The sequence below is a fragment of the Bacillus sp. AFS017336 genome (assembly GCF_002555445.1).
GTDB lineage: Bacteria > Bacillota > Bacilli > Bacillales > Bacillaceae_G > Gottfriedia.
Genome location: NZ_NUCO01000004.1, coordinates 1 through 57,671, shown reverse-complemented (window position 1 = coordinate 57,671; position 57,671 = coordinate 1). Strand labels below are relative to the sequence as shown.

The 57,671-nt window shown below is 34.7% G+C and carries 32 protein-coding genes and 1 other annotated feature (1 of these 33 running past the window's edge); of the genes, 9 read left to right on the top strand and 23 right to left on the bottom strand.

The window, feature by feature from the left end:
• The 4 genes from CN601_RS02050 to CN601_RS02035 form a co-directional block, all read right to left on the bottom strand.
• Nucleotides 1–298, bottom strand: partial view of a transposase gene (locus tag CN601_RS02050; RefSeq protein ID WP_098169862.1) — the 5' portion only. 5 nt of this gene lie to the left of the window's left edge; the window shows 298 of its 303 coding nt (coding positions 1–298); its start codon is at nucleotides 296–298; the stop codon falls past the left edge of the window.
• A gap of 284 nt (nucleotides 299–582) precedes the next feature.
• Complete coding sequence (locus CN601_RS02045; protein WP_098169877.1) at nucleotides 583–987, bottom strand: GNAT family N-acetyltransferase; 405 nt, start codon at nucleotides 985–987, stop codon at nucleotides 583–585.
• A 39-nt stretch (nucleotides 988–1,026) separates the two neighbouring features.
• The gene (gene paiA, locus CN601_RS02040; RefSeq protein WP_098169861.1) at nucleotides 1,027–1,545 is read right to left on the bottom strand and encodes a spermidine/spermine N(1)-acetyltransferase; all 519 of its coding nucleotides are present in this window, start codon (nucleotides 1,543–1,545) and stop codon (nucleotides 1,027–1,029) included.
• An 18-nt stretch (nucleotides 1,546–1,563) separates the two neighbouring features.
• Nucleotides 1,564–2,016, bottom strand: coding sequence for a MarR family winged helix-turn-helix transcriptional regulator (locus CN601_RS02035; protein WP_098169860.1), 453 nt, complete (start codon nucleotides 2,014–2,016; stop codon nucleotides 1,564–1,566).
• Between the two features lie 116 nt (nucleotides 2,017–2,132).
• Between CN601_RS02035 and CN601_RS02030 the strand changes: the two genes are divergently transcribed.
• From CN601_RS02030 to CN601_RS02020, 3 genes are all read left to right on the top strand, one after another.
• Nucleotides 2,133–2,573, top strand: coding sequence for a GNAT family N-acetyltransferase (locus CN601_RS02030; RefSeq protein WP_098169859.1), 441 nt, complete (start codon nucleotides 2,133–2,135; stop codon nucleotides 2,571–2,573).
• Nucleotides 2,574–2,594: 21 nt separating this feature from the next.
• Nucleotides 2,595–3,239: a YczE/YyaS/YitT family protein gene (locus tag CN601_RS02025; protein ID WP_098169876.1), complete on the top strand. Its 645-nt coding sequence runs from the start codon at nucleotides 2,595–2,597 to the stop codon at nucleotides 3,237–3,239.
• Between the two features lie 83 nt (nucleotides 3,240–3,322).
• Entirely contained in the window at nucleotides 3,323–3,457 is a 135-nt protein-coding gene (locus tag CN601_RS02020) for a small, acid-soluble spore protein L (protein WP_098169858.1), read from the top strand.
• 98 nt (nucleotides 3,458–3,555) lie between these two features.
• On the opposite strand, the gene CN601_RS02015 is transcribed toward CN601_RS02020, so the two are convergent.
• The 7 genes from CN601_RS02015 to CN601_RS01985 form a co-directional block, all read right to left on the bottom strand.
• Nucleotides 3,556–4,374, bottom strand: coding sequence for a putative protein N(5)-glutamine methyltransferase (locus tag CN601_RS02015; RefSeq protein WP_257131584.1), 819 nt, complete (start codon nucleotides 4,372–4,374; stop codon nucleotides 3,556–3,558).
• Nucleotides 4,375–4,516: 142 nt separating this feature from the next.
• Nucleotides 4,517–4,990 carry an SRPBCC family protein gene (locus tag CN601_RS02010; RefSeq protein ID WP_098169857.1) on the bottom strand — a complete coding sequence of 158 codons (474 nt, stop codon included), beginning with the start codon at nucleotides 4,988–4,990 and terminating at the stop codon, nucleotides 4,517–4,519.
• Between the two features lie 62 nt (nucleotides 4,991–5,052).
• Nucleotides 5,053–5,571 carry a cysteine hydrolase family protein gene (locus CN601_RS02005; RefSeq protein WP_098169856.1) on the bottom strand — a complete coding sequence of 173 codons (519 nt, stop codon included), beginning with the start codon at nucleotides 5,569–5,571 and terminating at the stop codon, nucleotides 5,053–5,055.
• A 190-nt stretch (nucleotides 5,572–5,761) separates the two neighbouring features.
• Entirely contained in the window at nucleotides 5,762–9,940 is a 4,179-nt protein-coding gene (locus CN601_RS02000) for a S8 family serine peptidase (protein ID WP_179865401.1), read from the bottom strand.
• Between the two features lie 196 nt (nucleotides 9,941–10,136).
• Nucleotides 10,137–14,324: a S8 family serine peptidase gene (locus tag CN601_RS01995; RefSeq protein ID WP_179865400.1), complete on the bottom strand. Its 4,188-nt coding sequence runs from the start codon at nucleotides 14,322–14,324 to the stop codon at nucleotides 10,137–10,139.
• A gap of 524 nt (nucleotides 14,325–14,848) precedes the next feature.
• The gene (locus CN601_RS01990; protein WP_098169853.1) at nucleotides 14,849–15,136 is read right to left on the bottom strand and encodes a dockerin type I domain-containing protein; all 288 of its coding nucleotides are present in this window, start codon (nucleotides 15,134–15,136) and stop codon (nucleotides 14,849–14,851) included.
• A 196-nt stretch (nucleotides 15,137–15,332) separates the two neighbouring features.
• On the bottom strand, nucleotides 15,333–16,571 hold the full coding sequence (locus tag CN601_RS01985) for a helix-turn-helix domain-containing protein (RefSeq protein ID WP_098169852.1): 1,239 nt from the start codon (nucleotides 16,569–16,571) through the stop codon (nucleotides 15,333–15,335).
• A 627-nt stretch (nucleotides 16,572–17,198) separates the two neighbouring features.
• Here CN601_RS01985 and CN601_RS01980 point away from each other — a divergent pair.
• Both CN601_RS01980 and CN601_RS01975 read left to right on the top strand, forming a co-directional pair.
• A complete protein-coding gene (locus CN601_RS01980; RefSeq protein WP_098169851.1) occupies nucleotides 17,199–18,089 on the top strand; it encodes a LysR family transcriptional regulator in 891 nt (296 codons plus the stop codon).
• A gap of 915 nt (nucleotides 18,090–19,004) precedes the next feature.
• Entirely contained in the window at nucleotides 19,005–19,229 is a 225-nt protein-coding gene (locus CN601_RS01975; RefSeq protein ID WP_098169850.1) for a hypothetical protein, read from the top strand.
• A gap of 663 nt (nucleotides 19,230–19,892) precedes the next feature.
• Here the strand turns inward: CN601_RS01975 and CN601_RS27820 are convergent.
• The 8 genes from CN601_RS27820 to CN601_RS01935 all read right to left on the bottom strand — a co-directional run bounded on the left by CN601_RS27820 (nucleotide 19,893) and on the right by CN601_RS01935 (nucleotide 38,416).
• Nucleotides 19,893–23,411, bottom strand: a complete 3,519-nt coding sequence (locus CN601_RS27820) for a S8 family serine peptidase (RefSeq protein ID WP_098169849.1) — start codon at nucleotides 23,409–23,411, stop codon at nucleotides 19,893–19,895.
• Nucleotides 23,412–23,689: 278 nt separating this feature from the next.
• Nucleotides 23,690–27,832, bottom strand: coding sequence for a S8 family serine peptidase (locus tag CN601_RS01965; protein WP_098169848.1), 4,143 nt, complete (start codon nucleotides 27,830–27,832; stop codon nucleotides 23,690–23,692).
• A gap of 550 nt (nucleotides 27,833–28,382) precedes the next feature.
• Nucleotides 28,383–29,054 carry an AroM family protein gene (locus CN601_RS01960; RefSeq protein ID WP_179865399.1) on the bottom strand — a complete coding sequence of 224 codons (672 nt, stop codon included), beginning with the start codon at nucleotides 29,052–29,054 and terminating at the stop codon, nucleotides 28,383–28,385.
• 45 nt (nucleotides 29,055–29,099) lie between these two features.
• On the bottom strand, nucleotides 29,100–30,044 hold the full coding sequence (locus CN601_RS01955) for a DUF1177 domain-containing protein (protein ID WP_098169846.1): 945 nt from the start codon (nucleotides 30,042–30,044) through the stop codon (nucleotides 29,100–29,102).
• A 33-nt stretch (nucleotides 30,045–30,077) separates the two neighbouring features.
• A complete protein-coding gene (locus CN601_RS01950; protein ID WP_098169845.1) occupies nucleotides 30,078–31,127 on the bottom strand; it encodes an S-methyl thiohydantoin desulfurase family protein in 1,050 nt (349 codons plus the stop codon).
• An 11-nt stretch (nucleotides 31,128–31,138) separates the two neighbouring features.
• Complete coding sequence (locus CN601_RS01945) at nucleotides 31,139–32,740, bottom strand: OPT/YSL family transporter (RefSeq protein WP_257131583.1); 1,602 nt, start codon at nucleotides 32,738–32,740, stop codon at nucleotides 31,139–31,141.
• 389 nt (nucleotides 32,741–33,129) lie between these two features.
• Nucleotides 33,130–33,909: an IclR family transcriptional regulator gene (locus tag CN601_RS01940; protein ID WP_098169843.1), complete on the bottom strand. Its 780-nt coding sequence runs from the start codon at nucleotides 33,907–33,909 to the stop codon at nucleotides 33,130–33,132.
• A gap of 352 nt (nucleotides 33,910–34,261) precedes the next feature.
• Complete coding sequence (locus CN601_RS01935) at nucleotides 34,262–38,416, bottom strand: S8 family serine peptidase (protein WP_098169842.1); 4,155 nt, start codon at nucleotides 38,414–38,416, stop codon at nucleotides 34,262–34,264.
• Between the two features lie 586 nt (nucleotides 38,417–39,002).
• Between CN601_RS01935 and CN601_RS01930 the strand changes: the two genes are divergently transcribed.
• A complete protein-coding gene (locus CN601_RS01930; protein ID WP_098169841.1) occupies nucleotides 39,003–39,716 on the top strand; it encodes a DUF421 domain-containing protein in 714 nt (237 codons plus the stop codon).
• 55 nt (nucleotides 39,717–39,771) lie between these two features.
• On the opposite strand, the gene CN601_RS01925 is transcribed toward CN601_RS01930, so the two are convergent.
• Nucleotides 39,772–44,055: a S8 family serine peptidase gene (locus tag CN601_RS01925; RefSeq protein ID WP_098169840.1), complete on the bottom strand. Its 4,284-nt coding sequence runs from the start codon at nucleotides 44,053–44,055 to the stop codon at nucleotides 39,772–39,774.
• A gap of 799 nt (nucleotides 44,056–44,854) precedes the next feature.
• Nucleotides 44,855–49,129: a S8 family serine peptidase gene (locus tag CN601_RS27815; RefSeq protein WP_098169839.1), complete on the bottom strand. Its 4,275-nt coding sequence runs from the start codon at nucleotides 49,127–49,129 to the stop codon at nucleotides 44,855–44,857.
• A gap of 463 nt (nucleotides 49,130–49,592) precedes the next feature.
• Nucleotides 49,593–49,830 (top strand) — a binding site (T-box leader).
• A 52-nt stretch (nucleotides 49,831–49,882) separates the two neighbouring features.
• Between CN601_RS27815 and asnS the strand changes: the two genes are divergently transcribed.
• Nucleotides 49,883–51,274 (top strand): asparagine--tRNA ligase, encoded by a 1,392-nt coding sequence (gene asnS / locus CN601_RS01915; protein WP_098169838.1) that lies wholly within the window; start codon nucleotides 49,883–49,885, stop codon nucleotides 51,272–51,274.
• Between the two features lie 616 nt (nucleotides 51,275–51,890).
• Here the strand turns inward: asnS and CN601_RS01910 are convergent.
• Nucleotides 51,891–53,285: an amino acid permease gene (locus CN601_RS01910; RefSeq protein WP_098169837.1), complete on the bottom strand. Its 1,395-nt coding sequence runs from the start codon at nucleotides 53,283–53,285 to the stop codon at nucleotides 51,891–51,893.
• Nucleotides 53,286–53,456: 171 nt separating this feature from the next.
• Entirely contained in the window at nucleotides 53,457–54,803 is a 1,347-nt protein-coding gene (gene brnQ / locus CN601_RS01905) for a branched-chain amino acid transport system II carrier protein (protein ID WP_098169836.1), read from the bottom strand.
• A gap of 543 nt (nucleotides 54,804–55,346) precedes the next feature.
• On the opposite strand from brnQ, the gene CN601_RS01900 reads away from it, so the two are divergent.
• Entirely contained in the window at nucleotides 55,347–56,072 is a 726-nt protein-coding gene (locus CN601_RS01900; protein WP_373604947.1) for a YwaF family protein, read from the top strand.
• Nucleotides 56,073–56,559: 487 nt separating this feature from the next.
• A complete protein-coding gene (locus CN601_RS01895; RefSeq protein WP_098169835.1) occupies nucleotides 56,560–57,447 on the top strand; it encodes a fructose bisphosphate aldolase in 888 nt (295 codons plus the stop codon).
• Nucleotides 57,448–57,671 lie beyond the last annotated feature (224 nt).

Here is a 57,671-nt window from a genome sequence, read left to right as displayed (position 1 = left end):
TTGACTTTGATAGATTTTGTTTCATCGTCACATTAATCAATTGATATAGGCCGTATAGTCCTAAGTATGAACCAGTCATAATAAAATAAATATTAAGAAAAACGGCGTGAATATTTGTCATAAATACAACATTATTTTTTATAATGTCATAAATTGATATTGATGCTATTCCACCAAAAACTATATAAGAAATAATTGCTATGAAATTAAAAATTGTATTAAGTATAGGATAGGTTCTTGCTAATCCATACATGATAATAGGGAAAATAATAATGGTAACGACTAGTAAAGTTTTCAAGTGCTTCCCTTTCTAATTTATAATTGGTTGTGATTTAATTATTATTTTCATATTTTTATTAAATATCCAGTTAATAAGAAATATACTTTCTTAAAAACACCAAAAAAGCTTGGTGACTAATCAAGCTTTTCTGGTTAAATCGTATGAAATAGGGGTTGGGGAATTTTCATTATATAAAGGCTTTATGGCATCGTTTATCAATACCGGGGTGGTCAGTATTAACTGTTGCCCATATTTAAATGATAATGATTATCAATATCATTGTCAATGTTTTTTATCTACTTCTACATATTTTTCTCCATAATAACGTATTGTTTTCCATCTTTTATAAAGCTAGCATTTGTTTCTTGTAAACCAAACTTTTTATAAAAATTTGCTTTATTCATTCTGGCATTACACCAAATTTTCTTCACACCTGTGTTATTTACTTCTTTTAAAACGTAGTCTAACAAAGTACTTCCATACCCTTTATCTTGTTCTTCATGAAGAGTTGCAAATTTGCGGAACTGGCATTCACTATTACTAATAAAAAGAGAAATGACCGAAATTAAATTGGATTCTTTAAAAAGACCAAAATGCATCCCAAGATCATCATCATTTAATTTTATATAATCAAAGGGCTTATCCGCCCACATAACTTTATGCCTAATTTCCCATACTTCTTCTTTATCTACTTGTTTAATCGTCATTCCCATTTTTGCTCCTTTACTACGTTCCAATAAATGAAGTTATTCGAATGTTTTCATCATAATATAGTCTATTTGTTCTTCATCCCCCATATAAAATGAATGCGCACCAGTCTGTACAAAACCCATTTTCTTATAAAAAGAAATTGCATTTTCATTCTTTTCCCAGACACCTAGCCAGATTTTCTTTTTATTAAGTTCTAGCGCAATTTCCATAGCTGTATTAAACAAATATTTACCTAGTCCATGTTTTTGATAATTCTTCATTATATAAATTCTCTCGATTTCAAGTGATTCCTCACCCATTTCTTCAGACTGAGCATCACTAGTATTTACCTTTAAATATCCAGCTATTTCATCATGAAAATAAACGAAAAAGAATTTTGATGATAAATTAGATAATTCTTTTTCTACTTGTTTTAAGTTAAATGCGTTCTCCAAATAAGCAATCATATTTTCTTCAGTATTCTGATCCTTAAACGTCTCATTAAATGTTTCATACCCGATTTCCTGTAGTAGGTGCGAATCCTCGAGGTTGCACTTTTTTACTTGTATAGACATAAACGACACTCCCCTATATCAATAATTTCTCTTGTTTCCTTTTTTTACAAATTCCCAATCTTTTTCTACATTTTTTCTTACTCTCTGAAGGAGATCAAAAACAATCTCTACTTCATGATCTGAAAATCCCTCTAATGCAACAAGGTTGGAATAATCATTTTCTCTTTTAATAAATGGATAAACATTTTCTCCTTGTTCTGTTGCAAAAAGTTTTTTTATTTTTTTGTTCTCGCTATCCTCTTTCTTTTCAATAAAGCCAGCAATTTCAAGTTTCTTAATAGCTCGAGCAGCTGTTGTTCGATCAACTTTTATCATCTCAGCTAATTTTTCTTGAATGATTCCTGGATTTTCAACTATTCGCACGAGATACAAATATTGTCCTTTTGTAAGGTCATATTCTTTAAATTCAATATTGCTAATCGAATCTAATGCCCTTGCAATCATTCCTATTTCACGAAGTATTTCTTTCATAAGTAACTCCTTAAAATCATTTTTGTTGTAAATGCAATAAAATTTATATATATTTAATTTAATCTAGTTTTGTTGTATTTGCAACAAAACATTCTAATTTAAAAGGACTGATTAAAATGAATGCAACAAAAGTACTGAATGATGAGGATTTAAAGATTGCGTTTTCGATTAGGAAAGATGTATTTGTGAAAGAGCAAGGCGTACCACTTGAAGATGAATTTGATCAATTTGATACTTTAGATGGACTTTGCGAACACATACTAGTTCATTACAATGAACAACCAGTCGGAACAGGAAGAATTAGGTTTGTTGATGGGGCCGGTAAATTGGAAAGAATTTGTATCCTTGAGTCTTTCCGTAAATTTGGTCTTGGTAAAATCATTATTAAAGCGCTAGAAGATATCGCGGAAGAACGTGAAGCTACGAAAGTTAAATTACATGGTCAAACTTATGCAGAAGGTTTCTATAAAAAACTTGGATATCATACTTCATCTGATATCTTTATGGAAGATGGAATCCCGCATATTCTAATGATAAAAGAATTACCAAACAACTAAATGTTAAAGCAAATCAGTTTAATGAAATATGTATTTTTTGTATTAGGAATTTTAATCTTAGCACTTGGTGTTTCGATCACTATTCTATCTAAACTTGGAACCGGACCATTTGATGCACTTTTAGTAGGCTTATCAAAAAATGTGGGATTTACTGTGGGAAGTTGGGAAATAATCATTGCCTTACTATTAATCTGTTTAAATTCAGTTTTAAAAAGACGAAGACCAGAATTTTTAGGACTGGTAACTGCATTTATAACAGGTGCTAGTATTGATATGTGGCTTTTTATATTGCACAATTTTTTAACCCCAGAGTTATGGTATAGCAAAGTTATATGGTTTGGAATTGGTTTAATTGTTTCAGGACTAGGAACTTCAACCTATTTACACACAAATTTCGCACCTATTCCTGTTGACCGATTAACATTAATCATACAGGAATTAACTAAAACGAATCTATTTATATCAAAAACATTTATTTACCTTGTATTTTTGATAATGGCATTGATTTTTAAGGGACCAATCGGCGCTGGTACTATATTAACAGTGTGTTTTGGAGGGCTAATACTTAATTTCTTTATGCCGATTACTAAAAAAGTTTTAGACCGCGTACTAACTCACCCTAGTACATCGTCTAGCTTTGACAAGGAGAAAAACCTTTCAATATAAAATGCACCCGTCTGAGTATACAGTTTGCTTTAACACATAAATCAATAGTGTTAGGAAAAACTATCCTTGGAGGTGAGAATTTTATGAGTAAAAAATCAACTGGAAGAGGACAAAAAGCTCCAAGTGTTAATCCACAAGGATATGGGAAGGACGTTGAATTTTCAACGGAGCCTCAAAGTGAGCTTCAGAATTTAGCTAAAAAGTCGAATAAAAAATAATCTACTTTTTATTCATTTTGAAAAAACCAGCGAAACCCTGTATCTGGGCTTTGCTGGTTTTTTTAGTCTATTCTAGATAATGGTCTACAGTTAAACTATTATGTAAATGTAGGTTTTGTACCAATAACGATTGTAGCGTCCAATTCATTATTGTATATTAATTGAGCTATCAACCCATATTGGGTGAAAATCTCTATTGTTTGCGGAGCTTGTATTTTGCTTGACTCTACTAATAAGTGGCCGCCTGGTGCTAGCCAGTAAAACGCCTTCTCTGCTACTCTTCGATGAATGTCGTTTCCGTCAATACCACCATCAAGTGCCACTTTTGGCTCATATAGTCGTGCTTCTTGGGGGAGTGAATTTATTGCTTCAGTTGGAACATATGGCGCGTTTGCTACTATAATATCAACATTTCCGAGTAATTGAGCAGGCAGTGAATGATAAAGATCACCTTCAAATACGAAACCACCTTGTTTAGAAACATTGCGTTTAGCACATTGAACTGCAGTAGGATCAATATCGACTGCATACAATTCTACCTTCTCCACAGCTTTGGAAATCGCTACACCCACTGCGCCAGAACCACAACAAAGATCAACCACCTTGAAACCAGGTACAGATAATTCAACAGCCTTTTGGACAAGAAACTCTGTGCGACGACGCGGAACAAAGACACCTGAGACTACTTCGATTCGAATTCCACAAAACTCTGCCCAACCTAGTATATGCTCTAAAGGAGAACCAGTTTCTCGAAGTTTTACCATTGTTAAAAGCTCTTCTAATGTTCGAGCTTCAGAAATAAGTAACTCGGCCTCTTCTTCTGCAAAAACACAACCTACGTTCCGAAGTTTCTCGATAATACTTCCTTTAATTTGATCACTACTATAAATTAGATTTTGCTTTACAATAAATACCACCCAATCTTTATAAAGTTTATTATTGGGTGTTCGTTAAAAATTGTAAAATACCTTCTTCAATTTTAATGTAAGTCGTTTGTACTTTATTAGTTCAATTATCCAACGATCCTACTGCTGACGAACCTATCGTTCTCCTAAAGCATTAAGCCATACTAGTCAGATGCACCTCAAGACGATCCATTGTCTGCTCTGCACCTGGGACAGCATATGTTTTCACCTTATCGAATACGGAAGGTTCTTCTTCAAAAAACGAACTATAAGTCAGTTTCGTCTTACCACCTTCGTTCTCAAAGATTGCTGTCGCAACAAAATGAGGAAAAACATCATGTTTTAATACGATTTTCTCGAGTGGAAGGATCTCGACAATGATGTTAGTATTCGGAAAATCAACTCCATCAGGCCCGTGCATAATAAACTCCCATACCCCACCTGGCTTCATATCAAACTTTTGAAAAGTTGAGGTAAATCCATTAGGACCCCACCACTTTGACAAGTGCTCCTCTTTCATCCAAGCATCAAATACGACCTCACGTGGGGTATTAAATATTCGGGTAATCACAATCTCATTTTCACCTACTTGAGTTGTGTATTTGTTCGTTTCATTGCTCTGGTCCATGCTGATCCCTCCAATTTATCTATAAAACTAAGCTTAGCCCCATATTGTATAGAGTTATTCAATTAGCTAGATACCTCATCCTCTAAGAGCTTTAAAAATCTCTCATTCCATATATTTTCATAAAAATCGATCGTCTCTTTTGCAGACATAAACTGATTATTTAATGTAGAAGTTGCTTTATGAACCATCATGTTTTCATAGCCTAAACCATGAGCGAATTTAATTGTAGAATCCATACAGTATTCAGTTTGCGCACCGCAAAATTCTATACTGCGTACTTTTAATTGATCTAAAAGATTTTTTAAGTTCGTTTTGTAAAATGAATTTGCATGTACTTTCTGAATAAAAAAATCTTGCTCTTGAACATCAAGATTAGCGTCAATTGCCCAAAGTTCTTCACCTGGAATTAGTTCTTCATCACAATGTTGGACAAAAACAATTGGTTTATTCATTTTCCTATATAAGGAAATTCTTTTATTTACTTTAATGAGTAAATCTTCTAATTCAAATAAGTTTTCTCCACTGTAACATACTCCATTTTGCAAATCGATTACGATTAAAACATCTGCACATGCACTCATTATTTTCACCTCAACTAGATTAGTATTTTATTAATCATTTTATCACTTGTGGATGTAGTATACATTTTTATTTTAACTATTAAGGTTTAAGTAACTCATGAACCCTCTATGAGTAATATCCATTTAAAAATAATCCTCTGCATTAACATAGAAAGACCCCGATAAAATACCGGAGTCGATTCTGTTACTACTATTTTATTCCTAAAGCACTCTTAACAGTTTCCAAAGTTTGTGATTTATATTTCTTCTTTGGTGCTGGTGCATAGTTAATTGTAGGATTTTGCATTAAGTAGTTTTTCTCTACAAATGCCAGATCTTTTTCATCAACCACACCATCAAAGTTAATATCCGCATCACGTTTATTTGTTCCCCAGTAAGTTTGTAAGTAAAGTGCGTCCTTTACGTCAATCACATCGTCTTTGTTAACATCTCCTGCGATTGCTGGATTTACTCCATATAATGAAAGGTTTTCATTTATCACCTTTCCATCTTCATGGAATCCGATTGTAAAGTCTTTGTGTACTGTAAAATGTCCAGGGACATTAAATTCAAGTTCATATTGGTCATCCGTTAATGGTAAATTTTGCACTTTAAACGTTGTCGAATTAGGAGGAATTTCTCCTTTATATACATTGCCGTTCGAACTTGTTGCTTTAATTTTAATTCCAGCTTTTGAATAATCAAACGTTGTCCCTCCTAGTGGATTACCCGCTGGATTTAGGAATGCTTCTGCATTATTCAATCCACGAAGTAATGAACTAGTTGGTGCTCCTAAATAGATAAATGGATTTCCACTCGGAACATTAGTTGTCGTATTATTGCTATCTGTTACTGAAGCACTAGAATGGGCCGGTGACAATATAGGCACTATCGTATAGTCAGTACTCAATTTAAACGTTACATCAGCAAGTTTTAAATCGCCTGATAATGGAGCAACTCCATCTTTGGTTTTGATTGTAACTGTCGCTAAATAAGTGGTAACGCCCGGAACTGCCGGTTGATCTGTAACTGTCATATCGACTTTATTCGCAATGCTTGGGTCTAGTGTAACATTCATGGATGCTGCAGTGTCTTCGTGATAAAACGTATAAACCACTTGGTTGACATCCTTTGCTTTCTTTAACATTAGCGTAGTATGTGCTGCTTCGCCTGGATTTGCCGTACGCTTTTCAGGATTCATATAGCCATACGTTACATCATCTCGTGTGACAAAAATTTCTCTACTTTCTTTAAATGTTTTATTTGTTGCCGCATCAACCGCATAGAATACAAGTTCCATCGCTCTTGATGCATTTGTTGGTACCGTCGCTGTAAAAGTACCATCAGAATTTACAGGCACCTCTACTCCTCTTCCACCTAAATAATCTTGATAATAAACTTTTGTACTTCCTTGATTATAGTTCATACCTAGCTTTTGCATTTCCTCTGTGTCTTTATCATAAACTGAACCTGTTATTGTTACGTTCGTTTGACCATTTTTATATTCAAGAATATCCGGGCTATTAATCGTCATTTTTGGTGCGATATTATCAAAATAAATTGGTGCTTCTTGTGAGAATGTTCGACCTGCGTCATTTGTACCAATAATTTTGATCTTATAATAACCTGGTTTCGCTAAATCTGGATTGTAGGCAAATGGATGTTCATCATCACCAGTTGCTTTGTAGTAAACACCGTCAAAAGTATTTTGTAGTGTATATGGTCTGTTTTCATCCATTCCTAACCCATCAGCTGTACCAATATATCCCAATTCTTTACCAGTTTTCCCGTCTTCAAGTATTACATCTAAAGTACGCATATGCGATTTAAGACTCATAACCGCACTTGTATAAACTAGTTGCCCTGCAAAAGATGAATCAAATACTTGCGTAAAAGCTTGAGGTGTCATTGTAATTGGATTCATACCTTCTTCCACCGTTTTAATTGCGAAAGGAACATGGTATGTTTCATCTGGATTATCATGATTTGTATACGTTACAAATCCTTCATAAATTCCTAATTTCGCTGATTTTGGTACTGTAATTGCAACTGTTGATTTCTTTTTCGAATTTGCGCCAACTTTAATAGACTTGTCCGTTACAACCATTACGCCATTGTCGTCAGCATCTAATGAACCTCGACGATCCGCTTGATATGTTACTTTTACATCATAAGTTTTTGCTTTATTACTATTGTTATAGATATTAAGAGAACGCTGGTCACTTATATTCTTTCCTGCCGGGGCGAATACACCAAAGGCAAGTGCACCTGTTAAGTCTTTCACTGTTTTAAGATTTCCTTTTTTATCTACTGCTCCCTTTGTTTCATCTACTACTTCAATTCTTGTTTGAGAATGAATCGCTTTATAAGGATCAACTTGCCCTGCACCAGTTTCAAAGACACTATAGTCTCCATTTAGTGAATCTCCAGTGTTCATTAACGTTTCTTTCACTTGTGACGGTGTTAAATTTGGATTCGCTTGTAAAAGTAGTGCCGCTACACCAGCTACATTCGGTGAAGCCATTGATGTACCAGATAAACTATCGTATGCATTCTCATATTTTCCAATTTGATCTGCCCCATGCATATAAGGAGGAATGGTAGAGAACACCGCTACCCCTGGTGCAGTTACTTCAGGTTTAATATCATACGTGATACGAGCTGGCCCACGTGAACTGAAAGAAGCTAATTTACTTCCTTCATCTGTTATTTGTCCCATTTCATCAAAGGAAAATGTCACTGTACCTGTACCAAGTTTCGAAATTAAACCTTGCCCTTGTTCATACGATAATGAGAATGTAGGAACTAATCCATATCCTGCGCCTAAGTTTGTTGGAATAAATCCTTCACCAGGTACATTATTAGTCATAATAACTGCTATGGCGCCATGTTTTTGCGCAGTCGTAATCTTATCAACAAGCGCATAAACACCTCTTTGTACGAGTACAATCTTTCCACTTACATCAATATTTTTATAATCGGCATCTGCGCCATAATTTGGTACTAAAACGATTGGTAAGTTTTTATCTTTTAAACTATCAACATTATCATTAAAACCTTTACCTAATAGCTTTAAATCAGCACTTACATCAGATGTGCCATGTAATGTACCTTTTGATGTTGCAATAACAGTCTTTGTATCATTTGCACCAACTGTAATCGCTAGTGCAGCGGCACCAGGTGCACCTAAAGAATACATTCCATCACCCGAATTACCTGCTGATACAACCGCTGTCACACCAGATAGAACTGCATTATTTACCGCGAGGCTTTCAATATTTTCTGGATTATTGATGCTAGCACCAAGTGATAGATTAATAACATCCATTCCATCTGAAATTGACTTATCAATCCCACCTAATACATTTGCTGTACTACCCGAACCAAAAGGTCCTAAAACACGATAAACATATAAATCTGCTCCCGGTGCTACACCAGTAACTGCATAATCCGTATTATTTTTACCACGACCAGCAATAATTCCTGATACGTGCGTTCCATGTTCTGTGTAGTAAGTTGAACCATCTAGTGGATCCTTTTCTCCTAAACCCGATTTTTTCCAGTCATCATATGTTGTTTCCATTGGGTCCGCATCATTATCAACAAAATCCCAGCCTTTTACTGAGCTTGGGCTAATTGTTTTTGGATCAACACCTGGTTGAGCTCGATACCCTTTATAAGCATCTGTTAGATCTGGGTGGTTATAATCAATTCCTGTATCGATTACTCCAACTTTAACTCCTTTTCCAGTAAATCCTTCTGCGTGTAATTTACTCACACCTGGGAATACTTCAGTTTCCATCTTCTTTACTGAATCCCCACTAGCTTCAGATACTTTTGGTGGTTCAACTTGGATCACACTATTTGGCCATACAGCTTTAACTACCTTTGAGTTTAATAGTGACTTAACTTTATTTGCCGGTAAGTCAATCGCCACTCCATTTAGGGTATTTTTATATGTACGTTTAATTTTATATAGATTCTTATTTTGCTTTAAATCATCTTTAAAAATTGTTTGCAAATCATTTTTAAACGTTTCTTGAGCATCATCTGCTTTTTCTTTTGCATCGTCTATGGATAAACTTTTACCATCGGCAGCTTCTTCTAATACAGCTACTTTTGCAGGCTTGTCTTTCAATTCAACGATGACGGATAGATTTTTGGAACTTTGTAAGTCTACTGAAGATGGTAATTGTAGACCATCTTGACTAGTAACCTCTAACTTGTGTAAAGCTTGACGTTGCTCTGGTGTAAGCTTAGATAGTACTTCTTCAATTGAAGATTGTGTCGCAGCCTTCGCAATTGATTGGTTATGTGTAATTGGAAATGTATTACAAAGTACACCAGTGCTTAAGATCATAATTGCAGTACCTTTGATGAGACGATTCATTATACTTTTATCCTCCATTCAAATAAGCTTATGTTACTTATTTGATTATAAGGAAAATTTATAATATTTAGATTTTGACTTTTTTAATCAATTTTCTAATATATTTAGACAAATCATAGTTTTTATCACTTCTATAAAATATAAAAAGACTCCGGTTTAATACCGGAGCCCTTAACTCTAAAACTCTATGATTCTATTACTTAATACCTAATTCATTCTTAACAGTTTCTAAAGTTTCACCTTTATATTTCTTTTTAGGTGTTGGTGCATAGTTAATTGTAGGGTTTTGCATTAAATAGTTTTTCTCTACATATGCTAAATCTTTTTCATCAACTACACCGTCATTGTTAATATCTGCAGCACGTTTATTTGTACCCCAGTAAGTTTGTAGGTAAAGTACATCATTTATATCGATCACATCATCTTTATTAACATCACCTGCGTAAGCTGGATTTAATGTTAAATAAAGATTTTGAGGAGTTACGTTTCCATTTTCATCATGGAATCCAATTGTAAAGTCTTTGTGTACTGTAAAGTGACCAGGAACATCTAATTTAAGCTCGAACTTGTCATCTGTTAATGGTAAGTTGGGAATTCTGTACGTAGTTGAACCAATTGAACCGATTACTCCATTGTACACTGTACCGTTTGAACTTGTTGCTGATACTTTTATTCCTAATGCTGAATAATCAAGTCCTCCGATTGGACCACCATCAGGAGCTAAGAATGCTTCTGCACCATTACCACCACGAAGTAATGAAGTTTTTGCATCCTGATAAAAAATATTCGGATTTCCACTAGCCACTGTATTTGTCGTGTTATCACTTTTTGTTACAGTTGTATTTAATGTCTCTAACCAGGCTACCGGACGAGCAGAATAGTCATTATTCATTTTAAATGCTAGATCTACAAGATTTAAATCGCCAGATAATGGAGTAACTCCATCTTTTGTTGTAACTGTAACCGTTGTATCATATACATCTGTTCCAGCCTGAACTTCATTGTCTGTCACTGAAATATTTACTTTATCTGCTACACTTGAATTTGGTGAAACTTTCATTTGTGCAACACTTCCATAATGTTCAAACTTATAAACAACTTGTTTTACATCACTTGCTTTATTTAACATTAAAGTGGCAGTAGCTGTTTCACCCATTTTTACTGTACGTTTTTCAGGTTTCATATAACCATATGTTAGATCATCAGGAGTAACAAAGATATCATTGCCTTCTTTCAATGTTTTATTTGTTGCTGCGTCAATCGCATAGAAATTTAGTTCCCTCGGGTTTGTTGCATTTGTTGGAACTGTCGCAGTAAATGTTCCGTCAGCATTTACAGGTACCGCTACTGGTCTACCACCATTTATATAATCTTGATAATAAACTTTTGTACTTGCTTGACTAACGTCCATACCAAGTTTTTGCATTTCTTCTGTGTCTTTATCATAAACCGAACCAGTAATTGTTACGCTAGATTGTCCATTCTTATATTCAACAACCTCTGGACCATTCACCGTTAATTTAGGAGCTGCATTATCAAAATAAACTGGTGCTTCTTGAGAGAATGTTTTCCCTGCATCATTCGTACCAATGATTTTTACCTTATAGTATCCTGGCTTCGCTAAAGTAGGATCGTACTCAAATGGTCTTTCATCATCACCCGTAGCCTTATTATAAGTACCATCAAATATATCAGTAACTGAATACTCAGTATTTTCATCCATTGCTAGACCATCAAATGAACCAACAAAGCCTAATTCTTTGCCTGTTTTTCCATCTTCAAGGACTACATCGAATGAGCGCATATGTGATTTTATACTCATAGTCGCATTTGTATAGACTAACTGACCTGGGAATGCAATATCAAATACATGTGTAAATGCTTGTGGCGTAAAGGAAATTGGATTCATTCCTTCTTCAACTGTTTTAATTGCAAATGGAACTTGATATGTTTCATCAGGATTATCATGATTTGTATACGTTACAAAGCCTTCATAAATACCTAATTTTGCTGATTTTGGTACTGTAATCGCAACAGTTGATTTCTTTTTCGAATTTGCACCAACTTTAATAGACTTATCTGTCACTACCATTACGCCATTGTCGTCAGCATCTAATGATCCTCTACGATCTGCTTGGTACGAAACTTTTACATCATAAGTCTTTGCTTTATTACTATTGTTATAGATATTAAGTGTACGTTGGTCGCTAATATTTTTTCCTGCTGGAGCGAACACTCCGAATGCAAGTGCACCAGTTAAATTTTTAACTGTTTTAAGATTTCCTTTTTTATCTGTTGTGCCTTTTGTTTCATCTACTACTTCAATTCGAGTTTGTGAATGAATCGCTTCATCAGGATCAACTTGTCCAGCTCCTGATTCAAATACACTATAATCTCCGTTTAGAGGATCAGCAGTGTTCATTAACGTTTCTTTTACCTGAGCCGGAGTTAAATTTGGATTTGCTTGTAATAATAAAGCTGCAACACCTGCTACGTTCGGTGTAGCCATTGATGTACCAGATAAATTATCGTAAGCATATTCATATTTACCAATTTGATCCGCACCGTGCATGTAAGAAGGTACTGTTGAGAATACAGAAACACCTGGTGCCGTTACTTCTGGCTTAATATCATATGTGATACGAGCTGGTCCACGTGAACTAAATGATGCTAATTTGCCGCCTTCATCCGTTACTTGTCCCATTTCATCAAATGAGAATGTTGAACCTGTACTAACTTTCGAAATTAAATCTTGCCCTTGTTCGTATGACATTGAGAATGTAGGGATGAAGCCATAGCTACCACCTAAGTAAGATGGAATAAAGCCTTCGCCAGGTACATTATCAACCATAATAACCGCTACTGCACCGTGTTTTTGAGCAATTGTAATTTTATCCGCAAGCGGTGTCACACCACGGTTTACAATCGCAATTTTTCCATTTACATCTATATTTTTATAATCAGCATCAGCACCTATGTCCGGTACTGAAACGATTGGTAAATTTTTGCCTTTTAATAAACTTTCTACATTATCGCTAAAGCCTTTACCTAATAATTTTAAATCAGCAGCAAAGTCAGAAGTTCCATGTAATGTACCTTTTGAAGTTGCAATTACTGTCTTCGTATCGTTTGCACCAACTGTAATCGGTAATGCCGCTGCGCCAGGTGCACCTAAAGTATACATTCCGTCGCCTGCATTACCTGCTGCAACAACTGCTGTTACCCCAGATAATACTGCGTTATTTAATGCAAGACTTTCAACATTTTCTGGATCATTCGTACTGCTACCTAGTGATAAATTGATAACATCCATCCCATCTGAGATTGATTTATCAATCCCAGCTAAAACACTCTCAGTACTACCAGAACCAAATCTTCCTAATACACGATAAACATATAAATCAGCTTCTGGAGCCACACCAGTTACGGCATAATCCGTATTATTTTTGCCGCGACCAGCAATGATTCCAGATACGTGTGTACCATGCTCTGTATAATAAGCTTCACCTGTATTTGGATCTTTTTCTGCTAAACCTGATTTTTGCCAATCAGCATAAGTCGTTTCCATTGGATCTGCATCATTGTCAACAAAGTCCCAACCTTTTACAGAATTTGGATCAATTGTTTTTGGATCGACACCAGCTTGTGCACGATACCCTTTATATGCATCCGTTAAGTCTGGGTGATTATAATCAATCCCCGTATCAATAACCCCAACTTTAATACCTTTTCCAGTAAAACCTTCCGCGTGTAATTTGCTTACTCCAGGGAAAACTTCAGTTTCCATTTTCTTTGTAGAGTCCCCAGAACCTTGTGTACTCTCAGTAGTTTTTTCTGGCTCAACTTGTATGATATTATTTGGCCAAACAGCTTTAACAGCCTTTGATTCTAATAATGACTTAACTTTGTTCGCTGGTAAGTCAATTGCTACACCATTTAACGTATTTTTGTAAGTACGTTTAATTTTATAAAGATTCTTATTTTGTTTTAAATCATCTTTATAAATTGTTTTTAAATCATTTTTAAAAGTTGTTTGCGCGTCATCTGCTTGTTCTTTTGCATCATTAAGCGATAAACTGTTGCCATTTGCAGCTTCTTCTAATACAGCTACCTTTGCTGGCTGATCTTTTAGCTCTACAATAACTGAAAGATTTTTAGAACTTTGTAAATCGACTGACGAAGGTAATTGTAAACCTTCTTGGTTAGTAACCTTTAATTGCTTTAAAGCTTGACGTTGTTCAGGTGTAAGCTTTGAAAGTATTTCTTCAATTGATGATTGTGTTGCGGCTTTCGCAATTGGCTTGTGGTGTGTAACTGGAAATGTATTGAATAATACTCCAGTACCTAAAGCTACAACCGCTGTACTTTTGATCAAACGCTTCATGCTGACTTTCTCCCCCATTTATCTATATTTTCTTTCTATTTAGATTATACGGATAGTTTGCAGTTTCGACATTTTGACAAAAACCATCAACTTCTACTTTTTTGTAGATAAATTACGACAAAATACGACACTAATCATCATTTTTTCATTTTACTTGTAATCAGAACTTCTTCTTTCCAAATGCGCTATTTTTCATGTGGCTGTATATCTCTCGTTTTATACATGCTAGAAAGTAAATAAATCTTTGCCATAACCAGAAAGTAATCGTGTCGTTTAGTGCAAGAAAATATAACTTCCCTGCCATTTTTTCCCTTGTTATTATGAAATTTTAATGTAATTAATGTTGATGTAATTTAGGATTTGGTAAAAAATCCAATTATTATATATAATCTAATATTTCTTGAAGTCCTATCTATGAAACCCATTTAATATCAAAATCTCTAACACTACATTTACCCTAAAGCAAAAAAAAAGACTCCGGATTATACCGGAGCAAAAGACAACAACTACATTCATTTATCTGTTTATTTTATACCTAATGCAGCCTTAACACTTTCTAATGTTTGAGTTTTATATTTTTTCATAGGTGTTGGTGCATAATTAATTGTAGGATTTTGCATTAAGTAGTTTTTCTCTACAAATGCCATGTCTTTTTCATCTACTACGCCATCAAAATTAATATCAGCTTCACGTTTATTTGTTCCCCAATAAGTTTGTAAATATAGTGCATCCTTTACATCGATCACATCGTCTTTATTTACATCTCCTGCAATAGCTGTCTTTAATTTCATGTTAAGATGTTGATTCGTCACTTTACCATCTTCATGGAATCCAATTGTAAAGTTTTTGTGGACTGTAAAATGTCCTGGAATATTTAATTCTAACTCAAAAGTGTCATCTGTTAATGGTAAATTTTTATTGCGACATTGAGTTTTTGCTAAAATATATCAATATTTTTATATTTATCGATATAAATCGACGCATTATAACAAAATTCTATATTCCTAGTTAACTTAGAATTTGAATATATTTTTCCTCAAGTTCTTTACTTAAAGAATCTCGATAATGCCATATTGCTAATAAGCATTTTTGAAATCTTTCATGAATCTCAGTATTTTTTACCTTTAAAGCCACATTTAATATTTCGTCTAAACCTTCATTTACTTTATTTTTTTCACACTTTAACACTCCGAGTGCATAGCAATAGTCTAAATAAAGATGCTGTTTAAATAGATCCGTTGAATTGCTCATTTCACCGATTTGCTCACCATACTTTTCAATAAATCTTTCAGCATCGTCTAATCTACCTAATTTCACATAACTTTCTATGATTCTTGGAATTCCTACATAAAAATCATCACGGTCACGAAGCCAACTAAAATAGGAATCAACAACATGTAGATTACCAAAATCTAATTGCGCTACAAATCTATTTCCAACAGCAATATCCGCATAATATGCATTAATTTTTTCATATTTCTCAATTAAATGTAAAACCTCTTCCAATTTGCTACCTAATCTAGTTAAAGCAAATGCTTGATACATTAATGCTCGTCCTACATGATCTTTTAGTTTGGCCATTTTTTCTAAACGTTTAGCATAATGTAAAACTTCATCCCAATCTTTTAACATATAGTAAGTAGCCGTTATCCATAAAATTGTTAGTTCTTGAAACTTAGGCGGCATATAAGAAATATATTCGATAATACGAACTAAAACTAAACTTCCCTCACTTGTTAAACGAGTCATATAAAACTTTCGAAAATAGCTGATTGCGACTTCCTCAGTTGCTGAATTCGGCATATGCTCAATAATTAGTTCATAAAGGGGAAGTGCTTCTTGCTGTTTGCCTTCAATAAAAAGCTGCTCGGCAATATAGAATAAATTCTGGAAGTATTTAGAGCGAACTGCTTTTGATTTTTCTTCAATCATAACTGATAAAATAAAAGATAACTCAGATTCAAATCCATCTTTTGCGCATTCATAAATAAAAGCGTCACTTCTTCTTTTATCTAACAGATTTCTCTCATTGAAACAAAGTTTCACATATCCTTTATAAAACGATCCTTTTGGTAGCTGAAATGCTTCTGTTATTGCATCTAAATAATGTAAAGATAGTGCTTTTTTATTATTAAATATTCTACTCATATCGCTATAATGGATATCTGCTTTTCTTGCTAGCTGTTTAAGATTCCAGTTATTTTTCTTCATCAGCTTGTTAAATTCATAAAGTAGAAAATCATTCATGTTGCACCCCACCTAATATTAAGAATTTTTAATCTCTCTATACGAATAGTAAAAATGCCATAAACCACTTCATCTATGGCTTACAGCATCTAATTATTGTTTACTGGAATGAAATATATTGAAGACTAAGATGCTGTTAACTATACGAGGTCATGATTTAGTAGTGACTAACTTACCTTGTTAAGTTCCCAAATTATTAATTAAACTAAAGTATATGGGTTAACGAAATTGGTGTTTCACTACATCTTTTTATATAATTTATAAAGTTGAAAAAATTATTATAGAATATAAATCAAAAGCAAATCTAATTCAAAATGGATGTACAATATTAAACTAATCGATTCAATTCTAAAATTTCAGAAAATAAAAACCGTTCTTTGTTTATGTTATATACACTATATTTTAGATACATATAAAGATCCTGTAAAACGCGTTTTTGTTTACTACCTATTAAGGATTACTTAATTAAATACCTATAAAAAATATATCAAAATAATAATCATGAAATATTATTTCATTAAATTGGTTTAAATTTCCAGTTTTAAAATAATGACTAATAATTTAATATATTAAAAAACAAACAGTATAATCAATTCATATTTCGATACTACATAAAGGAGGTACAAAATGAATATCGAACATTTAAAATATATTGTTGAAATATCGAAAGAGGAATCAATTTCTAAAGCTGCTAGAAACTTACACATATCTGCTTCGGCTGTAAGTCAGGCTCTTAAGGAATTAGAAAAGAAATTAGATTTGAAACTATTCATCCGTTTAAAGATGAAAACAGTACCTACCGAAGCTGGAAAAGAAGTCATTAAACAAGCACAAAACGTTTTATATGAATTTGAAATTTTAGAAGAAAAAATTGCAATTCAAAAGAATGCTTTTCAGACTCAGCTAAAAATAGCAACTGTTCCTGGATTAGTTTATTTGGTTAATGAAGCAATCATTAATTTCAAAAAAGAGTTCCCAATGGTTGATGTTCAAGTTTATGAATGTGATCCTGGTCAGATCCTAAATACCCTTTCAATTCTTCAACCCGATATTGCTTTCTTATTTTCAAATGAAGATACAATAAAAGAAAACAGAGATTTGCTATACGAACATTTAACAACTACAAAATTTTGCGTTCTCGTTGGTGAACAATCTCCATTATTTCATTTAGACGAGATTTCCCCCGACGATTTAACTGATGAAAAGTTTATCCTTTATAATAGTCATGCATTTGTAGAACATTCCCGTAAGATCGTTAACAATATGAATGTACAATTCATTTCGAATAATACCGATAGCATTAGGGATGCTGTAAAAAATGATTTAGGTGTTACTATTGGTCGTAATATAACATTAAAAAATCATCCTGATACTTTAACTGGAAAAATTAAGTCAATTCCATTAATATCCCCTGCTTATATTAGTGACGAACTTTGGACAGTTTATCTTAAAAACAAACCACTTACTAAAGCTTCAATAACATTCATAAAATATATTCAGGCTAGTATAACGAATTGAAAATTTTTTATATGTACAATAATAGATAAAGACCAAATTATTGAGCGATTTGGTCTTTTAAACTAAATACTTCTCAAATAATTTTAGAAGTACTCAAGCTACTTTCATAAGCCTGAACTCCCTTAGCTCCAATTCAATAAGGTTTATTTTCAAACGATTCTTTTCGTGCATTTTTGGCTTCTAATGATTGTTTCATAAAGTTTTCTTACTAAAATGTTAGTCTGTTGACTTATTGCCAATTAGATTAGTTTGTTACTAATCTAAAGGACAAGGATCGTAACGATTTATCCCCCCTATCAAAATCTTATTCATCCTCTTTGCTTTCGATATATTCATTATATGTATGGTTGATTTGATTTGAATTTTGAAAAAAACTATAAATTATTCATTTTTCAAATAATATTTTTCATTTCGAAACTTAGATTATATAAAACAAAAAAAGGCTCTCTATATTAAGAGCCTCTTAATTCATTGAATATATCTATATTATCTTCATGCCATTTTTTATAAATACGAGAAGCATAATCACATTAAATTATTTAAAGCCTAGTTTAAACCTCCTACCCATACTTTACTAATCCCATCTATAATAGAAAATTTCCCGCTGGATCCTTTAAAAACCGTTTTTTGTAAATTCACTAGATGACTTTATTGATGTATATCCATTTAATTCTTCTTAACCACTTTCTCAAAAACAAATTACTATAATTAGGTAATATCATAATAAAATTTACTCAGTACTCCTTCGAATTAATCATTTTATCATCTTAATAGTTGATAAAATTTAAAACTCTATTAAAACTATCAATCCTCATTTATTTATTCCATTGTAATTTCTAGCTTTAATATTACTAAAGTACACAAGCACCATTACTTTTCCAATCTAATATACTTATTTGAAAGGAAGTGATTAGAATGCAATGGACTCAAAAAATTAGATATTTAATCGGTCAACCCGTTGGAGTTTCTTTAACAAGTGGGCAAGGTACATCTGGCGTATTATGTGGAGTTTCTGGTTCAAAACTGCTAATTATTGAATATATGTATCAATCACAGTTTTCTCTAAAACAATACGATTTCCATATAATTCAAGATATAAATGGATTTCCACCTTGTCATAGCCAACAGCCACTTTACTAATACATCACTTTTGCAGAGATTTATTTTTACTGTCCTCTTCCCTAAAATACAATGTAAACATAAAATAAACATTAAGGACCTACATACTAAATGTAGGTTTTTTCTTTGTTAAACTTGAACTACTCTCCACCTTTGCAGTGCTAGTTTGTGCAAGTGCAGGGTATATTAGAAACATTTTTCAGTTAGATCTGATTTTATAGTTCATATTTATGGATATTTAGTAGATTTCTTCAGTTTTTTAGTCAGTTTCGAAAGAATTAGAGCAATTTATTGATTCGTGTTTCTACTTTGAATAATGATTAAGGGCAGATATCCTTACCGGTATAGGTAATATCGTATCTAATCTCTGATTCTAGGAAATTTAATTGCAGTTTCGCTAATTTTATTTGCAGTTTTGTTATTTTTAATTGCAGTTTCACTAATTTTATTTGCAGATTCGCTCTTTTTATTTGCACTTCAACCTTTATTTGCAGTTTCTGATTACTTATTCGCACCTTTCACAGTTTTATTTGAACGTCCAACTTTCTTATTTGCACCTCGTCCAATATTTGCAGTTTCTCATTACTTATTAGAAACCTTGACTTTTTCAACTCCTCTTCTTCTGATATTTCCTATTAAAATAAAAACGAGGATACCCACTTTTTGGATATCCTCTCTCTTAACTTATTTAACAACAGTAACCGCTACTGTTTTAGTCGTTACTTTAAATCCTTCTTTATCAACTGCATCAGCAGAAATATAATACGTTCCACTAGCTAAGCTTGCATCTGGAGACCATTTTAGATGCATTTCATGTTCGTTTTTCACATCAATGCTCTCGACTACTTTACCACTCGCATCCTTCACATTAACCGTCCAATTTATGCGAGTATTAGCAAATCCATTAATTTGAGCAACTTTACTCGAAGTTAAATTCGCACTCGGTGAAACATTGAATGCACTAACTAGCATACTAGACGTAATATAGCTAGGATCTCCCCATACTTTATAGCTTATATTCATTGCGTGATCAATTCCCATAACAACGACGCTTTTTGGTTCTTCAGTTACTAAAGTTGACGTTGCTCCAGGTGGTAGTGACATAGATTTACCATTAACCCAGATAATTGAACCATAAAACCCTGAGCCATTTTCATTATCTACTGCATCAAATGAAATTTCGTATTGGCTATCTTTTGGCTTAACTTGTACATTTGATACTTTCGGTCCAACTGAATCAACATTAACTGGTAGCTTCACTTTTTGCGGTTTTGCGTTTGGATAGTCTAAAGTCGTTTTGATAACAAAGTTGTACATGCCATCACTGACTGTACTCCCGTTATCATCTTTCGAATCCCAATTATAGCCGGTGTACATTCTACTCGCAGAAATAATATTCTTTCGGATAGGCAAAGGAATGCCATTATTATACTCACTAAAATCACCTAAATATCTAATGACCTTTCCTTTGGCATTTTCAATATACATTTCCGCTTTTGCTAAGTTTCTAAATGCAGTAAATGATGGGAAGACCCCTTTAAGTATTGAATTTGGAGATGTAGTGATTTCATTCATATTAAATTTTCCTGTTTTCGTATCATAGCCCATAGGTACTGATGCACCTTCATCATCCCATAGTGCTGTATAGCCTAAAAACGCATCTTTTCGATCCCAAGCTGCAGGATCAATATTATTAAGGGAATCCCACTCACCATTAAAGCCCATATAAGGAACTGTTAAAGGAACAGCTGAATCACTATTTTTCCCTGTTGGTATGAGGCGTACAAATCCTTCAACAAATTCATTTTTCCTCATTGTTCTTGGTAAACGAATTTCTACTTTCAAGTTTTTCATTTGTCCTGCTTTAATTTTTAAAGTCGTACTTCCTGTAAGTTCCTCTCCATTTACATAGATCGATGCACCTTCAACACGCTTACTTTTCAGTGATAAATAGTCTTTCGAATCTAAAGTTCCATCGCCATCAAAATCAAATTGTTTTGTATCTATTCCATCAGTTAATAAGTCTATATCTACAGTGTATTCGTATTCATCTTTTGCTTTTTCTGTTTGAAGTGATTCTACATTTAAGTTGAAGGTTGCACGGTCATTTTTAATTTCTTTTAATGCAACTGCTCCTGCCTGTTCAAGTGGTGTATTTTTCCTTGTTATAATGACAGGTGTTTTAATTGCATTTTGTATTTGCATTAATCCAGACCCTTGAATACGAGGAGAATATGGAATCTCGTTGTTCGTTTTAGGATCCATGACCACTTTAGCTGTATTCATTAAAGCAACTTTTGCTTTTAATGCTGTATCTTCTGAATGTGTAAGCCCTTTTTCGTACAACGATTGTAGAATTAACGCAGCTCCACCTGCTACGTGTGGCGTAGCCATTGAAGTACCGCTCATTACCTCATATTCATTTCCAGGAGTAGTTGAATAAATTTTCCCACCTGGTGCTGAGATTTCTGGTTTAAAGTCTAAAGTTGTTGGAGCACCGTATGAAGAGAAATAAGACATCGTATCTCTTGCAGGGTTATCAACCCAAGTTGCTTTCGTTAATTTCATTTTGACAACTTGTCCACTTGTTAATTTATTAATTAAAGCATCCCCTGCTTCCTTACTAGTTGTTGCCGCAGGAGTAAGATTACTTCCGAAGTTTACGTATGGATAATCAGCCATATTAGAAGCTGGAACTAAAATGACGGCCTTTGCTCCTCGCTTTTTAGCTTGAGATTGCATTGAAGAGTAAGTTGAATAAGATGTATTTGGCTTAAAGACTACTATTTTTCCATTTACATCTTTTCCAGCATAATGTTCATCTTTAAATCCTTCACCTACATAAACTAGTTCATAACTTTCGTTAGGAGAAAGTACTCTAGAAAGTTTGAAATTATATTGTGTTTGATCTTGATATGGAAGTTTTAAGCCATTGTCTTCTGCCAATGTATTTAATTCATAATTAGTATTTTCATAGGAAGCTACAGACAAAGCAAAAGGACTAACCCCTGGTTCCCCTACAGTCCCAATATCAGGATTATCTGCATACGGTTGAGTAGAAGAGGCAATGATACTATTCTTTGTACTATATGCTGCGTTTCCGCCTGCAACAACAACTAGAGTTCCATGTTCTGTCGCTTCGCGTATAGCTTTTTGAATTGGATCTTTATCTTCACCAACGAATCCTGAATCAGTACCAAGACTCATATTAATAACATCTGCTCCCATTGCAACAGCATGGTCAATTCCTGCAATAATATCGTCTTCGAATGCCCCTCCACCTTTGTCAGAGAAAACCTTTTCAGCTAACAGCTGAACACCTGGTGCAATTCCTAATACACCATCATTTTCTTCATCACCATTTGCTCCAATTGTACCTGAAACATGTGTACCATGAGGATTTCCGTTTACACCACGAGGTATAACGTCTGTATCATTATCGGCCCAATCATAACCAGTTGGAACTTTGTCAGTATACCACTGTTCATTAACAGGAGTTTCAGAAAACTTACTTTGAATATTACTTTGAGTCAGCTTCTCTTTTTGTTTTCCCTTTTCAGTTAGGGTCATATCTTGATGCGTATAGTCTATACCTGAATCAACCACACCAACAACTAGCCCTTCACCTTGATAACCATACTTCTCCCAAACACTTTGAGCCTGTACTAACTCTTTACTCGTTTTCATTGTTTGCTCATAAGTTCTTGCAATATGTACATTTGTTACACCAGGAGTTGCCTCTAGTTCTTTAATATTTTTGTATTCTGTATCAAAACTAAATCCGTTAAATCCATCATAAAAACGATGTCTAATCTTCGGATTCAATTTCTTTTTTGCCATTTTAGAAACAACATCATCTTGTTTTTGTTTCATCAAAGTTTTTTTACTTAACTTAGTTTTCGTTTGTGTAGCTTGTTCTGGGTCTTGAACTTCAACAATTACACGCACCTTCTCATTAGTATCATAAACTTTTGAGCTATTTTCACTCATATTTTTATAAACTGATTTGTCAGAAGCTTGAACTGCTTCTTTGTTGAGATTCGTTAAATAATTTTTCAAACTACCTTGTACATTCTCATTAACTTGAGAACTATTTGGTTGATTCCCTTTTGTAATTTGTGCGTATCCTGGAGTAGTCAAAAACATTGCTGCTAATGTCGTTGCTGTAATAACTCGGAATGGAAATTTCTTGCTATTACTCATAAACTCTAAACTCTCCCCTCGTAATCTCTTTAATTATTATTTATGTTAACTTCAAGGTTAGAAATTTATAGGCTTCAACAATCTCCAACTTGAAAGGATAACTCTATGTAACCACAGTTTATTTACTGAATTTTCAGAACTATATTTCTAGACTATTTTCCTAATTTCGAAAATAAATTAAGGTCTTTTAGTATTAAGACCAATCAAGTAAGGCTAGTTCAATGATCGAATAGTAATTAACCATTGAACCAGTCACTTGATTGAATACTCTTATCTATTTATTGCATTCCAAGTTCACTCATAATGGATTCCAAAGTGTCACCTTTATATTTTTTCTTTGCCTCTGGTGTTGAGCCAGGATGTAAGTATTCTAAAGTTGAATTTTGCTTTAAATAGTTTAATTGTACGAGTTTCATATCTTTTTCATTTACAACCCCATCGAAATTGATATCTGCAGCACGTTTGTTTGTTCCCCAATAGGTTCTAATATACTCAGCATCTAACACATCAATAACATTATCTTTGTTTACATCCCCTGCAATAACATACGCATCACTCACAGATGTGTTTAATCCAGCAAGCAAATCACCTTTTTTAGTTGTAGTATCAACCGTATCGTAATATGTGAAATGCCCAGGTATATCAACTGCCACAGTGTATCCTTTATCGTTCAATGGCACATTACCAAAACTGTACGAACTGTTAGCATTTAAATTTTGTTCGAGTGTGGTTCCTTGTGAATCTACTAAACTTATCTTTCCGCCTATTTTCGAATAATCTAAAGCTGAATTCCATACATTGTCTTCAGTGAGTAGCCCTTGGGAAACAATCCTACCTGTTACAATTGATTTAGTTTGAGCTACTTGAATAGCATTGTAGTCAAAGAAAGGCTGAGCAAATACCCATTTTCCGGTTTGATCTGTTAGAAGAGTATTAAAAGTCAAGAACCCAGTTTGATCCAACTGACTTCCATCTTTTACTTTCAAATACACATCGATCATTGGAATATCACCGCTCACCTCGTGAGTTCCATCCATCGTCAATGTATACACTTCGTCCATATAAGTTCCACCATTTATTGGATTTGAGACATGATTTATATTGATTGAACTATATTTTGAGATTTCAGGACGCGCTTGTACATTTACAATTTCTACTTGCTTAGGATCAATTTTCATTGTAAATTTCGCTTCCTTTAAATCCTTCAGGTTTTGGACAGTTAGTGAATATTTCACTGTATCGCCTGTTCTGACTACTTTTTTGTCCAAGTCACCTGTTACATATGGGGTACCTTCCTTCAAGAAGTAAACGGTTGTACGGTTTTTCCGATTATTTGCTGCATCAAGTCCATCTATAAACGCAGTAATAACATCTTTACGATTATCAAGAGGTAGGTCATATTCCAATTGTCCATTTTTATCTACTTGCTTTACAGTGTCTGGGAAACCTGTAAATCCAGAGTATGTAAATCCTACCTTGTTATTAGATTGATCAATATTAAAACCAAGTGTCTGCATTTCTGCTACTTCATGATCAATAACTGTTGCCTTAATTGGATAAGACGTTTGATTTGCAGGGTATTCAATTACCTTTTTATCCTCAATATTAGTTTGAAAGTCTGGATTCGTGTTATCTACGAAGAAATCCCTCTCAATTGAAAATGTTTTTCCATGATCATTTGTACCGATTAATTTAAACTTGTAATAACCTTGCTTGGCATAGACTACTTTATCTGAGATTGGCTGATTTTTATTTCCAGTAAATGGCTTATATGATCCATCATAATCTAGCCAGCCATAGTCTATATTTTCATTGACTGCCATTCCATCAAGTTGACCAATGTATCCAAGGTCTTTGCCTGATTTACCATCCACTAACACTGCATCGATCACTTTCATATGAGACTTTACACTAAATTCAAACTGTAAATTAGTTTTGTAAATTTGACTTGCTCCATTTGGCATCGTCGACATAGATGGATTGACGAATGTTAAACCTCCCATTCCCTCTTCAACAACTCGAATTGCAAATGGAACCTTATAAGTCTCATTTGGATTTGCTTTATTTGTATAAACTACATATCCTTCATATGTACCGTTCTCAGCCGTTTTCGGAACAAAAATTGATACCTTCGCCTGCTTTTGATTGTTTCCTTTTACTTTAATCTCCGAATCAGTGATAACATGAACATCGTTTTTTTCAGCATCTTTTGAGTCTCTTACTCCGGTTTGAAATTGTACATCTACATTAAAAGTCTTATTCTCACTTTCCAAATTTGAAAGGACAACTTTACGACTATCTAAAATATCATTTCCTGATGCTCCAAAGGAACCGAAACTAATCCCTCCTATTTTTTCTTGAATGTTTGTTTCTTCTCCAATACTAATGATCGGTGTCTTATCAAACACTTGAATTTCCATTCCAGTATGTACGGCTTTATATGGGTTAATTCGACCAGCACCTACTTCAAATACGCTGTATGGTTTTTTCAATTCATCTGCTGTATTCATAATGATTGACTTAACATCTTCAGGTTGTAAATTTGGATTCGCTTGCAACATCACTGCTGCAACACCTGCTGTATAAGGTGATGCCATTGAAGTCCCAGATAATCTTTGATAAGCGTATTGGTAATTACTTTGATTATCTTTACTATTTATATAAGAAGGTACAGTTGACATGATCGAAACACCAGGTGCCACTACCTCAGGCTTAATATCATAATTAATACGAGACGGTCCACGAGAACTGAAATCTGCTAATGTGTCTCCATCTATTGTTCCTTTACCCATTTCAGTAAATGTAAAAGATGCATTCCCTGCTTGTACGTTTTTTAATAACTCTAATCCTTCAGCATTCGATAACGAGAATGTTGGGATATTGGTTGTACCTTCTCCTAAATAAAAAGGAATAAGCCCTTCGTCTGGATTGTCATTATACATTAAAATACCAGCTGCTCCCTTTAGCTGTGCAAACTTCACCTTATCTTGTAAAGTAACTGAACCTCGTGCGACAAGTACAAACTTCCCTTTTACATCTTTCCCTACATAATTGCTTGAGCTACCAACTCCAACATCTACAAGTGGAAATGATTTGCCTTTTAATTCAGGTATATTATCTGAGTATGCTTTTGCCATCAAACGTAAATGAGCTTGTTTGGTACTTTCGCCTCGCATCGAGATTGTGAATGTTTCCATATCAATCGGTACATCACTTGCTCCTACTGACAAAGGTAATGCAGCAGCACCCGGTGAGCCTAGAGTATATAAATCACTACCAGAATTCCCTGCTGCTACAACCGCCGTTACACCACTTAAAACGGCATAATTGACTGCCATACTTGTTGGAAATAGCGGATCATTAACAGTAGCTCCTAAAGATAGGTTGATAACGTCCATCCCATCGACTACAGCCTTATCAATTCCAGATAAAATCGCATCGCTCGATCCTGAACCATATGGACCAAGAACACGATACACATAAAGGTCAGCATCCGGTGCTACACCTGTCGTCGCATACTCGCTATTATTTTTGCCACGCCCAGCAATAATGCCAGATACATGAGTTCCGTGTTCTGTATAATAAGTTGATCCATTAGAAGTTTCGGCTTTTTTAGAATTCTTCCAATCCGTATAGGTCGTTTCCATTGGATCATTATCATTATCTACAAAGTCATACCCACCTTTGTAGGCATCTTTTAAATCAGGATGATTATAGTCAATGCCTGTATCAATGACTCCAACTTTTATGCCTTTACCTGTATATCCCTCATCATGTAATTTATCAACACCCAGATACGAGTTTCCGCCTGGGATGTTTATAGGAGATTCTGCATCTTTCGTTGTATTTTCTTCTTTTGGCAGATCAAGTTGTACTATCTTATCGCTCCAAATAGACTTAACAGCATCAGATGACAACAAGCTCTTGACCTTATTTGCAGGCAAGGTCATAGCCACCCCATTAAAAGCATTCTTATAAATTCGTTTGACCTTAAATGAAGCTTTCTTTTTTTGTATATCCTCTTTAAAAATCGATTTTAAATCTTGCTGAAATGTTGCTTGATTACCATCTCTTAAACTTCTAGCCTTACTTGCTGATAAGCTTTTCCCATTAATCTCTGCTTCTAACTGTGCAACTTTTTCGGGTTTTTGTTTGAATTCAACTATAACGGAAATGTCTTTCTCACTGCTTAAATCCACATTTGGATCAAGTTTAAGACCTGAGCTATTATTTAACTGTATATTTCTCAATGCAGAACGTTGCTCATCCGTAAGATGAGTTAAAACATCTTCAGTTTTTGTACTTGTTTCTGCTTTTACGACAGAATGATAACTAATTGGAGTGACTGTTCCTAAAATTACTCCTAAGCTCATTACTACGTTAAAAGCATTTTTTCTTTTATTGTTTCTCTTTTGCTTCATTGAGTCGTGCGTCTCCCTTCGCTAACATGAATAGTTAGGTTATTATGAATTTTCTTAAAATTATAATCACATTATAATGAGAATTGATTTATTTGAAATTTTAACAAAACCTTTCAACATACCAAATATTAATCGATAATATTCAACAAGAAGATTTGTATAAGATTGTAAGTTTAATTAATATAAACTGACCTTCTTCAAATAAAAAACGCCAATCTCTAGTCTTCTGGTAGATTGGCGTTTTCTATAGGTTTTTACTGCAATTATATACGATTTAAATTACTAATCTATTAACTTTTTGAGAAAGTTCTAGTAAATCTTTAATAAATTTCCGCTAAATAAAATCCGGTAAATTTTTACATTTTTTTCATTTTCTATAATAAGTTGACGAATTCTCGGTATTCCTATTTTTGATTTAGTCTAATTAAATAAAACTAAATTAAACTTTTATGAAACTAAAGGCGAAGTATTTAAGCAAAGTCGAAGTTGTAAAAAAACGCTATTCCTCCATGAGAAAGAATAGCGTTTTTTTATTAAATAATCCTATCGATTAGATCATTTCTGAAACTAACTTTGCCATAATGACATTTGAAACGATAACTGGGAGACCCGTTAATTGCGAAACTATTTCTCTTGACTGTTCTGAGTATGCCATACAATCTAGTAAAATAAGATCCACTTTATCTTTCAGTTCATTTGCTGCTTTTTCGTAGTTTTTCAAATCATTCTTATATGGAGAAGCAATTGTAATATGAGGACACATCCCAAACTTAGAAAACTTATTCATTATACTATCTACTTGTTCGGCCAAAGGGATGATTACACCTAATCGACGTTGACCAAGTATTGCCTTGACTGCAGCTGGAATAATTTGATCTGGTTCAATTAAATAGGATGTATTTGTTTGTAGCCCTGGAAATTCCCCCGTACAAAGAAGCAGAATTTGGTTTATCCCCATTTTTTCCAGCTGGTAAACTTTTTCCTGCATAACGGATTGCATTTTCTCTCTCGACATCACAACAGAATCACCATTGATCAATCGAGTAGTTAATATATAATCGCCAGAGTTTGGTGACAATTGCTCTTCAATTGATTCTTTCGTTAAACCATCCAACACTCCAACCTGAACTAATTCAGAACGTCCGTCTATATATTTATCGATAACTGATGCCATATCATGTCGTGGTGCTTGACCTATTGTAATCATTCCTAGCTTCGTCATTTGTTTCACTCCAATTAAAAAGGCAAATGTAAAGATTTTTGATGATCAATGAATAGCTTCTTTCCCCATTGTTTGTAAGATTTTCATAGAACCATAGAGTTCAATAATTTTCTCAAATTCAGCTTTATCATAAAATTGGCATGAACCGTTTGTCGTTTCTTTGGCAACTTCAATTGCAAATCTAGCAGCTAAAGCAATATCTGTTTCATGACTGGCTCCTGTACCACATCCCGGAACAGCGGATTGGGCTGTAATTGCTAAGCCTACAACAGGTGAGTCAGTAGCAACGGCCGGCTGAAGGATTGAATTAATATGATAGATATCATTTCCATATGGAGTTATATCTTGCATTGTAATTGGATAAGTTACCGGTAGCTGTCCCGAAGTCATTTCCATAATTCTCAGAAGATCATCACTCACACGAAGAATGTATCCTTCTTTTACGGTTGGTGAAATCGCAATCCCTTTATGATTAATTACACGATTACCTTTTGTCGTATCAATCGATAAAACGAAGTCCATTTCAGGTAATACTTCATATTGATTCATTGTTAAAATATCAACAGGTGAATCCATAAAGTCCACTGGCTCATGTGGAAGAGTTGGAGCATCTGGACAAATATGAGTTGTTACATACACATCGCCTTTCAAAACATCCCCTTTTACTCGCATATCCGCTAATTTTAGCGCAGAAGCAATAGCCGCCACTGCACCATCTGCATCAGATACTAGACCGATCCTGCTAGGGCGTGCACCAATTCCACCAAGTCTACCTACAATTCCGAAAGTAGGAGCAGCACCGCCAGCAGTTTTACCCTCGTTCCCTGGAATTAAAATTTTGATAAAATCCGTGCTACCTTGCTGTCCCGTTACCGTATTTACTTCTACTTTAACGTCGGGATATAAGTTAAATAACTCTTTTACCTTTTCACCATTTACATATGCGTTATCTAAAGTATCAATTACAGTAAGAGTTTGTTTAAGTGTCATTTTAAAGTCCTCCCCTCATTCATATGATTTGTATTAAAGAACCGATTTTTTAATAATGCCTTCAATTTGTCTCAAAAGATTTTCATTGCTCATTGTAGTGCTTAAAATTAAATTTTCTTTCGGCACTGCAATTACTGAAAGATGCTGCCCTTTTTCAATTGCTGCTGATACAATTGGTTTCGCTGTTTTTGCATCAAACGTCATAATTAAATCCGGGAAGGTACCGAAACGCTCACCATCTTTTTCTAACGTCATATATTCATTCCAAAATGTTAATTCATAAGAATCATTGATCCAAACCGTTCCCACATCAAATCCGCCCGCGGTTTCAAGTTGAAAATCGGTAACAGTTCCTATTGTAATAACTTTCCCACCTAGCTTTTTGACAACCGCATCAATTGCAGCTTCACCTTGATGAGTTAATAATGCTTCCCCAACTTCCATCGCTTGCATAATTGCTCCTGGTGCTCCGTTTTGCTTTGCGTAAGCGACAGTTACAGGATTTCTAGCAACTGCAACGACTCCGCCAGCTTCGATTGATGCTTTTCGAACCATGTTTGATGTCTTATCAAGTGAACCAGAAATGCTCACCTCAACATAGTTTTCTTCTTTTCCTCCAATCGCTGCTTGATGTGATACATAATCAGGAAGCTCCGATAAATTTAGCGAGCCCATTGATCCAGTTGGATGTGCTCGTCCATTACATGGGATATCAATGACTGGAATATTTGTCACGGCACTTTGAAACCACCCATTTACTGAGGTCCCTGCTCCGTTCTCATTTGTCATAATTCCTTTAATTGGTTTATCAATTTTCTTTGAAAGAAGCTCTAATGCTTGAGCATAATGGACTGGTTTCACAAATTGATCCTTTGCCGCTGGCGCTCCAACTAATGAAACCGTTACAAGTAAGTCCTCATCTTCAAGCTCGTCCACTGTAAGAAGTTGCGGTTGACCAACTTCAAGCGCTAACTTACCAATTTTAAGACCTTCTTCAATCCAGCCACCGCCGCCACCGCCTAAGACTGCGCCTCCATAAACTACATATTCCACTGTTTTTTCATCTAATTTTATTTTTGTCATTTGATTTCGCCTCACTTTTTCATTTTGAACATTGAATTAAAGAAGTTGAACAATGCGTCACCCGCAATAAATCCTGCCGCTAAAATGCTCATTGGAGCTTCAGCTTCTTTACCTTTTACTTTCAATACAATAACTCGAATTAAAATCCCCAAAAGTACAGCCCAACACGCATTTGGACTTAAAATAAGTAATCCGGTAGCAAATAAAACACCTAATTGTCGACCAGGGCCACCAATTAATTGAAGAATCGCGCCTGGAATCGCCCAAAGTAAAAGTTGTTTTGCTACTTCTGGAGATGCACCTGCTTTAATTGTTGAAACATATACCGCATCAATTGGTGGTACTAAACCTTGTGCGAAAAAACCTTTATATGTGATAAGAACTGTCAAAAGAGCGACCCCAAAAGAAATCATCCCTGTAATGTACTGTTGTTTTCTTCCTTGTAATTCATACTCTTTGTCTTCGCCGTTTCCGCGAAGAATGTAACCAGTTTTTAGATCATATCCCATATCAGCAAAAGCTGGACCTGTTGCAGCACTGAATCCTGCTAATAGTGCTAGTGCTACAGGTGGAAATCCGATTAACATTCCAAATAAAAGTGTAATGAATGCAACGGCAAATGCTGGGAACCAACCAGAATGCATAGCAGCAATCCCCACAATCAATTCATGTACAAATGCTGCAAAAGCCGCAAATAATAAGAATCCTATGAACATCCCAGGAGACATTTTTGTAATAATACCTCCAGTAATAGCAATTAATAGGGCTATTATCAGATATGCAATAAATCCATACCCCAATGCACGTCTTGCTTCTTTAATCGGTCTAGTTAATCTACTCTCGTCTAAATTCTCTACAGCTTTAGAATGTTTCTGATTACTTTTCTTTTGCTTGCCAAAGATTAGGAACGAAACTTGAACTAATGCTACAATTCCAGCTCCAATCATAAATCCATGAGCGATGTAATGTTGATTTAGATCAAAATTGAACCAAGGAATCGAATACTGGTGAATCATAAGTCCAATTCCAAACATTGAAAGGGCCCAAATATTCCCGATAAATGCTGTACCAAATGCTGACATTGAAATATTAAAATAAGAACCTATTAATCCAATTCCAGTACCAATCCCTAAAAGCGCAGCACGTTTTCCGCCTTTATCTCCTGCAAGAATTGATTGAGCTGTAGCAACGCCGGGTGCCCAAGTTTCAGATGCTGGGAAAAGTCTAGAATCAAATATTTTGTAAAGAATAGCAGCGTCGACAAACATTGCTAACGCAGCACCAATCAACATTGGGACAATTAATTTTGAGTTCCCCATGACGAATGGAATTCCAATTGGAATTAACAAGCTATTAGCTGCACCAAACGTCGCTGATGAAATGGACGTTTGAACAAGATTTTGTCGATGAATCGATTTATACTTTTTGAACATTGCTCCTGGAATTCTAGCTACTAGCATCGCAACAAGTGCACCAACAATTGATGTACTAGGTGTAACGCCAAGTGTCGTAATGATTTGCATTCCAATGATTGCTCCAATAACGCTCGTCACTATATTGAAAATCAGTGCAAAAGGCTCAAAAATACTTGGATGCTTTTTTGTGTCTTTCATAGATAATTCCCCCATTTAAATTTCCAGCTATAAATTTACTTTTTCTTTCTGTAAAAATTCTCTAATTTCAGTCTTCTTTGGTTATTACTTTGTTTATTCCTCCTTTTTATTTTTATCAATTTATACTGTTTCTATATTAGAAACACTGTTTCTTAAATTATAAACCAATTATAAATAATAATCTAAAAATTTTCAATATTAATATTCTTCCAAGGATTGGTAATGAAGTTTTCTTGTTTTTAATATGTAAACAAAATATAGAAATAAAAAAACTGCACCTCAATCGCTAGTTGCCCTAGCAATTGAGAGTGCAGTCCAATAATGGTCTAATTTATGTATCACATTAAATTCGAATGTAATTTGTTTTAATTAAAGCTAAGAAAAAAGAATTATCTTGGTATGTAATGATTTTGATTTTCCAAATCGTATTGAGATAGATAGCCTTGGATTTTCTCTGCCGTTCTCTGAAGTTTTGGTAATACTTCAGGAACAATCGATTCAGGCATACGATATTCTGGACCTCCAATTGTCAATGAAGCAATGATTTCCTGCTTTCTGTTAAAAAGAGGAACAGCTAATGCGAAGATTGATTCCGAATATTCACCGATTGAATAACACCAACCTTTTGCACGAATCTCTTCTAAATCTATTAACAACTTTTCAGGCTCTAGTATTGTCTTACTAGTAAACGCCTGTAATCCCTTATCTATAATTTCTGCTATTTTTTCTTCCGGAAGATAGGCCATCATAACTTTACTAGATGCCCCTGCGTATAGGATTGTTCTCGCTCCTTTAGAAACTGCAAATTTGATTCTTCTATCAGTTTCAGCAATTTCAACTGTAACGGCTTCTGATCCATCAAGCCAAGTTAAAAAAGTTGATTCCTCTGTTGCCTCTGAAAGCTCTTTCATAATTGGATAAATATAATTAGAAAGATTCATTTTCTCTTGAACGATATGACCATATTCTAAAAATCGAATACCAAGTTCGTATTTCTTTGTTTCTGGGTTTTGAGCTAAAAATCCATGGCTCTCAAAAGTAGCTAGAATTCTATAAACGACTGAATGGTTCATATTTATTTCCTTAGATAACTCTCGAACGCCCCATGAAGGATTTTGCTTAGTAAAACATTTCAAAAGCTCTAAAGAATTGTCTAATGTTTTTAGCATTTGGCACACCTCTAATGTCTCTATATTAGAACCGTAGTTTCTATTCTTTAATACCATTATAACTGTATTTTGTGGAAGAATAAAACAAAAAATGAATAGTTAGTTGGTATGAGGTATTAACACGATTATCAATAAAATCTAGTAAATTTGCTGAATAAAAACAAACTGTAAAACCTTATATGTATTATTTTACGATTATAATAATTAAAAATATAGAGGTCAAAAATAACAATAATAGTAACAAAGGATAAACAAATAAATGCACTATATATCCTCCAATCTAGAGAAAGACTCCGGTATTATACCGGAGCCAATTAAAACAAAAAATATTTATTGTTCTAGGTCTTTTGTTTTAGTTAATTCCTAAGTCTTTCTTAACACTTTCTAAAGTTTGTTTTTTGTATGTCTTTTTAGGTTTTACTGTACTGTCTATTTCAGTATTTTGCATTAAGTAGTTTTTCTCTACAAATGCAAAATCTTTTTCATCAACTATACCATCGTTGTTAATATCAGCAGCACGTTTATTCGTTCCCCAATAAACTTGTAAGTAAATCGCATCCATTACATCAATAACATTATCGCCATTTACATCGCCTGCATGGTTTTTCTCCATTTCTACTACCTTTGAAGAACCAGCAAGATCACCATTGAAGTCTCTTACTAATTTTGATGATACTTTCGTTGCAAAATGCCCCGGTATTTTCACATAGATATCATAGTCTTTATTTGAAAAAGGTAGGTTATCAATTGTAAAGTAAGAACTTTTTGAAATGCTAGTTACATTATAAATTTTGCCATTTGCATCTTGTGCATACACTATTGCTCCAAGCTTTGAGTAGTCCACCTTAGAATCTATTTGTCCATTTTTCATGAAAGCTTCCGGCCACATAACTCCACTCACCGTTGATTGTTTTGATAATACATAAAATGGTTTGTCTTTATAAACACGAATTAAGTTAGTAGTCGTTGCATCCGCTGTTTTCTTATATTTAAAAGATGATACATCAAATGCATATCCCTCTTGTGCGAATAGTTTATCATTTGTCAATTTTAACGTAACATCTATGAAAGGTAAGTTTTTATCAATTTTTAAATCTCCTTGATCAATAGAAGCTCCTACTTTAACAGAGCCTGTACTTAAAACTGGTGATGTTAAGTTTACTTTTGCACCTTTTTCCTCAGCATACTTTTTAAATGCATCGTTGATTTTCGCACTTTGGAATGAGAAATAATTATTGGCGAAAGGCACAGTAAACTCTCCAAAAGCAAGCTGTTTAATATTATTCAAATTCAACGTCATTGTAATTTCATCACCAAGTCGGACGTTTTCTTTGTTATAAGTTGGAACCCCATATTCAGTTCCTTCTTTTATAAATTTGTAATTTTTAATGCCTTTTGGATATGATTCGGCTGCTGTACCATTATCGAAAACGAATAAATTGGAATCTACATAACCTATTTGGTCGACACCGATCTTAGTTACAGGGAATCTAAAATTACCATCACTATCTATTGCAAGGAGCGAATTATTATACACACTATATTCATAATAAAGTGCTCCGTTAATAGATTGATCCACATTCAAACCTTTCTTTCTAAGTGCATCAACTCCTGCATCAAATACATTACCATGAATCCAAATTGCAGGACCGTTATATCCAGGTTCTGTTGTATACATTGAGTCATTCACTTCATATATACCAGGCTTCATATCTACTTCTACTTTCGGTGGCGTATTATCAATTGTTACCTTATCTTCCATACTATACGTTTTTCCGTTTTCATCATGCGAAATCATTTCAACAATATAGTCGCCTTCTGGCAGTCTTACTTTTTGATCGGAAATAGGTCGTTTTTTATCATCGGTAAATGGATAAACTACACCAGTAAATATTCTCTCTAAGAAATAATCTGTACCTGTTAATAAATTACTTGCACCACTAGTACCTACAAGACCAATTGGTTCTCCTGTTTTTCCATCTTTCACTAAAATATCGATCGTAGTTGCTGGGCTTGATAATTTGAAGTACCCATTTACATACAGTGTCGAAAATGGATGGATATTTTCCGGATTATCTGACATCATCGGTCTACTTATGTTCATATAATCAAACCCTTTACCATTTCTTACGTTAATTGAAAATGGGATTTGATAGTTTTCGTCTTTATTCTTTGAATTGACAAAATAAATGTATCCTTCATATCTTCCTATATGTGCTGTTTTTGGTACAGAAATCGTTGGATTAATTTCTGTAGATTTTCCTGCATCCACCGATATAGGACTAGGTACATCTACTGTTACACCATTTTTTACACCGTCTTGGATTTCACCCATCGCTGGTAATAACTCAACACGTATATCGAACTTCTTCTGATCTTGCTTATTATGATTTTCAATGACAACTTTTCGACTGTCTTGAACTTTTTTATCGTCTTCTAAATAGTGAGTACCATAAGCAATAGAGCCTGTTTCTTCATCAATATCAACTAGGTTGCCATCTTGTACATTCTTCGTTTTGTCCATAACCTTTAACAAAGTATCAGCATGAACTGCCTCATATACATTAATTCTACCTGCACCAACTGCATTGACCGAGTTATCACCATTCATTTTATCAGCAGTATTCATTAAGGCTTCTTTTACTTCAAACGGTGTATAATCCGGATGTGCTTGCAAGATTAATGCTGCAGATCCAGTCACATGAGGTGTAGCCATTGATGTTCCAGAAAGACGGCCATATGCCATATCGTAATTCGTATCGTCGTTCTTATTATTCATATAAATAGGAAGCGTAGAGAATATTGCTACACCTGGCCCTACGACATCTGGTTTAATATCATCATTACCTGCAGCTGGTCCTCTTGAACTAAAATCAGCTAGGTGATCTCCTTCTGTCTTAATGCTTCCAGTTGATTCGAAAGTAATATCTTTTTGACCTTTAAGACGTTCTCCGTCCGCTTTTGAAATACGGAAAGATGGAACATAATTTGTCCCTTCGCCAAGATACGCATCGATATTTCCATCAACATTGTTGTAAATAATGACGGCTTTTGCACCAGCTGCTTTTGCGTTTTGGATTTTTTCATCGAAAGTGTAGGTGCCGCGTTGAATCAAGGCTACTTTACCAGTCACATCTTTATTCGTATAATCAGCTTTAGTTCCTAACCCTACATCAACTAAAGGTAAAGTCGTATTCTGAAGGTCTTCTAACTTATCTGTATAATTTTCTGCAATCAATTGCATATTTGGAAATTTTTGATCCCCTGCGCTTGCAGTCATTGTCGGAATTGTTAGCGACACGTCACTTGCTCCAACTGTTACTGCTAAGGCAGCTGCTCCTGGAGATCCTAGCGTTTTTTCATCTGGGCCAGCATTACCTGCTGCGACTACTGCAACAGTACCTGAAAGCATTGCATTGTTAATCGCAATCGATGTTGGTTCAAGCGGATCATTTTCGCTAGATCCTAAAGAAAGATTGATAACATCCATTCCATCTTTTACAGCTCGATCGATACCAGCCATAACCGCATCATTTGATCCGCTACCATATGGTCCAAGTACTCTGTACACATATAAATCAACGTCAGGGGCTACCCCCATTACAGCCGATGGTGAGTCATTTTTCTTTTGTGCACCAATTGATCCAGATACATGCGTTCCATGCTCTGTATAGTAAGTTGAACCATTTGAATCAGTTTCTGCCTGCCCAGATGCTTTCCAATCTTTATACGTAGTCTCCATCGGATCTGAGTCATTATCTATGAAATCGTAACCACCTTTATAAATCCCTTTTAAATCAGGATGGTTATAGTCGATCCCTGTATCAATAACCCCTACTTTAACGCCCTTACCAGTAATATTCTCTTCATGAAGCTTGTCCGCTCCGATTTGTGGAAGACTATCATCTACTTTTGTTGGAGTAGATGTTTTCAATTCATCTGCTTCTTTTGGAAGATCAAGTGCCACACTTTTATCTGGCCAAACTCGTTTAACAACCCCTGTGCTCATTAACTGTTGTACAGCCGTTCCAGGTAATGTCATCGCTACACCATTGAAAGCATCATGGTATTCTCTAGTAATTTTAGCGTCTTTCATTTCCGCTAGTTTTCGTTCATTCAGACTCTTTACTTTTCCCCACTCTTTTTTAAAGGTAGTATGATCACTATCCTGTTTAGTTTTTGCTGAAGAAAGAGTAAGTTTCTTTCCTTTCATTGCCTGCTTTAAAACTTCTACCTTTGCAGGTGCTTGATTAAATTCTACAATTACATTAACTAATTCAGAGCTTCTTTGATTGATATCCGGTGAAATAACGAACCCTGGTGACACATCAAGCTGATTCAGTGCCATTCTTTCCTCATCAGTTAAACTTGATAGCATTTTTTCTACACTATTTTGAGTATTCTGACTTTTTGTTTCAGCAATAGCCTTAAATTGTCCATTTGCAGAAAATAACAAACTAGTAACTAAAGTACCAGTTAGCACATGTTTCATTTTACTCATTTTCATAATTTTCCCCCTGATCGCTTAATTAGTAAACTCATAAAAACGAATGGGTACTTTAACTAAGATGAAATTTGTCCCCACTAAAGATCAGCTGTTGAAACTGATTTAGTGCTATGTAAGTGTTCAAGTATTCATATTCTAAGTACATTTTTAACCTCTGTATTACTGCATACTCTTGTTCCATTCAGTAATGATCCAAGTGGTTCTTGGACAGAACTTTATATGTACTGTTAAACTTATAACTCACCATTTTTCATCCTTCTTAAGTTAAAGTCATTTTATAGATTTCTCCCTCCCATAATTGACTTCCCATCCTAAATTAATTATATGGAAAGTTGATTATATGCAAATTTCGAAAAATTCTGTCATTTATTCTATATTTATCGACATATATTAACAAATACTACCTTTATTTAACAATTTCATCAATTTTTACTGTTGTATTTTAATAGATTGTCAATTTTTGTAAAGTTAGTTAAAGTGCTTTTAAATTCTCGGTCTTTAACTTAACAAAAGAATTTAACTTTACGTATTTTCTAGTTCTTTTATGTAAAAATAAGGTAAGAATAAAAGTTAAAGGTTGAGGAAAATGTTTGGAACACTTGATGTTATAATTCGAACTCTTTCAGCATTTGTTTTACTTATTTGCATTACTCATGTACTTGGAAAACAAACAATTTCAAAAATGACTTATCATGATTATATTACTTCTATTACAATTGGCTCTATTGCAGGTAATTTAGCTTTTAATACTTCTATAAAATTCAGTAACTATGTAACTGCACTAATCATTCTTTGCGCGTTTTTATTCCTTGCTACTTTAGTTTCATTAAAAAGTAGAAAAGCTAGAGCATTATTTAATGGTGAACCTACTGTTGTCATAGAAGATGGAAAAATACTCGAAAAAAACTTATTAAAATTAAGAATTACAATGGATTCCTTAAATCAAGGACTAAGAAGAAGAGATATATTTGATATTGATGAAGTTGAATATGCCATTTTTGAACCTGACGGACATTTATCAATCTTAAAGAAGCCAGCATATCGCTTTGTAACGAGGCAAGATTTAGGAATTTTTAGTTCTTCCCACTCTGATTTCCCTATAGAAATTATTATGAGTGGTCAAATTATCCAGAAAAACATCACTCAAAATCATTTAACAAAAGATTGGATCATGACTGAATTAGAGCAGCGAAGTTTGATTTTAGCTGATGTTTCATATTGTGTTCGAGGAACAAATGGTCAACTGTATTTTGATTTATACAACGATCAGATTGATTCTCCTATTGATATAGAGCAATGAATTAAAAAATCGGTAACCTCATTAGAGATTACCGATTTTCTACTAAAATTTTAGATTACTCTAGGCCAAGTGCTTGTAAAACATCATCTAATGTTTTACCTTTGTACTTCTTAACTGCCTTAGGAGAATTTTCATTCCATGGATTTTGCATCATGTAGTTATTAATTACATATTGCATGTCTTTTTCATCTACGACGCCATCATAGTTAATGTCAGCGTCACGTTTATTTGTACCCCAGTATGTTTGAATGTAGATCGCATCGTTTATGTCAATGACATTATCTTTATTGACATCTCCACCAGGGATATAGTCATAATTAACTGGTTTAGATCCAGCTTTAACTTTCCCATCATCTTTGATTCCTACTGTAAAATCTTTCGTAAATGTAAAGTGACCTGGCACATCAATTTTTTGTGTAAAAGTCTCATCGGTAATTGGTAATCTTGTTCTAAATGCCCAAGGACTTGTTGGAGAATATCCGAATTGATCAGTTACACCATATTCTTTACCATTTTCATCTTTCACACTAATTTTCGCACCTATTTTACTATAGTCAAGTTGTTTCATTTCAGGCTCTAAACCACTAAATTTCATTAAACCCTCAGCTTGGACTGAACCTCTCATAAGTGAATAAGTCGGTGTAATATAGAAATATGGTTGTATTCCTTGTGTCGTTACAGTTGTATTGTCCACATTTGTATAAACACCACTAAAGAATCTCGAACCTGTTCCACTTTTAAACATAATTGGAGCTTTATTGTAAACATCTTTTGCTTTGAATGTTAAATCTACAAGTGATGCATCCCCAGCTATTCCTGTGTTCGCTAAATCGCCAGTCGCTGTTGCAGTGATCGTCATTTTACTGCTTCCACCTTCTATAGCAGTAGTCGTATATTGAACATCTAATTTTCCTTTAAATGCAGCGTTTGGTTGTACATTTACTACATCAACGAAAACGCTTGGATAAGTGAAGTTAAATTCAGCTTTCTTCACGTTTGATTTCACATTTTTTGTAGAGAACGTCACTGTATTTGTATCACCCATGTTAATACGTTGCTTATCAGGGGTTGCAGCTGTATATGCTGTACCTTTTCTAACAAAATATGCATCAATTACACTATCATAATTTCTTACACTTGATTTACTATAATCAGTAAAATCGTATTCTGTAATTGGATTGACAATTGGACCAGATGTAGCTAAAGGAATTTCTGAATTGAAGTTTCCTTGAGAGTCTACTGGAATACTAACTTCCGAAGAATTATTAGGGTTATAATACGTAAATGTATTATCTCCTTGTGAAGCATCTATGCCTCCTGCTTTCATCTCGTCGATATCTTTATCAAATACTGAGCCTGATACAGTAACTTTTGTGTCAGTTGGATTAGCCGTTTCGTAAATGCCTCCAGCTTTCATATTGTTCATCGTTACTTTTGGCTCTTTCTCGCCATAGTAAACTGCAGCATCAGAAGAGAATTTTTCCCCTTTGTCGTTTGTACCAACCATTCTAATTTTATATAATCCTGGGTCTGTATTTTTAAAATCATACGCAATTGGATTATCAGGGTTGCCAGTTAAAGGATAATATCGCCCTTCGTTAAGCACACCACGGTAATAATAATCCATGTTCTCATCTGCACCGATTCCATCAGCTGAGCCTAAGAAGCCGATTTCTTGGTCAGTTTTCGGATCTACAAGGAAGAAATCGAAATAACGCATATGCGAGTTCAGTTTAAAGTTCACACCAAGTGACCATCTTGTTGAGTTACTTCCTGCTTCGTATGGAATTGTATAAGCAGTTGGAGTAGCTTCTAAATATGCAATTCCCTCTTTTACTGTATGAATTGCAAATGGAATTTTATAAGTTTCATTAGGATCCTTTTGGTTTGTATAAACAACATAACCTTCATACGTTCCAACCTTTGCGGATTTTGGAACATTAATTGTAGCATCCATATTAGCACTGCTGTATTTTTTTACTTTTACAGATGATTTCACATCTAAAGTAACTCCATTAGCATCAGCGTCTTGATCTGCTCTAGAATCTCCTTCAGAGCGTGCGTCCATTGTTTGGAATTGAACCTTTACATCATATGTTTTATCAACAGAAGCTTTATTAAATAAAGTAATTGATCGTTTATCTGATAAATCTTTACCATCAACAGCTTGTTCACCAAAGCTTAATGCACCAGTAATATTTTTAATTTGTTTAATTCCTTTACTAGCTAATGTCGTATTTCCGTAATTAGTAGCATTATCTTTTACTGTTGCAGTTTTATCTTTTACTTGAATTTCAGTAGCCGCGTGAACAGCTTTGTATGGGTTAACGCGTCCTGCTCCAACTTCATACACACTGTATTTATCAGATAATGGATCTGCTGTATTCATAAGTGTTGCTTTAATATCTGCAGTATCCATGTCTGGATGAGCTTGCTTTATTAAAGCTGCTACACCAACAACGTTTGGAGTTGCCATTGATGTTCCAGATAATCGCTCATAAGCGTAATCGTAATTTCCGATTTGATCAGCACCATGCATATAAGAAGGAACAGTTGAGAAAACAGATACACCAGGAGCCGTTACTTCAGGTTTAATGTCATATAAAACGCGAGATGGACCACGTGAACTAAACGGTGCTAATTTATCACCAGTTGTCACTAGTTGATTCATATTGCTAAAAGTAAAGTCCATCGTTGAGTAGAGTGTATTTCCTTTAGTATCAACTGTAGGCAATTTAGCCGCTAAAGCTTTTCCTTGTGCATTACTCATTGTAAAGGTTGGAATATAGCTATAACCTTCTCCAAGATATACATCACCTAATGGAGTCGGTGCGTCATATAATACAACAGCTTTTGCTCCATGTGATTTAGCAGTCGCAATAATTTGAGTAATTCCATAGCTTCCACGTTGCGCAAGGACAACCTTTCCCTTTACATCTATTGGCTGTGAAGTACCAACGGCTCCCATCCAATAACTAACTTCACCACCATATTCGACATTGACCATTTGGAGAGTTTGACCATCAAATTGCGTTACGTCATCAGTTAGCCCTGTGGCTGCTAGTTTTAAATCAGCAGGTAAATCGACTGTAGATGTTTGAGCAGTTCCCGTATATGTCGGAATTGAAACTGATGTGTCACTTGCTCCAACTGTAATCGCTAAAGGCGAGTTACCTGGGGCACCAAGTGAATACATACCACTTCCTGAGTTTCCTGCAGCAACAATCGCTGTTACACCAGCAAGAACAACATTGTTAACGGCAATAGTTGTAGGATATAATGGATCATTGTAATCTGCTCCAAGAGACATATTAATAATATCCATACCATCTGAAACTGCTTTATCAAGCCCTGCTAAAATAGCTGATGTAGCTCCAGATCCATAAGGACCTAGAACACGATACGAATAAATATCAGCACCCGGTGCAACACCTGTTACCGAAAGATCCCCGTCATTTTTTCCTTGTCCTGCAATAATACCCGCAACGTGAGTTCCATGCTCAGTATAGTAAGCCTCACCACTTGTACCTATTTCGGCCTTCCCGGACTTCTGCCAATCTGCATAAGTCGTTTCCATTGGATCATTATCATTATCAACGAAATCGTATCCGCCTTTATACGCACCTTTTAAATCCGGATGATTATAATCAATACCAGTATCAAGGATACCGACTTTTACACCTTTACCTGTATAGCCTTCTTGGTGAAGCTTTTCAACTCCAGGGAATGTAACCATCGTGTGAGTTGCAGCTTGCTTCCCTGTTGTTGCAGTGTCGCTTATAGACGGTGGCTCTACTTGAACTTGTAAATCACTGTAAACAGCTTTTACAGAGTCTGATTTAAGAAGAGATTTGATTTTGTTTGCCGGAAGGGTCATTGAAACCCCGTTAAATGCTTTTTTAAATGAGCGTTTAATTGAATAAGGATTTTTCTTTTCTTTTAATTCACTGCTAAAAATTGTTTTTAAATCTTTTTGGAACGTGTCATGTGAAGCATCAACTTTTGCTTGTGCATCTTCCGCTGATAGCGTTTCACCGTTTGATTCTGCTTCTAAAACAGCCGTTTGCTGGGGCTTGTCTTTAAATTCGACAATGACAGACGTAACCTTGTCGCTTGTTTGATCAACATCAGGAGATACTTGAAGCCCTGATTTGTCGCTTAGTTTCAATTGCTTAATTGCCTCACGCTGCTGAGGCGTTAAATTTGAAAGTACTTGATCAATCTTAGAAGTCGACTGCGCATGAACATTGTGTGAAAATGAAACCGGTGACAGTGCAGTACCAATAAGTCCTGTAGTTAATGCTAGAGTAGTAACATTTCTAACCATTTTCTTTTTCATCTACTATCCTTCTTTCCTTACTTGATAGGTTTATTATATGGAGAGTTGCTTTGTTTTTTATTTTGAAAAATTCATTCAATTCTAAATTTTTTTACAAAAAACCACTAATTATTTACTTTAAATTAATAATTTTGTCTAAAAATGGATATACCTGTAAATATTTAGAAGATTATTTCGATTTTTTGTACAATATGTCTTTTTGTGGCCAAAATTAAATAGCCAAGTTTAATTAATTGGGATATCTGTTTTTAATAAATCTACAGCAATTAAAAAGAGGGCCCCTAATTTAATTTAAAGAATATCGTAGAGCTAAGTCTGTCTTGAAGCAAAAATAGGGGTATATTAGTGGGATGTTTCAATTGAAGTTAATTTTATGGCCTTGATTTATAGATACTTAGTAGATTTCCTCACCTTTTTAGTCGTTTAAGAAGGAAGTGAAGCAAGTTTATTAATCTTCCAATTTTGTGAATCTACTTTTGACCAATAATTCAGCTAGAATACCCTAACCGGTACCGGTAATATCCTATCAATTTGGTACTCTAGGGAATTTAATTGCAGTTTTACTGATTTTAATTGCTATTTGGAAAATTTTAATTGCAGTTTTAGCGATTTTGTTTGCAGATTCTCTATTTTTATTTGCAGTTCAGCATTTATTTGCAGTTTCAGATTTCTTATTTGCACTTTGCACAGTTTTATTTGCACTTCAACTTTTATCTAATTCAAAATTTGTAAATACCTCCTAAAATGTAAAAAGAGGATGCCTTTCGGGACATCCTCTCCTCTATTGTCACTATTTAAATTACTCTAACCCTAATGCCTGCAAAACATCATCCAATGTTTTGCCCTTATATTTCTTAACAGGCTTTGGAGAATTTTCATTCCATGGATTTTGCATCATATAGTTATTAATTACGTATTGCATATCTTTTTCATCTACAACACCATCAAAGTTAATGTCAGCATCACGCTTATTTGTACCCCAATACGTTTGAATATATATCGCATCGTTTATGTCAATGACATTGTCTTTATTGACATCTCCACCAGGAAGGTAGTCGTATTGAACTGGTTTCGATCCAGCTTTAACTTTTCCATCATCTTTAATTCCTACTGTAAAATCTTTCGATAAAGTAAAGTGACCTGGTACATCAATTTTCAAGTTAAAATTCTTGTCTGTTATCGGTAATCTTGTTCTAAATAACCATGGACTTGTATTAGAATAACCGAATTGATCAGTTACACCATATTCCTTACCATTTGCATCTTTTACACTAACTTTTGCACCTATTTTACTATAGTCCAGTTGTTTCATTTCAGGCTCTAAACCACCAAACTTCATTAAACCTTCTGCTTCGACACTTGATCTCATAAGTGAATAGTTCGGAGTAACGAAGAAATATGGTTGAATACCTTGTGTTGTTACAGTTGTATTATCTACATTTGTGTAAACAGCATTAAAGAATCTACTACCAGTTGGACTGAGGAACGTCATTGGACCTTTATAGTAAACATCTTTTGCTTTGAATGTTAAGTCTACAAGTGATGCATCTCCAGCTATTCCAGTGTTCGCTAAATCTCCAGTTGCCGTTGCAGTAATCGTCATTTTACTACTTCCGCCTTGTAAAGCAGTAGTCGTATATTGAACATCTAGTTTCCCTTTAAATGCACTGTTTGGTTGTACATTTACTACATCAAGGAATGTACTTGGATAAGTGAAACTGAACTCTGCTTTCTTCACGTTTGTTTTTACATTTTTTGTTGAGAACGTCACTGTATTTGTATCACCCATGTTTATACGTTGCTTATCTGCAATCGCAGTTGTATACGCTGTACCTTTTCTTACAAAATATGCATCAATGAAACTATCGTAATTTCTTACAGTTGATTTGCTATAATCTGAGAAATCATATTCTGTAATTGGATTTACAATTGGACCAGATGTAGCTAATGGTATTTCAGCATTAAACTTCCCTTCTGAATCTACTGATATGCTTTTTTCTGATGAATTATTAGGGTTATAATATGTAAACGTATTATCGCCTTGTGAAGCTGTAATGCCGCCTGCCTTCATCTCGTCTATATCTTTATCAAATACAGAACCCGAAACGGTAACTTTTGTGTCAGTTGGATTAGTAGTTTCATAAATTCCACCAGCCGTCATCTTGTCCATAGTTACCTTAGGCTCTCTCTCTCCATAGTAAACTGGAGCATCTGATGTGAACGTTTCACCTTTGTCATTTGTACCAACCATTCGAATTTTATATAATCCTGGATCAGTCTGTTTTGAATCATACGCAATTGGGTTATTCGGATTACCAGTTAACGGATAATATCTACCTTCATTTAATACACCACGGAAATAATATTCTGTATTCTCGTCTGCTCCCATTCCATCAGCTGAGCCCAAAAATCCGATTTCTTTATCTGTTTTTGGATCGACAAGGAAGAAGTCAAAATAACGCATATGAGAATTTAATTTAAAGTTTACTCCTAGTGACCATCTTGTGTAATTGCTTCCTGCTTCATACGCTATTGTATAAGCTGATGTTGGACTAGCTTCCACAAAGTCAATCCCTTCTTTTACTGTGTGAATTGCAAAAGGGATTTTATATGTTTCGTTCGGATCTTTTTGGTTTGTATAGACTACATACCCTTCATAAGTTCCTAGTTTTGCAGATTTCGGAACATTGATCGTAGCATCCATTTTTGCACTGCTGTATTTTTTTACTTTTACAGATGATTTCACATCTAACGTAACGCCGTTTGCGGAAGCATCTTGGTCCGCTCTAGAATCGTCTGTAAAACGAGCATCAAGCGTCTGGAACTGAACCTTTACGTCATATGTTTTATCTACAGAAGATTTATTAAATAAGCTAATTGAGCGTTGATCTGATAAATCTTTACCATCAACAGCTTGTTCGCCAAAACTTAATGCACCAGTAATGTTATTAATTTGTTTAATGCCCTTACTTGCTAACGTTGATGCTTCAGCGTAACTTACACCATCTTTTACTGTTGATGTTTTGTCTTTCACCTGAATTTCTGTCTGAGCATGAACAGCTTTGTAAGGATTTACACGCCCAGCCCCAACTTCATATACACTGTACTTATCAGATAATGGATCCGCTGTATTCATAAGTGTTGCTTTAACATCAGAAGGAGTCATATCTGGATGTGCTTGCTTAATTAGAGCTGCTACACCTACAACGTTTGGAGTTGCCATTGATGTTCCCGATAAACGGTCATAAGCATAATTGTAGTTCCCAATTTGATCTGCTCCGTGCATATAGGATGGTACAGTAGAGAAAACAGACACACCAGGTGCGGTTACTTCAGGTTTAATATCGTATAACACACGAGATGGACCACGAGAACTAAATGGTGCTAATTTATCACCTGTTGTCACTAATTGTTTCATATTACTAAAAGTAAAGTCTACAGATGCACCTGGTATTGCTCCTGTTCCATATGTAGGCAATTTAGCTGCTAAAGCTTTTCCTTGTGCATTACTTAGTAAAAATGTTGGTATAAAATTAAAACCTTCCCCAAGATATACATCACCATTTGGAACAGGTGTGTCGTATAAAACAACAGCTTTTGCCCCATGTGCCTTAGCAGTCGCTATGATTTGAGCCATAGGGTAGCTACCTCGTTGTGCTAGTACAACTTTTCCTTTTACATCAATTGGAGTTTTATCATCCTTCCAATAACTAACTTCACCGCCATATTCGACGTTTACCATTTGCAAAGTTTGGCCATCAAAGTCTGCAACGTTATCCGTTAAGCCCTGTCCAGCTAGTTTTAAATCAGCAGGTAGATCTCCTGTTGATGCATGGAATGCCCCTGTATATGATGGAATTGTAATTGATGTATCGCTTGCTCCAACTGTAATGGCTAAAGGTGAATTACCAGGAGCGCCAAGCGAATACATATTACTTCCTGAGTTCCCTGCTGCGACAATCGCAGTCACACCTGCAAGAACAACATTATTAACAGCAATAGTCGTCGGATATAATGGATCATTGTAATTTGCGCCAAGTGACATATTAATAACGTCCATTCCATCTGCAACTGCTTTATCGAGTCCTGCAAGAATAGCCGATGTATAGCCAGAACCATATGGCCCTAATACACGATAAGAATAAATATCAGCACCTGGTGCAACGCCAGTTACCGAAAGGTCTCCATCGTTTTTCCCTTGTCCAGCAATAATCCCTGCTACATGTGTCCCATGCTCGGTATAGTAAGCTTCGCCGTTTAAAGCCAATTCAGCTTGCCCGGACTTCTTCCAATCTGCGTATGTTGTTTCCATCGGATCGTTGTCATTATCGACAAAATCGTAACCGCCTTTAAATGCACCTTTTAAATCCGGATGATTATAGTCAATACCAGTATCAAGAATTCCAACTTTTACGCCTTTTCCTGTATATCCTTCTTCATGAAGTTTTTCAACACCTGGGAATGTAACCATCGTATGGGTTGCAGCTTGCTTCCCTGTTGTTGCTGTTTCACTGATCGATGGTGGCTCTACTTGAACTTGTAAATCGCTATAGACAGCTTTTACTGAATTTGATTTAAGAAGTGATTTAATTTTATTTGCTGGGAGTGTCATTGAAACCCCATTAAATGCTTTTTTATATGAACGTTTAATTAAATATGGATTTTTCTTTGCTTTTAATTCACTGCTAAAAATTGTTTTTAAATCTTTTTGGAACGTCTCATGTGAAGCATCTACATTTGCTTGTGCATCTTTTGCAGATAGTGAATCACCATCAGCTTCTGCTTCTAAAACAGCAGTCTGCTGAGGCTTGTCCTTAAACTCGACAATGACAGATGTATCCTTGTCACTTGTTTGATCGACTTCAGGAGATAATTGAAGACCAGCTTTATCACTTAGCTTCAATTGCTTAATTGCCTCGCGCTGCTGAGGCGTAAGACTTGCTAGTACTTGATCAATCTTTGTCGTTGCTTGTGCATGAACCTGATGTGAAAGTGAAATCGGTGTTAACGTAGTGCTAATAAGTCCTGTTGTTAATGCCAGTGTTGTAACATTTCGAAACATATTCTTTTTCATCTACTAACCTACTTTCTTTTCTCAAGATAGATTCATTATATTGAGAGTTGGCGAGATTGATATTTTGCAAAATTCTTTCAATTCAAACTTTTTTTACAATTTTTTTACAAAAAAATGCAAAAAACTAGAAAAACCTCAGAATTTTCGGCTTTGTATACTATTTTGTTCCTTGTTAGGAAATAATGTAAAAACTGTTCGTTATTCAAATCAATTGACTAACAGTGACTTACCTCCTTTGATGAATTAGAATAAAAGGACAATTACATTTCTCACAAATTCGCTTAAATAAATACAATAGAAGAAAATGGAAAAAAGTGATTAAAAAATAACATTTTTTCATTTATTTAAGTTAAAGTTTTTCACAAATATAGATTTCATTGAATAATCATTGACGGCAACTAGACAAAGGATTATGTTTTGTGATAAATTATTACAAGAAAAATCTGTTTAATAACTAAATATTTTTAAAACGATGAAAAGGAAAGTAGTTTTTGCTATAGTCGATAGCGAGCCAGGGACGGTGAAAGCCTGGTGATGAGGCATGGATGAAGAACACCTTTGAGTTCTAACCGAAAGGGATCTCTTAAGTAGGCTTAGACGTATCCAGAACGTTATTAACTGGGGTAAGCAATATTAGCTTTAAAGTTGGTCATATTATGACAATTTGGGTGGTACCGCGGAAGTAGTCTTTCGTCCCTTTTTTGGGGGATAGAAGGCTTTTTTTTATGGAAAATTAACATTAGGAGGCAAATTATGATAAAGACCGTAATTAAAGATTTATACAGAAATCAAGAAAATTTTAGCAACAAAACAGTTCAGATTTCAGGATGGATTCGTACTCTTCGTGATTCTAAAACGATTGGTTTTATAGAGTTAAACGATGGAACATTTTTTAAGAGTGTACAAGTAGTTTTTGAAGATGGCCTTGAAAACTTCAAAGAAATCACAAAGTTACCTATTAGCTCATCAGTTTTAATAGAAGGTGAATTTGTTCCAACTCCTGAAATGAAACAACCTTTTGAAATTAAAGCGACAAAAATTACTGTTGAAGGATTATCAGACACAGATTATCCTTTACAAAAAAAGAGACATTCACTTGAGTATTTAAGAACAATCGCTCATTTACGTCCGAGAGCGAACAGTTTCTCTGCCGTTTTCAGAATCAGATCTCTTGCAACTTTTGCTATTCATAAGTTCTTCCAAGAAAAAGGATTTGTCAATGTACATACTCCGATTATTACTGGAAGCGATACAGAAGGCGCAGGAGAAATGTTCCGCGTGACGTCAATGGATTTGAACCAAATTTCTAAAACTAAAGACGGAAAAGTAGATGACAGTGCAGACTTCTTCGGTAAAGAAACTAACTTAACTGTTAGTGGTCAATTAAACGCAGAATCATTTGCTCTTGCTTTCCGTAATGTGTATACTTTCGGTCCGACTTTTAGAGCAGAGAATTCTAACACTGCAAGACATGCTGCAGAATTCTGGATGATTGAGCCGGAAGTTGCCTTCGCAGAACTACCTGATATTATGGACCTTGGAGAAGACATGGTTAAGTATGTTATTAATTATGTTTTTGAACAAGCACCTGAAGAAATGGAATTCTTTAATAGCTTTATTGATAAAACACTTATCGAAAGATTGAAGAATGCATTAGAATCTGATTTTGGTAGAGTGACTTATACTGAAGCTGTTGAATTATTACAAAAAGCTGACAAGAAATTTGAGTACCCTGTTGAATGGGGAACAGATTTACAAACAGAACATGAACGTTACTTAAGTGAGGAAGTTTACAAGCGTCCTGTATACGTAACTGACTATCCTAAAGAAATTAAAGCATTCTATATGAGAGCAAATGATGACGGTAAAACAGTTGCAGCGACTGACTTATTAGTTCCTGGTATTGGAGAATTAATTGGTGGAAGCCAACGTGAGGAAAGAGAAGACGTCCTTACTGATCGTATTAAAGAGCTTGGTATGGATGCAGAAGATTACTGGTGGTATTTAGAGCTTAGAAAATACGGTGGTACAAAGCATTCTGGCTATGGAATTGGTTTCGAACGACTTGTTATGTATTTAACTGGTATGAAGAACATCCGTGATGTTATCCCATTCCCACGTACACCAGGAAACGCTGATTTTTAATTTGATATGATAAGAAAAACCGGGCAAAAACGCCCGGTTTTTCTTTGCTTAGAGTACAGCCGCATAAATACCACAGTTTTTAGAACCGCGGTACACCTCAAAATTTATACTTACTATCTTTCAAAAAAGCCATTAGATGATCTTCTAATGGCTCAGTTGTTATTTGGAAAAAGCGAACACTTTGTGTACTTTATTGATAAAGTTGTGAACTTTGTTGATAAATCATTGTTTTTTGTTGATATAGTACTGGTTTTTGTTGATATATCGGATTTTTTGTTGATATGATAATTGGCAGGTTCTGCAATCGGTGGGTTTGTGCGTAAATCCATTGATTTTGTGCATAAATCAATGAATTTTGTGCGTAAATGGATAGGTTTCGTGCATAAAGCCCCTGGCTTTCTCGTGTATCATTAGATTTCGCCCTCTATGTCACAGCTTTGTTCTTATATCTATAGATTTCGCGCACTTTATTGATAAACATTTCAATTTTGTTGGTAAAGTTGTAATTTTTATTGCTAAACGCTTTCTTAATATAAAAATAAAAATAGGATGCTTACGGCATCCTATTTCTTTTTCTATTTTTAAAGTAGTTAATCATCAACTAAGTGATTAGCAGTTAGTTAATGATTTTAATTTCATCATCTATTTGTTCATCTATCGGTACACGTTTTCCTATTCCGAAAGCATAAAAACTAATCGTAACAATCGCCAAGAAAATAATTCCTACAATAAGCGAGATACGTGTGTCGTCATTAAACCACATTCCGATTAAAACTAAAACTAAATAAGCTAACGTTATATAGTTCGTAAAAGGCGCAAAGGGCATTTTAAATGGATGATTATCAATTTCTGATCCCTTTACTTTTCTGAATCGCAAATGACTAATTAGAATAACAAACCACGGAATCATACCTGGTAGTACACTTGCACTGTATACATACACGAATAAATTTTTTGGTGCAATAAAGTTTAAAATTACACCAACAACTAAACCAACAAGCACACCAACCGTACCGAATAAAGGCACTCCGTTATTTGAGACTTTAGCAAAATACTTCGGTGCTTGTCCGTTAACTCCTAATGTATAAAGCATACGTCCTGCACTATAAATACCACTGTTACAGCCAGACATCGCAGCAGTGATTACTACAAAGTTAATGATTCCAGCAGCAGCCGTAATACCAACCTTTGCAAAAGTTACAACAAATGGGCTTCCAATCGAATTTAGTTCATTCCAAGGGTAAACCGTTACAATTACAAAAATCGCACCAATATAGAAGATTAAAATACGCCAGATCGTACTTTGAATCGCATCTCTTAATGTTTTTTTCGGATTTTCTGCTTCTCCAGCTGTAATACCAATTAATTCAACACCTTGATAAGCTCCAACAACTAGTGAAAGTGCAAAGAAGAAACCTGACCAACCACCTGTGAAGAAGCCTCCATGTTTCCATAAATTTGATAATCCAATCGCATGTCCACCGTTACCAAGACCGAAGAAAATTAGGCCAAATCCAGCAACAATCATCAATAAAATTGTAACGATTTTAATCATCGCAAACCAAAATTCAAATTCACCAAATGATTTAACAGAAATTAAGTTTGCTGCACCAAGAATCACAATTGCAATAAGGCCTGGTATCCAAGCAGGTAGGTCTGGAAACCAGTATTTCATATATGCCCCAACTGCTATAATTTCTGACATTCCAACAATAACCCACTGGAACCAGTTACTCCATGCAGTCATATACCCCGCTAACGGATGTATGTATTTATGGCCAAATGTAGCAAACGAACCTGTACTAGGCTCTAAAAACAACATTTCGCCCATTGCACGCATAATAAAGAAAATAAAAATGCCTGAAATTGCATAAGCAAGCATTACTGATGGGCCTGTCCAATGAATCGTACTCGTTGAACCCATAAATAAACCTACACCGATTGTACCGCCCAAAGCAATCATCTGTATGTGACGCGCTCCGAGGCCTCTCTTCAATTCCTTTTGTGCCATGCTATTTCCTCCCCAAAGATAAGATACTATAATCTCTATTTTGTTTTGAAATGATGAAGCAAGTGTCACTTTTATTATCTTTCTTAAAAACTGATCCCCAAAATCATTGTTATACAACATATCTTACAGTTACGCTTCTTCATTTCCCTTAGATTATTAGATACTGATTACCTACCCTACTTTTCGAATTGGGTTAGAAACATCTTTCTTCCGTAAAACACTAAAATAATAACCACATATACCACCTATGATCGATGGAACCACCCAACCTAAACCTAAACTATACATTGGGAGAAACTTTGTGAAAAAATGATGAACTACTTCAATACGGATTCCAGCTGAGTTTAAACCATCAAATAGACTCACAATAAACGTTAAAATCAAACTGCCCTGATACACTTCTGGTCTGCCATTAAATTTATAGTGTAAGAATGTTAAGAAAATTAAAGATATGGCAATTGGATACAGTGTCATTAATACAGGCACTGAAACTTTAATTAATTGAGTTAAACCAATATTTGCGATAAGCGTACTAAACACAGACATTATGATTGCAATTTTTTTATAAGAAATGGTTGGAAACAATTCATTAAAAAAAGAAGAACAAGCCGTGATTAGACCTACACTCGTCGTTAAGCAAGCTACGGTAATCATTAACCCAAGTAAGATTGCCCCATAAGAACCAAAATAATAGTCTGAAACCTTCGCTAAAACTTCAGCACCATTATCTAATCGACCAAGTTTTTCAACACTCGATGCACCCATATAAGTAAGAGCTGAATAGATAATTGCTAAAAGTGAAGCAGCGATCGCTGTTGATTTTCCACAAACAATCATAAGCTGTTTTTTAGAAGTAACGCCTTTTCCTTTAATTGCATTTACAATAATAATTCCAAAAACAAAAGCTACAAGAGCATCCATCGTTAAATATCCTTCTTGAAATCCTTTAAAAAACACATGTGATGTGTACCCTTTAAAAGGCTCTTGAAATTTTCCAATTGGACGAACAATAGCTACAACAACTAGCAATCCGATAAATGTTAATTTAATAGGCGTCAGAAACCTTCCAACTATATCAATAATCTTTGTAGGATTAAGTGATAACAAGCAAGTAACTGTGAAAAATAAAATTGAAAATATGATTAATGGAACAGGACTTGCATCATTTGATAAAAAAGGTTTAACGCCAATTTCATACGATACATTCCCTGATCTAGGGATAGCGAAAAAAGGACCAATTGCTAGATAAAGGACCGTAGTAAATACAATACCAAACAACGGATGTACCCGTCTAGCTAAAGATTGTAAGTTTTTTTCACCTGAAAAAACAAATGCAGTTACGCCAAGTAGTGGTAATCCAACACCAGTAACTAAAAACCCTGCATTAGCTATCCATAAATTTTTTCCGGCTAACTGTCCAAGAATAGGTGGAAAAATTAGATTTCCAGCTCCGAAAAACAACGCAAATAGCATAAAACCAAGTATGATTATAAATGAATTAGGTACTCTTGATGACATTAAACAACAACTCCGATTAATTAATTGAATTTGTATAAAGTTTCACAACTTATACTACTAAACAGCTATCTACTCATTCACTAATTTTTATTTTCGTCTCTTTTTACGACCAAACAATCTTACCTCACATTTTTATCAAATTCAATAAATTATAATAATTAAGATTAGACTGTTTTTCTAATCTAGATCGATACTCAGTGGTTTCGCTTTAGTTTTATTGTTGATTGGCAAGCAATTTTTGATTCAAAGAAATTTTGTATGTTGGTGTCGCGCTCATCTTCTACGTAGAAATACGAACAAATTATGGCTTTTGTTGATAAAGTTGTGAACTTTATTGATATAGTTATGATTTTTGTTGATAAAGCACAAAAATTTGTTGATATAGCATTGATTTTTATTGATAAACGGTTATACCCTCCGAGGGTTCTATTTTTAAGACACCCACAATAACACCTAAATCGTAACACCTGTATAGAACAGGCAGAATTTGCCCCAAACTAGGATACTTGCGCATAAAATTAAACTAAGTAATGGGGTATCGTGTTGCACAAATATTTTCAGTTCCATTCAAAAATGGAAAAGTTTCACCTTTTTTCAGTGGAACACCTATTAACAATTGGTATTATTTTGGCTCTTTGTATTCTTCTTTTTATCTTTAGAAAACAGCTTCAAGAGCAAGTAAACGAACGATTTTTCCGTTATTCTTTAGCGTTACTCTTGTTGGCTTCTGAAGTTTTTTATCAACTATGGCTTTTGTATGAGAATGCTTGGTCATTAAAAACAGCTTTGCCACTTCAACTTAGTGATATTGCAGTCATTTTGGCAATTGTAATGCTACTGACAGATAGCTACAGATTGTTTCAATTCATGTATTTTGCTGGATTAGGTAGTTCGATTCAAGCAATCATAACACCCGATCTTGACAGGTTTTCATTTCCACATATTCGATATTTTGAATTTTTTGTTTCGCACGGAGGAGTTGTTCTAGCATGTTTATTTATGGTTGCAGTCAGTAAATACCGCCCGACCATATCTTCCCTGTGGGTAACGGCTCTTATCGTTAACCTTTATGCAGCCTGCGTATTTTTCATTAATAAGTCACTGAAAACAAACTTTCTTTACATTATGAAAAAGCCCGCAAGCGCATCCCTATTAGATTATCTTGGTCCATGGCCATGGTATCTTCTCTCGTTGGAATTAGTTATGATTGTAAGCTTTTACCTTCTGTACAGCCCATTTTGGCTGAAAAAGAAAATCGAAAGAACGTAATCGAAGTACATTTAGTAAATTTATGGAAATATAGTAAATAGGAGCCGACTATCATCCATCGATTCCAAGTATGTTTAACTATTAAAACAGGACAGAGTAATTAAATTTTTAACTCTAAATATTAGAACCCATTACCTATATTGTCTTTTGTAATATTTCACTTTTAATGAAGAAAAGTGACAAAATACCTACGAACATTTAACTAAATTCCTCAAGGGAACATTAGTCTTATTTCAGTGGTGACCCCTTTCCAATTACTTAAATTAAAAATGTATTCTGAGTTCTATAGGAACTAGCCCCAAACCAGACCTGCGCAACATATTAATTATCGCGAACTCATAGCTAGTACGAGTATTAAACTATTTTATTTATTTTCATTTACTATTTTCGGCTTACCCCTATTCCTAATAATGGTTTCTAAGTACCGCTGCATATACTTATATTATCTTGCTACATGGAGATTCTAAAAAAGAAAGGAGTAAGATCCATGAATAACAAGCAATTAGAACGAATCAGTACTGGAAAGGGTTTTATAGCAGCTTTAGACCAAAGTGGCGGAAGTACGCCTAAAGCCCTTCTACAATATGGCATTAAAGAAGATAGCTATTCCAATGAAAAAGAGATGTATGAATTGGTGCACGAGATGAGAACGCGTATTATAACAAGTCCAGCGTTTGATTCAAAGTTTATCTTAGGTGCAATCTTATTTGAAAATACGATGGACCGTTATATCGATGGGCAATATACAGCTGATTATCTCTGGGAGAAAAAAGGTATCGTACCTTTTCTAAAAATAGATAGTGGGCTTGCTAATCTTGAAGATGGAGTTCAACTCATGAAACCCATTCCTGGCTTGACCGACTTGCTTAATCGGGCGAATAATCGCAACATTTTCGGGACTAAAATGCGTTCACTTATTAAGGAAGCAAACGCTGCCGGAATTAAAAAAGTTGTTAAGCAACAGTTTGATATCGCTAACCAAATAGTAGATATGGGACTAGTACCGATTATCGAACCGGAAGTTGATATTACCAGTGTGGATAAGGAAGCCTCTGAAAAACTACTTAAGAATGAAATCCTTGCTCAATTATCTACCCTTGATAAAGATGCTAAGGTCATGTTAAAACTTTCCATCCCTACGGAAAACAATTTCTACACTGATCTAATAGATGCTCCTCATGTAGTAAGAGTTGTGGCTTTATCTGGTGGGTACACGCAAGCAGAAGCTAATGAAAAACTAGCTCTGAATCACGGATTGATTGCCAGCTTCTCACGCGCCTTATCGCAAGGTCTAACTGCTGGGCAAACTGACGAAGAATTCAATTCGATGCTTTCTAAATCTATAAATAGCATATACGAAGCTTCTATTAAATAATAATGTTGGAATAAAAGCTCGATCCCGTACTATTAAAAATCGTAGTACGGGGCTTTTTATATTCATTTATCCTTATAACAAAGATTAATTATTTTATTAATCCACTCTTTTTATGAGTTAATTAATTTCGTTTTTCCTCTCTTTTTTTAACTCATGAACCTTTTATGAGTTAATATTTTTCGTTTTTCCTCTCTTTTTTAACTCATGAACCCTTTATGAGTTAA

Bases quoted from the DNA above. Each gene is read 5' to 3' on its own strand.
- CN601_RS01995 (WP_179865400.1), bottom strand. From the start codon at position 14,324: ATGAAGCGTTTGATCAAAAGTACAGCGGTTGTAGCTTTAGGTACTGGA.
- CN601_RS01960 (WP_179865399.1), bottom strand. From the start codon at position 29,054: ATGACGAAGCTAGGAATGATTACAATAGGTCAAGCACCACGACATGAT.
- CN601_RS01955 (WP_098169846.1), bottom strand. From the start codon at position 30,044: ATGACACTTAAACAAACTCTTACTGTAATTGATACTTTAGATAACGCA.
- asnS (WP_098169838.1), top strand. From the start codon at position 49,883: ATGATAAAGACCGTAATTAAAGATTTATACAGAAATCAAGAAAATTTT.
- CN601_RS01985 (WP_098169852.1), bottom strand. From the start codon at position 16,571: ATGAATGATTTTCTACTTTATGAATTTAACAAGCTGATGAAGAAAAAT.
- brnQ (WP_098169836.1), bottom strand. From the start codon at position 54,803: ATGTCATCAAGAGTACCTAATTCATTTATAATCATACTTGGTTTTATG.
- CN601_RS02045 (WP_098169877.1), bottom strand. From the start codon at position 987: ATGACGATTAAACAAGTAGATAAAGAAGAAGTATGGGAAATTAGGCAT.
- CN601_RS01935 (WP_098169842.1), bottom strand. From the start codon at position 38,416: ATGAAAATGAGTAAAATGAAACATGTGCTAACTGGTACTTTAGTTACT.
- CN601_RS01965 (WP_098169848.1), bottom strand. From the start codon at position 27,832: ATGAAGCAAAAGAGAAACAATAAAAGAAAAAATGCTTTTAACGTAGTA.
- CN601_RS01930 (WP_098169841.1), top strand. From the start codon at position 39,003: ATGTTTGGAACACTTGATGTTATAATTCGAACTCTTTCAGCATTTGTT.
- paiA (WP_098169861.1), bottom strand. From the start codon at position 1,545: ATGTCTATACAAGTAAAAAAGTGCAACCTCGAGGATTCGCACCTACTA.
- CN601_RS27820 (WP_098169849.1), bottom strand. From the start codon at position 23,411: ATGAGTAATAGCAAGAAATTTCCATTCCGAGTTATTACAGCAACGACA.
- CN601_RS01940 (WP_098169843.1), bottom strand. From the start codon at position 33,909: ATGCTAAAAACATTAGACAATTCTTTAGAGCTTTTGAAATGTTTTACT.
- CN601_RS02005 (WP_098169856.1), bottom strand. From the start codon at position 5,571: ATGAGTGCATGTGCAGATGTTTTAATCGTAATCGATTTGCAAAATGGA.
- CN601_RS02000 (WP_179865401.1), bottom strand. From the start codon at position 9,940: ATGAATCGTCTCATCAAAGGTACTGCAATTATGATCTTAAGCACTGGT.
- CN601_RS01925 (WP_098169840.1), bottom strand. From the start codon at position 44,055: ATGAAAAAGAAAATGGTTAGAAATGTTACTACTCTAGCATTAACTACA.
- CN601_RS27815 (WP_098169839.1), bottom strand. From the start codon at position 49,129: ATGAAAAAGAATATGTTTCGAAATGTTACAACACTGGCATTAACAACA.
- CN601_RS01975 (WP_098169850.1), top strand. From the start codon at position 19,005: ATGCAATGGACTCAAAAAATTAGATATTTAATCGGTCAACCCGTTGGA.
- CN601_RS01950 (WP_098169845.1), bottom strand. From the start codon at position 31,127: ATGACAAAAATAAAATTAGATGAAAAAACAGTGGAATATGTAGTTTAT.
- CN601_RS01945 (WP_257131583.1), bottom strand. From the start codon at position 32,740: ATGAAAGACACAAAAAAGCATCCAAGTATTTTTGAGCCTTTTGCACTG.
- CN601_RS02030 (WP_098169859.1), top strand. From the start codon at position 2,133: ATGAATGCAACAAAAGTACTGAATGATGAGGATTTAAAGATTGCGTTT.
- CN601_RS02010 (WP_098169857.1), bottom strand. From the start codon at position 4,990: ATGGACCAGAGCAATGAAACGAACAAATACACAACTCAAGTAGGTGAA.
- CN601_RS02025 (WP_098169876.1), top strand. From the start codon at position 2,595: ATGAAATATGTATTTTTTGTATTAGGAATTTTAATCTTAGCACTTGGT.
- CN601_RS02020 (WP_098169858.1), top strand. From the start codon at position 3,323: ATGAGTAAAAAATCAACTGGAAGAGGACAAAAAGCTCCAAGTGTTAAT.
- CN601_RS01895 (WP_098169835.1), top strand. From the start codon at position 56,560: ATGAATAACAAGCAATTAGAACGAATCAGTACTGGAAAGGGTTTTATA.
- CN601_RS01980 (WP_098169851.1), top strand. From the start codon at position 17,199: ATGAATATCGAACATTTAAAATATATTGTTGAAATATCGAAAGAGGAA.
- CN601_RS02035 (WP_098169860.1), bottom strand. From the start codon at position 2,016: ATGAAAGAAATACTTCGTGAAATAGGAATGATTGCAAGGGCATTAGAT.
- CN601_RS01910 (WP_098169837.1), bottom strand. From the start codon at position 53,285: ATGGCACAAAAGGAATTGAAGAGAGGCCTCGGAGCGCGTCACATACAG.